This is a genomic window from Candidatus Poriferisodalis sp. (assembly GCF_965214215.1).
Classification (GTDB): Bacteria; Actinomycetota; Acidimicrobiia; order Acidimicrobiales; family Poriferisodalaceae; genus Poriferisodalis.
In genome coordinates this window covers 1551461-1609131 of the sequence record NZ_CBDCBD010000003.1, presented here as the reverse complement: position 1 = coordinate 1609131, position 57671 = coordinate 1551461, and the positions used below count along the sequence as shown (strand labels likewise).

Here is a 57671-nt window from a genome sequence, read left to right as displayed (position 1 = left end):
GACAGCGCCGCCATCTCCACGCTGCACGGATTCGCGCGACGGATCCTGTCCGAGCACCCCATCGAGGCCGGGCTGCCCCCCCGCTTTGAGGCACTCGATCAGATTTCGAGCGACGTCGAGTTCGACGAGCGATGGCATCGCTTCATCGACGCGTTGCTGTCCGACCCCGATATCGCCTGGGCTGTCGAACTCGTCGACGCCGCAGGCGCCGACCTCGGCTCGCTTCGTGATATCGGCACGGCATTCAATGCGAATTGGGACCGGGTCCGGGTGGCCGACGCGGCACCGCAAGCGACGCCCATCGATGCAAGCGGCATCATCGAGCAGGGAATGGCGCTACTGCAATGGCGGCATCCGACGATGGAATTCAGCGAGAAGGCCACATTGCTGCTGAGCAAGCTTGACGACTACCTGGCACGGCTGTGTGCGGGCGCCACCGATGTCGAGCGATTCGCTGTGCTGAACGAGTCCAACCTCGACGGCCGCGGCGTGCCCAAGGGCGGCGGGGTCTTCCGGGGCGACCACTGGGCGCCGATGCGCGAGGAACTCGAAGAGCTGCGTGCGAAGTGCGCCGCGGCCGCTACGGAGGCCACCGACAACGCAATAGCGGCCTTGTGCGACCGGATCGCCCGCTTCACGCTGGAAGCAGCCGACCAGCGACGGGTCGCTGGACGCTTGGAATTCCATGACTTGCTGGTGCGGGCGCGTGATCTGCTGCGCGTCTCGCCCGAGGCGCGCGCATCACTGCACCGCCGGTATCGCCACCTGCTGCTCGACGAATTCCAGGACACCGACCCGATTCAGATCGAGATCGCCGCGCTGATCGCCGCTGACGAACAGCGCTTCTCGACCGACACGGCAAGCGCCACAGATCGCGGCGCGACGTGGGATCAGCTCGACACCGTGCCCGGTCAGCTGTTTTTCGTCGGCGATCCGAAGCAGTCCATCTATCGCTTCAGGCGAGCCGACATCGAGCTGTACCGCGACGCACAACAGCGATTCGGCCGCGAGATCGGCGAGACGGCCAGCCTGCGAGTCAACTTCCGGTCGACAGCGTCGATCATGGCCTGGGTCAACGCAGTATTCGGTTCGCTGATGACCGCCGACCGCAGCGACCCTGCAGGCAACGACGAGTCCGACTTCGACGGGGGTGGTGCGGGCGACGGCGATGAGGGCAGCAGCGCACGGCGCTTGCAGGCCCCCTATGCGGCATTGACAGCTGTTCGTGCCGATGTCAGCACTGGGCCAGCAGTCACCATGCTGGGTCGTGATGCTCACGACAAGAAGGAGTCTGGACTCAACGCCGAGGGCATCCGAACCGTCGAAGCCGCAGACATCGCCGATGTCGTCTGCGAGATCATTCACGACGGCTGGGAAGTGCACGACCGTCACCTCGACGACATCAGGCCGGCGCGTCTGGGCGACATCACGATCCTGGTGCCGACCCGTACATGCCTGCCACAGCTCGAAGCCGGCCTCTCGGCAGCGTCGGTTCCGTACCGCCTCGATGCCTCCGAGTTCGTGTGGCGCAGCCAAACCGTACGAGACCTGATGATGTGTCTCCGGGCCGCAGCCGACCCCGACGACGCTCTCGCAGTGGTCAGCGCTCTGCGCACGCCCATGTACGGCTGCGGCGACGACGACCTCTACGCCTACTACCGGGCCGCCGGGTCGTGGAGCTACTTCGCCGCTGAGGTCGCATCGTCGCTCCATGGCGAGCACCATCGGGTCGCGTCGGCCTTGGCACATCTCCGCACGCTGTACGACGCCCACACCTTGGTCGCGCCCTCAGTGCTGCTCGAGCGCCTAGTCCGCGAGCGTCGTGTCTTCGAGCAGGCTGCCGCCGGGCCGCGCACACGTGATGTCTGGCGGCACGTGCGCTATGTGATCGACCAAGCGCGCGCATGGTCGGAGAGCCAGCACGGAGGTCTCCGCAAGTTCCTGCGCTGGGTCGAGATGCAAAGCGCCGAGCGCGCCAAGGTCACCGAAGCGATGCTGCCCGAGTCCGACGACGACTCGGTCCGGGTGATGACCGTGCATGCGTCGAAAGGATTGCAGTTCCCCATTGTGATCGTCGCCGGCCTGCAAGGCAATGGCGCAAGCCCGACCACCACGCGAGCAGCGTTCGTTGACGAGCGCCCAGGCGATGCCTCGACGAACCGCTACGGCGGCGCGGCGGCTGTGCGCTTGCGGAAGGGCGCGCAGACTTCGACCTATGCGGCCTGGTTCGATGCTGAACGCCTCGCCGAGCACCATGAGCGGATTCGGCTGCTGTATGTGGCGTGCACGCGGGCGCGTGATCACCTGGTCGTCTCGTTGCACCGCGATACGCCTTCGAAGACGGGAAAGCTGGTCAACCAGAGTCACGCGCAGGTCATCGCCGACGCCATGACGCTCGTCGAGAGCGCGGGCGACGACGCTGCTGGGGCCGAACAGTGGGACTGCCGGTCCGGCCGCGACCCCGACGCCGAGCCTTCCGCGCTGAGGACTGACAGCGCTCGGCCCCCCAACGCCGAACGGCCCGACCGAACTGAATGGCTGGATCGGCGCGACAAGGCCGCGGCATCGTCACGATGGCGGCCGACGCTGAGCGCGACCAGCATGGCGCGCGCGGCGGCCAGCGCAGCTACGCCAGACGCGCCGGTCTCAGCGGCTGACATGCCAAAAGGCCGCGACGCGAACGGTCAGCCGGAATCCGCCCCCATCGGGTCGTCCATTGCTGCGGTGCAAGCGTCGAGCAAGGACCTGCCCGACGACAGACTCGGCGGCGGCCGCGCCCCGGTCAGGCGCGGTCGCGGCGCGACAGCGACCGGCAAGGCCGTACACGGCGTGCTGCAGTCCATCGACCTCCGAAGCGGCGACGGGCTCAGACCGCTTGTGGCAGCGCAGGCGGTTGCGGAGGGCATCGCCGGCCGCCAAGACGTCATCGAGGCATTCGTGCGCTCAGCGCTCGCGAGCGACGAGGTCCGAGACGCAGCGCAGACGCGCCACTGGAAGGAGGTGTACGTCGCTGCGCCGCTCGACGATGCCGATGAGACGGGATCGCCACCGACCGTCGTCGAGGGTTTCGTCGATCTGATGTATGAGGACCCTGCCGGGGGCGGGCTCGTCGTGGTCGACTACAAGACCGATGCGCTCGGAGCGATGCCCGATGCAGACAGCGAGCTGGCCCAGCAGTACCGCCGACAGTGCGCCGCGTATGCATGGTGCCTCGCCCGAGCCGCAGGTACGCCCGTCAGCCGGGTGGTGCTGCTGTACCTGCGGGGAGACGGCTCGCCAGCCACGGCGGACGCTCTGGTCGGCGACAACCTGCACGCCGCCATCGATGCGGTGGCCGGTGCCGCCCAGAGTGCGCTCGTTGGCGGGCAGTCGCCGCCAATGAACCCAGCTGATCCCGCTCGTATCGCTGATGCTGCTCAGACAGCAATCGTCGGCGGGCGGTAGCCGCCGGTGAACTCGCCGATGCGACAGCAGCGGGTCAGGCGACAGCGCGCGGCGGGGGCTGGTAGCCGCCGGTGAGCTCGCCGATGCGGCGTGCGAGCGCCATCGTCGTGCGGTCGCTGCCGTAGGGGCCGACCACTTGGAAGCCGACCGGCAAGCCCTGAGGCGTCAGGCCCAGCGGCGGCACCGTGGCGGGCAGGTACGACATGCCAGTCAGGATCGTCCAGCGCGTCATCTCGATGTAGGGCCGCTCGACGCCATTTGCGGGAATGCGACGCTCTGCGAACGTGCCCTCCTGCATGTGGTCGAAGGGCTGGTGGAAGCTCACCGGCATGAGGATCGCGTCGTAGCTGGCGAAGAACTCCGCCCACTTGCGGCGGCATTCCTCGCGCGCCATGTGGCTCTCGAGCCACTCGCGATGGCTTGGCCCCTGGCCCCGGCCCGCCAACGCCATCGCAGCTCGCACCAACCGCATGCCGGTCTCCCATGCCGGAAGCGGATCGATGTCGGGCCTGGCTTCGTGATCGACGTGCACGCCGCTGCCTTCGAGCGCGTCCACAGCCGCACTCATTACACCCAGCACATCGCCATCGACGGGGCAGTACTCGTCGTCGAGCCATGCGGCGACGCGAAGCGACCCCACGTCATCGGGTGCGGGCGGCAGTTGCGGCACCCACGGCGCCTCGCGGCGCAGCAGCACGTCGAACAGCAGCTCCAAGTCGTCGCAGCTTCTCGTGAGCGGACCGAAGACGTTGATGTCCGGCTCGGTGCTGCCGCCGCGCACGTGATCCAGATAGCCCGTGGTCGGGATCAGCCCGAAGCTCGGCTTGTGACCCCAGATGCCGTTGTATGAGGCCGGGAAGCGGATCGATCCCCCAATATCGGTGCCGATCTCGAAGCTGGTGAAACCCATCGCCGCGGCCGCGGCCGCGCCACCCGAGGAGCCGCCGGGCACCTTCGAGAGGTCCCACGGGTTGGCGGTGGTGCCGAACAGGTCATTGAACGATTGGTTGTCTGCAGACCAGCGAGGCAAGTTCGTCTTGCCGATCACGATCGCCCCCGCCGCACGGCAGGCAGCGACCACGGCTGCATCGCTGTCGGGAACGTTGTCGGTCAGCTCGCGCGCCCCGCCGGTGGAACGGATCCCCGCCGTCATGAGGGCGTCCTTGGCGGTGAAGGGCACACCGTGCAAGGGATCGAGCGCGTCGCCGCGGGCTTGCGCGGCATCCGCGGCTGCGGCGCGCCCGAGCGCGCCCTCAAAATCGCGCGTCACCACGGCATTGATGTCGCCGTCGAGCCGCTCAATGCGGTCGATGACGTGGGCAGTCAGCTCGCGGCTCGACAGCTCCCCCGCGGCGATGGCTGCGGCTTGTTGTGTCGCACTCCTCAGTGCGAGGTCATCGTGCGCCATATCTTCCCCCATTTCCCAGCCGCTGCCGCGGCCCGATGCTGCGCCGACGTTAGTTCTGACGCCGCAGGCCGATACTGGTCCGAGCGTCGCGATCGTGTCGCAGAGCGCCGAGGCGTCTACGCGACAATCTGCCGGTAGGCCTCGACGACTGCTGCGAGTTCGGCTGGTGTTGCGCCGTGCATCAAGACCGCATCACAGCCGAGGTCGATCTGGCGCTTGACGGCTGCGGCGCACTCGGCGGGAGTCCCGGTTGCCATGGGGGCCATCCATTCGTCGGGCAGCAGCGTGCCGATGTGCTCGAGCTCTGAGACCGTGGAGGTGCCGTCGATCGGGGCCAGAAACCGCGACACCACCGAGTCGGCACGGAACTGCGACAGCACAGCTGGGTCCCAGCGATTCACCCGCACGAGCACGTCGCCGTAGTACTGCAGGTAGGTGGCCAAGCGGCCGACGGTCTTGCGCAGCCGCAATTCGTACGGCACGTCGTCGCTCACCACGACGAAGCACGACCACACCGTCACCTCGCCCGGATCGCGCCCGGCCCCGACGGCCGCCGCCTTGGCCGCCTCCACCGAGCGCACGACGGTCTCATCGGAATAGAAGGGGTGCAAGATGACGTCGTCGAAGCAGCGACCGCCGAGCGCCAGCGTCTTGGGGCCCATCGCCCCGAGCGCCATCGGCAGATGCTCGTCGAGCGCCTGATCGAGCAGCAGGATCGGCACGCGTCCGGTCGGACCGTCGTAGTCCGAGATGATCTCGCCCCGGAACAGCCGCCGCATCATCAAGGCGAAGTCCTCCAGCTGCGCCGTGGTGACCGGCTTGAGGCCCATGATCTCCTGCGCCACGGCAACGCCACGCCCGAAACCCATCGTGAACCGCCCGCCTGCCAGGCTCTGCACGGTCAGCGCGAGGCCCGCAGTCATCGTCGGGTGGCGCGTATTGATGTTGGTCACTCCCAGCGTGATGCCGATGGAATCGGTCACCGCGGCAGCAGCGCCGCACATGGCGCCCGCCTCCTTGCGAGCGGGGCGCTCTCCGAGGAATGCTCGCCCGAGCCCCATCGCTTCGGCCGCCTGAACCTCGGCCACGGCATCGGACGAGTCCTGGGCATCGCCGGGCAGCATGTAGAAGCCCAGTTCGGGGAATTCTTGCGTCTCGTTCGTACTGTCGGACATCGGGGTCACACTAGAACCGCGAGGCCGAGCCATCAGGACCCGCAGTGCCGACGACAAAACGCGACCTCAACAGATCGCGCCGCCCCAGGATCGCTTTGGGTGCGTCAGCGCGAACACTCTCACGTGCGGGAATGGCCACCGGGCTGACCCACACCCAAAAGAGCAGATTATTCGGTGCGTTCAATCACGAACAGCGTCTGGTTGGGCTTGCCGACGACGACGGCGAGGTGCTCGCCCGCCCGGCCGACCTCGCCGTTCACCTGGTGCAGGTCCTCGTCTGAAACGGGACACACCTCCCATGACTGCTCGCCGTGCCGAAGCATCGCCTTGCCGTCGCTGACGTGCATCGACGTGGCCACATCCATGACGGTGGTCTCATGCAGGGCGACAACAGCAGCGCTGCCGTCGGCTGCGCGGCTCGGAGTCATCACCCGCAGGGGGACCCGATATCTCGGCGGGCTCATGTCTGCCCAAACCAAGCCGGCGCCCGATGCGGCAGCAGCGTGCGCATCGGCGTGAGCCTCCTCCTGCCAGAGGTGTGCGAGCCCGCCCTGCAGCGGTGCGTGCGGCCAGCTGTCGCGCCAGACCTCGTCCAACCGCCCGAGATCGGAGAGCAGGTCGGCGGCCTCGTCGGTCAACGGCTCAGCGTCCGACGCGGCCTCGCACTCGTCATCTAGCCACAGTCGTTCGGCACGCTCCAGTTCGATGCCAGCGTCGGTGACCCGAATCCGAGCTTCGAGCAGCTCCCAACCCACGCTCGAAGGCGTGCCGTCATCGACGCGCACGTAGCTCCATGTCTCGTCGGTGCGCACCGCCACCACCTGAGCCCGCGCGCATTCCAGCGGCCGGACCACGCCGAAGACCGCAAGCCGCCCAGTGTCGGACAGATCGACCGCCACGACTTCCATGTCGTCGGGCAGGCCCAGCGACTGCCAGTCCGCACCGTCGTAGGCGTACCAGTCGTCGGCTGTTCGGGCGAGGGCGTGCGACCCGCTGAACGAGTAACGCATAACCGCCGCGGGGACTGCGACCGGCGGCTTCACCACCGACACCGTCTGCGCGAAGACCACGCCTTGCCGACCGACGCCGGATGCATCGGACCCGCCGGGCAGCTCGGCATCGTCGGACGCGCCGAGAATGTCGGACTCGGCGGGCACTGCAGACTTGTCGGACTCGCCGGACTCGTCGGACATGGCGGAATCGTCGGTCATGGCCGAATCGGACAAGTCATCAACGAACTCGTCTGCAGCCGCCGCGACCGGTTCGTCGAGGAACTCTTCCTCGCTCATCTCGGCGTCAAGACGGGCGTCATTCTCCGCCGTCGCACCGAAATCAACGGGTTCTGGCAGCCCGTTGACCGCATCGCCTGCGGGCGTCGCTGCGTCAGCTTGGGACTCGGTCGCCACCGAATCAGAGAATTCGTCGATGCCCCCGTCTCGAAGGGTCGTGAGGCCCACCGCCGCGACTGCCACCAAAGCCAAAGCACCCGCACCAGCGCGCGCGGCCGTGCGCCGCCGCTGCAGCCGGGCGGCGCGAGCCTGCACGCCGGTGAGCGAGCCGGTGCCAAGCGGCATCGACGCTCCCACGCTGCGGAGGCGATCGCGGAGGCGGTCTTCGGCGGTCACGACGCTTCCTCCCCCGCTGGCGCCGCGTCGAGCACCTCGCGCAGCTGGTCCAGCCCCCGGCTGAGCCTGCTCTTCACCGTGCCCTCGGCGATGCCGAGCGCTTCAGCGGTCTCCGAGACAGACCAATCCAGGTAGAAACGCGCCACGATCACCGCCCGATGCACATCGTTCAGCGTCCCGAGCGCACGCTCGAGATCAAGGTCGCGCGTCCGGTCCTCGGTGGAGAACGGCTGGGCCATCAAGGTCCGCCGTTCCCGCTCACGCCGGACCCGTCGCAGCCATGAGCGAGCCCAGTTCAAGCCGACGCGGAACACCCAGCCCTGCGGATTCGCGTAGGCACTGACCTGTGCCCAGCGCTGGCACGCCCGGGCGAATGCCTCATCGGCCGCTTCGGCGCCCAGCGCTCCGTCTCGCAGCGCCAGCCCCAGCGCCCGCGCCAGCCCGTCGCGATGAGTCGCGTAGAAGTCCTCGAACCGAAGCGCCACTGTGTCGGCGGGCATCGCTCCGGCCGAGGGCGCGCCGTCAGCGGCACTCACCGTGAAGCCTGTCCGTGTCAAGCCTGAACTGATCGCGCCCGAGCCGGCCGTGCCCGAGCTGACTGTGCCCAAGCCGACCGCGCCCAATCCCGTCGAGCCCAAAGCTGTCAGCGAGGCGCCCATCGGCGCCGCATCGAAACGCGGGCCCAAGCTCGTCACTGCTCGGCATGTCGATGCGATGTGTGTGCCAGCCATTCCGAGCCCCCACGAAGACTGCCTGCCCCTTCAGACTCCCGCCGGACTGCTTCGGTTCCATGAAGATCGTCGCACGAACGTCATGGTCGACCGTCACTGCTGCGGGCGTGCACGGACTTCGGCCGCGGACGCATCCTCGATGAGCACGCCTGCATGGCGCAGCGCCTCGATTTCTGCACGCCCGGCCCCCAGCCACTCCCCCAGAACCTCGCCGTTGTGCTCGCCGAGATGAGGTGCCAGCGCTGCGGCCGTGATGCCGGAGGCCGCCGAAGTCTGCGCGGAAGCGCCGGTGAAGCGGTACGGCGTCTGGGTCACCCGTCGGGTGCCGCCGTCGCGGGCATCGATTTCGACTGATGAACCGCGATGGAGCGCCGTCGGCGAGGTGTGCGCCTCCGCAGTCGTGCGAATGTCCCCCCACGCCAGATTGGCCGCGTCGAGGGCCGCCAGCATCTCCGCCCGGGTCTCAAACGAGCTCAGGAACGCATTGATCGCGTCGGTGCGGCACGCCCGCTTCGTCGCGATATCCGCGTCTGGAGGCGACGGGTCCGCGAGCGCATGGGTCTCGCTCAGCTGCCTCCAGATCCAGCGGAAGTCGCCTGCGGTCAACACCGGCCCGTCGACGCCTTCCCACACCAGCCCGCCCTGGGAGGTGTAGTTGCCGCCGTCGAGCCCGCTCTGGCTTCCCTCGTCAGTCGCGAGGAACGCTTCGAGCATCGCTATGTCGATGTGCTGGCCGTGCCCGGTCGTCTCGGCGACACGCAGTGCAGCGAGAACGCCGATGGCCCCGTGCAAAGCCGACGTGGTGTCGGCCACCGCCAGGTACGGCTCTTGGAGCGGTTGCTGATGGATGCGTGCGGTGCGAGCCATCCAGCCCGACTCGCCGTGCAGCACCGCCGCATAGGCGGCCCGCTGCGAGTCGGGGCCGTCTTGGCCGAAACCGCTGATCGACAGCATCACCAGCGCCGGGTTCACCTCGCACAGCTCCGCGAACGACAGACCGTGACGCGCCATGACACCGGGGCGGAAGTTCTCGACAAGCACGTGGGCGTGCGCGACAAGCCGCCTCACCATCTCGGGTCCACCCTCCGCGCGCAGGTCGATGCAGACGTTGCGCTTGCCGACGTTCTGCTGGGTGTAGAAGCCGGCGAGCCCGGCGCGGTTCACGCCCCACAGGCGCGAGATGTCGCCCTCGGGCGGCTCGACCTTCACGACGTCGGCGCCGAGGTCGCTGAGAATGCGCCCGGCGAACGGCCCTGCCAGAACGCGGCTCATGTCGACGACGCGGATGCCTGCCAGCGGTTTCATCGGCGCTCGCTTCCTCTGCTTCCGTCACTGTCGTGTTGCGTCGGGCCGGTGCCCGACTCGGCTGTGGGCGACTCTGCGACTTCCGACTCCGCTGTGGTCCGCTCTGCTGTGTTCAACTTGGCCTGCCTCAACGCGGACGATCGCCCGCGATCGTCACCCGGAGCATGTGGCGCCGCTGGCCGTGGTAGTCGTTCAGCGCATAGTGCTGGACGCTGCGGTTGTCCCACATGGTCAGCGTTCCCGGCGCCCAGCGCACCCGGCAGGTGAACTGCTCGCTCACGGCATGGCGCCACAGCATCTCGAGCATTGCCTTGGACTCATGACGGCGCATGCCCGAGATCGCCTCGGTGAACGCCCGATTCACATACAGCGCCTTCGCGCCAGTCTCGGGATGGGTCCGCACGACCGGGTGAGTCAGGCTTGCGTGAGCATCGTCGGACACGTCGACGCTCATCGAGCTGTACTGGCCGGCGTTCTGGTCCGAGTCGCCTCCGCCGCCGTACTGGCGGGCCGCCGAGTGCACCGCGCTGAGGCTCTCAGCGAAGCGCTTCATCGTGTCGGACAGCCCCAGGAAGGCCGCCTGCTGGTTGGCGAACAGCGTGTCCCCTCCGAAATTCGGCACCTCGACCGCGTACAGCGCCGTGGCCATCGGCGGGCACTCCAGAAATGACATCTCCGAATGCCAGCCGCCGCCGAAGTTCACGGTCTCATGGGGCTCCTTGATGACCGGCACCACCTCCGGCTCGGCCGATGTGCCGCCGAGGTAGGGGTGACGCTCCAGCTCGCCGAAGCGACGGCCGAAGCTGGCCAGGTCGCCGGCTTGCATCTGTTGGTCGCGCAACACGACCACTTGGTAAGCGCACAGTGCGTCGCGTATCGCGGCGACGTGCGCCTCGTCGAGGCCGTTGACATCGAGACGGCCGCCCCCCGCCGCCCGCAGCTCCGCGCCGAGCGCTCCCGCCAGGGGCCGGACATCGAGCAGTCCTGAACTGGGCTGCCGCAGATGGGATTGCGCCGGATCGGGCTGACGCCGGGGTGACACCGTTGTGCTCATCGGACTGTCCTCATCGGATCGGGTGCCCCCGCTGCGGTACGCGGGACGCTCCCGCAGCCGCGGCGGCCAGCGGGTCTGCGTCGCGCAGGCGCCGTGCCACTTCCCCCGCCGCAAGGATCGCCTCGGTGGGGTCAGGGCCGCAAGGGGTCATGTTCACATGTCGGCAGCCCGCTTCCAGGTACGGCATGAAGAACTCCACGATGTCGTCGACGGTGCCGTAGGGCGTGTACTTCTCGAAGGCCTTGAACGGCACGCGGTAGAAGCGTTCCAGCTCGGGGGCGACGCAGTTCGCCGCCTCTTCGGGGTTGTCGCCGATGCCGACCCACAGCTGGATGCCGTGGTCGGGGACATCGGGCGGTGCGCCGGGGACGGCTCGCTCGCTGGCCGCGGTCTGCGAGTACAGACGCAGCGCGGCCCGGTAGTGCTCGACGGTGCACCAGATGCCCAGCCAGCCGTCGGCAAAACGGCCGGCGCGGCGGATTGCGGCATCGGAGCGCCCGCCGACGTAGGTCGGGATGGGCGGGTCGGGCACCGGGATGATGCGCGCCTGTGACATCGAGAAGAACTCGCCGTGGTGATCGACTGTCTCGCCGCCCAGCAGCCGCAGCACAATCTCAAGCGACTCGTCGGTGCGCCGCCCTCGGGTGCGTGGGTCGACGCCACACAGCTCGACCTCGTGGCGGTCGTCTCCGCCGATGCCGACACCGAAGCTGATGCGCCCGGGTGCCATCTCGGCCAGGTTCGCGAGCTGGCGGGCGACGGGAACCGGATGACGAAGCGGCAGCAGGTACACACCGAGGTAGACGCCCAGACTCGGGTGCAGATTCGCAAGCGCCGCTGCGGTGACCATGCCGTCATTGCCGTGCCCGATCCGGAAGCTGACATGGTCGGCGAAGAACATGGTGTCGATGCCGGCATCGGCGACCAGCTCCACCAAGCGGCGGCGCTCGTCCCACGGGCGTGACCAGAGCTTGACGTCGGGGGTGACGCCGACACGGATGGGCGGCACCGCGCCACGACCGGTCGAATCGCCGTCAGTCGAATCACGGTCAGTCACGTCACGGCCGGTCGAGTTCATGTTGACGGGCTCATTCTGCGTTGCCTGAGGGTCCGGCGGGTGAGGCTGCGGGCATGGCCGGGGTGTCCCAGAGCACCGGCAGGTGCTTGAAGCCGTGCTGGAAGTTCGACAGCAAGCGTTCTGGCGGGCGGTCGGGATCGAGCCGCAGGTTCGGCATACGCCACAGCGCCTCGGTGAACATGGCCGACATCTGCCGCCGCGCCAAGTGCGCACCCAGGCAGAAGTGCGGGCCGGCCCCGAAGGTGAGGTGGTCGTTCGGGCTGCGCTCGATATTGAACCGGTCGGGCTCGGCAAACACTGCAGGGTCTCGATTGGCCGCCACATGGAAGACCACGACCTTCTCACCGGCGTTCACCAAGCGGCCGCCGAGCTCGACGTCACGTGTCGCAGTGCGACGAAAATGCACCACCGGCGGTATGTATCGCAGCATCTCCTCGATGGCACCCCGCAGCAGCTCGGGCTCGGCGAGCAGCTTGGCGAGCTGGTCACGGTGGGTCAACAGCGCCCACAAGCCTCCGGGTATCCCGTTGCGCAACGTCTCGTTGCCCGCCACGGCGAAGAGGAAGAACATGGTCTCGAATTCTTCGTTGGTGATGGCGCCCTCGGCGTCGTCGGCCGCCAGCAGGAGCGAGACCACGTCGGCGCCCGGCTCGGCCCGCTTGTAGTTCGCCAGATCGTGTGCGTAGGCGTACATGTCTGCGAGGCCCTCGCGGGAGCGGGGGTCGGGCATACGGCCGTCGGGGTCAGGGCGGATCGCCGCCCGCACCTCTCGTGAGCGTCGCGCCATCTCGGTACCCGTCGCTGGATCGAACGCATCGGAGACCGCGTACTCGGCGTCTTGGTAGCCGATGACGCGGTTGGACCAGTCGAACAGCAGCATCCGGTCCTCGCTCGGCACACCCATGATGTCGGCGAGCGTCAGCAGCGGCAGCTCCGCTGAGACCTCTTTGGCGAAGTCGGCACGGCCCCGGTCCACGACTGCGCTCACCAGGCGCTCGGCACGGGCCGAGATGGTGGCCTCGAGCTGCGCGACGGCACTCGGTGTGAACGAACGCATCAGCAGGCGCCGCAGCCGGGTGTGCTGCGGCGGGTCCTGGTTGAGCATCATCCGCTGGACGAATTCGAGCATTGCAGCGGTCTGGGGGTCGCGGATCTGCGTGGCGCCGAGGTGGGAGGAGAACGTGGCGGGGTCGCGCAGCACTCGGTTCATCAGCTCGTGGGTGAGCACCGCCCAGAAGCCGGGTCCGGCCTCCCAGCCCATCAGCTCCGGTTCGGGCACCCAGTGAACCGGTGCGTGTGCCCGCAGATCGGCGATCAGGCCATGGGGCACGCCATCGAGATAGGTGCGTGGATCGAACAGCGGCGTCGGGTCGAGCGCAGACGTGAGCTCTGATGCGCTTTCGGTCGCAGCAACATCAACCGACATAGGTCTCAGCCTGCCATCACCCGACGCGACAGCAGACCTGCGGTGCCGCTGCGCTGAACCCGACCAGCCGACATGTGTCTCAGCCTGTCATCTCAGGGCGTGATGGCCGCGCAGCGTCAGATGCAGCAGGCAGCGCGGCGCCGACGCCGGGCGGGGCCGAAGCACCTCGCTGGGAGTCATCGTCTCTGTGGGGAGGTGCGGGGGGCTTGGCCAGCACGAAGAAGATCATGCCGAGGGCCGTCATGGCCGACAGCAGGATGAAGGCGGGAACGTAGCTGCCGGTCATGTCGGCGATCCAGCCGCCGACCAACGGCCCGAGAACGGTGCCGGTCATGACGATGGTCGAGCTGATGCCCATGATCGTGGCGAACGACGACGAGCCGAAGTAGTCGGCTCGCAGCGCCTGCATCAGCGGGCCGCGTGCGCCCCACGCCAGTCCGTGCAGCACCACGAACAGCGCCACGACTGTCACGTTGGGCGACCAGGCCAGCAGCAGCAGGCCGCCCGCGTGGCCGCACATGGCCACCGACGCGATGAGCCGCTTGTTGATGCGGTCTCCGAGATAGCCGCCGAGGGCCATGCCCCCGAGCTGGACGAACGGGAGCGACGCCGCCACGAAGCTGGCCTGCTGCAAGGAGTAGCCACGCTCCGCGGTCAAGAAAAGCTGCAGGTGCGCCATCACCACGCCCACTACGAACAGCGCGCTCATGTGCCCGAGCGAGATCATCCAGAACGCCCGCGTGCGCAGGGCCTCGCCTGCGGTGAAGTGGATGTCGCTGACGCCCTCGGCGCGCACCGTCGTGCCGCTCGCCACCACGTGCGCCCCGCCGTCGATTTCCTGGCCGAAGTCCTCAGGACGTCCTTCGAGGTACTTGGCCAGCCACCATGCTGCCGCAGCGCCCGCAACCCCGGCGACCGTTGCTGTGGCCCGCCAGCCGAAGTACGAGAACGACAGCACGATCAGCGGCACGCACATCCCGCCAATGCCCAAGCCCATGCCGCCCACCGAGAGCGCACGTGCTCGCAGCCGCTCGAACCAGCGCACGATCGAGACCGTCACGGTCACGAAGCCGCAGAAGCTCGAACCCACGGCAATGAGCATGAATGCGGCATAGAACTGCCACAGCGAGTGGACCTGTCCGAAGAACACAAAGCCGGCGGCCATGAACACGGCGCCGGTGCGGGCGATGGCGCGAGGGCCGAAGCGGTCGAGCAGCCAGCCTTGCGCCGGCCCCAGCAGCGCCGTCTCGGCACGGTTCATCGCCACCGCGCCCGACAAGGCGGTTTTGCTCCAGCCGAACTCTCGCTGCAACTCCACGAGATAGGAGCCCGAAGCGTGCATGAACAGGGCCGATTGCAGGCCCTGCATCATTCCTCCCGCACCCACCACCTTCCATCCGCGGAAGGCGGTGCTGCGTTTGGACATCGATACATCCTGCCCGAACCGACGACTGTTGCGTCGGGACGCGCACGGAAGCGTCTGAGCACGAGGCGCAGTCGGCTGTCGGCCTATCGTTCGGGTTCGCTCTGCTGACCCGTCAGCGCCACCGACAGGACGCCAGACCATGACGACGCTTATCAAGGGAGGAACGGTTGTCGGCCCGACCGGCGCGGCGCCGGCCGAGGTGCTGATCGACGGCGAGCAGGTCGCGGCGGTGCTGCTGCCCGGCAGCGAGATTGCGGCTGCCGCCGAACGGGGCGCCCAAGTCGTCGATGCAACGGACCGGCTCGTGGTGCCGGGCGGCGTCGACGTGCATACCCATATGTCTCTGCCGATCGGCCCGACGCAATCGTCGGACACGTTCGAGACCGGCACGCGGGCGGCGGCGTGGGGCGGAACCACCACGATCGTGGACTTCGTGACCCAGAGCCAGGGCGAGAACGTCCGGGCCTGCCTCGATGCCCGCATGGCCGAAGCCGAGGGGCGCTGCGCCATCGACTACGGCATGCACATGATCCTCGGCGACGTCACCGCCAGCGCGCTCACCGAGATGGACCTGCTGGTCGACGAGGGCATCACGAGCTTCAAGCTGTTCATGGCGTATCCAGGGCGGCTGCTGTCCGACGACGGCCAGATATTGCGCGTCATGCAGCAAGCGGCCGGCAACGGCGGGCTGATCATGATGCACGCCGAGAACGGCTTGGCCATCGACGTGCTGGCTGCGCAGGCCTTCGAGCGGGGCGAGACCGCTCCGGTCAACCACGGCTATGTGCGTCGCCCCGAGCTCGAATCCGAAGCCACCCATCGGGCCATCCAGCTGGCCAAGGTGGGTGCAGCGCCGCTGTACATCGTGCATCTCTCGGCCGCCGAGGCCCTTGAGCAGGTGGCGCTGGCGCGCGACGCGGGCATGAACGTGTTCGCCGAAACCTGCCCGCAGTACCTGCACTTCAGCTTGGAAGAGCACCTCGACCGGCCCGGTTTCGAGGGCGCTGCCTACGTGTGCTCGACTCCGATCCGCTCTCATGAGCAAGGCCACCAGAACGCCTTGTGGAAGGGGCTGCGCACCAACGACCTGGCCGTCGTGTCCACCGACCACTGCCCGTTCTGCATGAAGGAGCAAAAGGAGCTGGGCGTCGGCGACTTCCGGGCGATCCCCAACGGCATCGGCGGCGTCGAACACCGCATGGACTTGATCTTCCAGGGCGTGGTCACCGGCGAGATCGGCTTGGCCCGCTGGGTGGAGCTGTGCGCCACAACCCCGGCCCGCATGATGGGCCTGTACCCCCGCAAGGGGATCATCGCGGCTGGCTCGGACGCCGACGTCGTGATCTATGACCCCGAGCATCGCTGGAGGATCAGCGTCGACAATCACCACATGAACATCGACCATTCGGCCTACGAGGGTGTCGAGGTGACGGGCCACGTCGACACGGTGTTCTCGCGTGGACGCAAGATTGTCGACGACGGCCAATACCTGGGCCGAGCCGGTGACGGCAGGTACCTGCCCCGGGGTCTCTGCCAATACTTGCAGTGAGTCGCTGAGCCGGCCCGAGCGCCCTGGCTCAGCTCCGGACCTGCGCTCAAGCGCGCGCGAGACGCCGTCGCCTCAGCATGTGTCCATGGCGAGCTCGTCGAGGTCGTTGTCTGCGACGTCCAGGAACGCAGCCGGTATGCACCCCGTGAAGTCGTTGCTCGAGAGGTAGAGCACCGCGAGATCGGGAAGGTCGAGCAATACCGCGGGGATCGGCCCGCTGAGCAGGTTGTTGTCCAGGTGCAGCTGTTCCAGCTTGATCAGATTGCCCAGCGCTCGCGGGATCTGACCGTTGAACTGGTTGTTGTCCAGTCGCAATTGCTCGAGGTTGCTCAGAGCGCCCAGCTCGGTTGGGATGGCACCGCTCAACTGGTTGCGGTTGACGCTCAAGTAGGTCAGCTCTGCCAGGTTGCCCAGCTCGGCGGGGATCGCGCCGGTCAGCGAATTCTGGTCGAGCACCAGGCGTTCGAGGTCGGCGAGACTGCCCAGCTCCTTCGGTATTTCGCCCGTCAGGCGGTTCCTGTCAAGTTGCAGCCGCTCCAGCTCGGCCAGGCCGCCGAGTTCTTCTGGTATCTCCCCGGTCAGCCGATTGCCGTGGAGATACAACCACTTCAGCTTGGACAGATTGCCGAGTTGGGCCGGGATCTCTCCGGTGAGATCGTTGTCGTTCAGGTACAGGTACTCAAGCCGGTCGAAACTGCCGAACCCCGGCGGAATTTCGCCGGCCAGCCGGTTGCCGTCCAACCCCAACACGACCAAGTTGGCCAAGTTGTTCAGCTCCGTCGGGATCTCACCGGTGAACTGGTTCTCCCGCAGCCACAGATACCGCAGGTTGACGAGATTGCCGAGTTCGACGGGAATCTCCCCGGTGAGCTCGTTCTCATCGACGTCGAGCGTCCTGAGGTTGACGAGTTTGGCGAGTTCGACCGGGATCGGGCCGGACAGCTCGTTGCGCCACAGCTCCAAGTTGGTGAGATTGGTCATGGTGCCGAACTCCGCGGGTATGGGACCACTCAGCATGTTGCGGTCCACCGACAGGACGCGCAGTTCAGCGAGATCAGTCAATTCGAGCGGCAGCAGTCCGGTCAGTTCGTTGCCGTCGAGATCCAGAACGCTGAGTTTCGCCATGCCGCCGAGCTCTTTGGGGATCTCGCCGCTGAGATCGTTGTGCACCAATGCCAGGACACGCAGATCGTCCAGCCCGGCCAGCTCCGGCGGAATCTCGCCCGTCAGGTCATTGTTCCCCAGGTGCAGTGAGCGCAGTCTGGACAGCCCGGCCAGCTCCGGCGGAATCTCACCTGACAAGTCATTGTTGTTGAGGTACAGAACGAGCACGCAGCCGTCGCTGTCGGTGGACACACCAAACCACTCGTCGAGAGGGGCGCTCTCGTTCAGCCAGTTGACGCTGATGCGCCAATCGGGGCCGCCGGTGGCATGGTGGAACGCTCCCAGCGTCGCTCGGTCGCTTGCGCACGCAGCCGGACCGCCGGGCAGGCGCACCAGCTCGGACCACAGTGACCACTGGGGCTCGCCGTAGCGCTGATCGCTGGCGCCGACGATGAACCAGTACGAAGAACCGGGCGTCAAGTGTTCCACGGTGTGCTGCGCCTGGCCCGTGTTGGCGACGCTCACCGATGTGAAGGCGGCCATCCAGTCTTCGTCGGCGGCTGTCGCTGCGTCGTAGTCGGCTTTGGAGAGCCAGCCGATGCGGTAGTAGCTCGCATCCGCGACTGGACTCCAACTGACGACGACCTCGCCGGCCTCGGGTCCCACAGTGACCTGCGGACGCTGCTGAGCCGACGGAGCCGGTTGCGCAGACGCGACGGTCGTGCCCGCAACGAGCATCGCTATCACGACCGCTGCCAGTACCGCCAGCGAGGGAGATTTCGAAGCGGATCGCCGCCGCATGGGTGCTGTGATCTGGGCTGGATGTGCCGCCATGATGCGCCTCCTTGGCCGTCGCCAACAATAGGGAGCCGATCCCCGTCGCGCTGTCCCCCGGAGGCGCGTAGCCCCTCGAGCACATAACGCCACTTTGCGTATTCGACAGAATCGTGTGATTCTGCCGAATTCGGGTGGAGGTTCCGACATGCGACGGCTCACTCGTCGTCGTGTCAACCAAGACGGATCAGGCTTCGGCAAGCCCGCTCAGGGCCGAAGACCGGCGCTTGGTCCGTCTGCTGGGACGGATGCCGCTGGCGAGCGCTCACAATCTGGCGCCGATCCTTGGGCGGCATGTGCGCCGGGTGCGAACCCGACTGGGTGTGTTGCAGCGCGCCGGCTGGATCGAATCGATGAACGTCGGGATGACCGAACCGCGGGGGTCTCGACGCCTACGCGAGCGACCACGACGCGCACGAGCGAGCTGCCGACCGTGTCTTCTACGGCGACCCCAACTACGAGGCGACGCCGTCCGCGCAGGTCATCCTGGCTGCAGACTCATGGGCTGCTCACCTGGCACAACGCGAGTTCGCCCGCGATACGCAGCCGCTGATCTGCACCCCTGATGGGCTTTGGGGCGACCCCGTCGAGCTGCGACCCTCCGGCGACTGGGTCGACGATCCGGTCACGCCGATGGAGGTCGGGCTCATCGACCGTTTCGACGGCCGTTGCTATCTCGCCGAGCGGGGCCTGCGGCGGGCGGCCAACGTGAGCCGGCTGCAGGCGTCGGCGCTCATCCGGCGACATGGCGCGTACCTGCGGCCCGCCTTCGTGCACCGCCAGCGTCGCCACGACGGCGGCGTCAACCGATTGGTCCTGCAATTCGCTGCCGAGGGCTCAGCGGCGTTCGTGGGCTGGAGGGGGGAGATCAACGTGCCCGGCGTTACCCAGATCAGGCCCGACCTGGTGGTGCTGGTAGCCGACGGGCCGCTCGGCAGCGGCGCCTACTGCCTCGAGTACGAGCGCAGCGCCACCACTCCCTCCGAGATCTTCGAAAAGATCAGCCCCTACCGAAAGTGGCTCTTCGCGTTTTAGCGTGGGGTGAGGGTGTCGAGCAGGGTCCAGTCGGGTTTTCCTGCGTAGAGCAGGACTCGGGTGCGGTAGTGGTCGAAGTTGGTGATCCCGAACGACACGCGCTTGATCAGCTTGGCCAGGTTGTTGGCTGCTTCGGTGGGACCGTTGGTCACTCGTGAGCGGTGCCAGTTGGTGATCGGGGTGCGCCAGGTGCGTAGCGTGCGGCCGAGCTTGTTCAGCTCCGGCGAGTACGCCTCGTCGCGCAGGTCGCGGGACAGCTCGTCGAGCGCTTCGAGAGCGGTCTTGTGGTCGCCGATGCGGTAGGTCATGCGAAGGGTTTCCTTGGCGTGCCAGGCGTCGCGGACCTCGCCGCGGGGGTCGCCGGCTGCGAGCAGGCCGCGCAGCTTCGCCTCGCCGCGTTGGGTGACGCGTTCGTGGGCTTTGAGCAGAAGCCGCCGTATCCGATACAAGGGATCGTCTTTGGTGCCGCGTCCGCCGGTTGTCTCGTTCTGGACGCGTCTGCGCACCTCGTCGACGGCCGAGTTGGCGAGCTTGACGACATGGAACGGATCGGCGACCTGGATCGCTTTGGGCAACGCGTCGGTGAACGCCTTGCGGTACGGGCCCGACAGGTCCATGACTGCCCAGCGCACCCGGGCTCGCCATCTCGACGTGCGTCCCTGGATCCATCTGGTAGCGCCCTTAGCGCTCTTACCAGCGACTATGTCCAGCAGCTTGCCTTTTCCGGCGTCCACGATGGTGGTGCCCCAGTGCTGTTCGCGGTACCGGCCGCGTCGGAACATCAAGATCTCATCGAGACCCAAAGCGGTCACCCCGTCAATGCGCGAGGCGTCGGCTTCGAGCAGCGCTTGGCCCCAACGCTGCACCGCAGCCATCGCGGTGTGCCAGTTGCAGCCCAGCTCGGCCGCGATCTCTTTGATCGCGCGTCCCGCACCGGCGCGGCGGGTCGCCCAACGCGCAGCCCGGCTGGTCATGCGCCCCCTGGGCGGCGCGATGGCGGGCTGCTGATCGGTGAACGTGCGCACCGCACAGCCCTGATGGGGGCACAGCCAGCGGCGCTTGCGCCACACCAGCTTCACCGCCCGCCCGAACGCCGGCAGATCAGCGAGGCGCACCCCATTCGCCCCGTGAGCCCACACCCGCCCGCCGCAGCCCCCACAGCACGGCCGATCCGTCAGCGCTATCACGACCTCGAGCGGGCCGCCGCGGCCGCCCCCAACATCGCGCACCGCGACACCCGGACCCAAACCGACGATCAGCAACAACGCACGCGTACAGTCAACAGCCACAGGGATCCTCCAGATCTCGGGGTCTCAACACCTCCGATTCTGGGGGATCCCTCCCTATCGAGCCGGGACCCTCAAACGCTCACCCCACGCGCAAACGCGAAGCGCCCCGAAAGTGCGCCGCCATCGGACGTCACGTCCCCCTGCTGATGGTGTGCGAGACCGAGCGGGCCGCCGAGCGATTCGCCGAGTACGACGCCCTGGTGCCCCTGTTGGTGACCCACACCGCGGTGGTCGAAACGGGCCGACTTACCGGCGACGTCACCGTCTGGCGGCGGCGCAACTCCGAAGCGGTGTCGCTGCACTGCCGCCGCTAGACAGCCGCGCTCAGGCCGTGCGCTTGGCTCAATACTCGGCGGGTGGACCTGCTGTTGAGCATCGCCGACCCGCGGTTCTCGACGATGGTCGCCCACTTTCATGGCCAGACTTGGAACAGCACCACGGTCGCCTGCCCCGTCGACGTCTCGGCGAGCGCCTTGCGCCGGGTCGATCGCTGAGCTGTAGCAGTTTGCTACAGTCGCCTCGGAGGTTGTGGCATGGCTACGAGTTCACCGGTGCGAGTCGATGAGGAGATCCACGCGTGCGCTGCCGCTGTGGCGCCTGCGATGAGCCGCAGCACGGCACAGCAGATCAGCCACTGGGCTCGCATCGGCAAGGAGTTCGAACTGGCACCCGACGTGTCACTTCGGGACATCGAGCAGGTTCTCGCCTGCGATTCCTCCTACGACGATCTCACCAGCCGCGAGCAGGCGATCGTTCGGGCCGAGTGGGCCGAACGAACCGAGCAGCGCCGACGCACCCTCGATCTCGTCGCTGAGTTCGAAGCAGCGGGGATGTCCTATGTCGAGCAGGACGACGAGGGCACGATTATCCGGCGCCAGCCCTGAAGATCGCTGTTCTGCTGACACGGGCGCCTTCCGATGCCCACACCGGTCCTGCACGTCATCGCCGGCCCGAACGGCGCCGGCAAGAGCACCTTCCAACGCAGCGTGCTCGCTCCGTCCACGCTCGAGTTCGTCAACGCCGACCACATTGCCGCGCAGCGTTGGCCCGACGCTGAGGCGGCACATGCGTATGACGCGGCGAGCCTTGCCGAGCAGCGGCGAGCGGAACTGCTTGACGAGCACACGTCGTTCGTGGCCGAGACGGTGTTCTCCCACGAGTCGAAGGTCGAATTGCTCCGCCGTGCGTCCGAGGCGGGCTACATCGTGGTGCTCCACGTGATCCTCGTCTCCGAGGCGCTCGCGGTAGCACGCGTCGAGCACCTCGTGGCGAACGGAGGGCACTTCGTCCCCGAAGACAAGATCCGATCTCGCCACCGACGGCTCTGGAGCCACGTCGCGCGAGCAGCCGGCATCGCCGACGAGACCATCGTCTACGACAACTCGTCGGCGACGAACCCGTACAAAGTCGTTGCCGCCTACCGATCAGGCTCGCCAGTACGGCAACCGACGTGGCCCCCATGGGCACCAACGGAACTCGTGAACCTCTGATTTACGCCGCCGCTCCCGACTACAAACAAGCGGCTTGCCGGAGTATTCACGGGCGCGACAAAGTCGATGCCAGCAACGGCAATGAAGGACCGATCAATTGACCGACGAGACCGCGCGAAAAGCCTCGAAACCGCGTCTCCCGGAGCCGCTTCAATGAAGGGCCGACCAGTTGATCCGCCATACGCTCTACCCGGATAGCCGCAGGCACCCTCGACGCCACCGCTTCAATGAAGGGCCCTCCAATTGATCGGCCATACAAGGCGGGCGTCATCCCGGACGTGTCCGGCATCGCCACGCTTCAATGAAGGGCCGACCAATTGATCCGCCATACGAGTGGCATGCCGTCGCCTCGATGGCGGCCACGCGAGCGCTTCAATGAAGGGCCGACCAGTTGATCGGCCATACGCGCAAGGCACCGGCGGCAACAACACGCTGATCTGGGTGCTTCAATGAAGGGCCGACCAGTTGATCGGCCATACCAGGCAACACCGCCTTCGACATGCAGCAGGTCGATCTAGCTTCAATGAAGGGCCGACCAGTTGATCGGCCATACCAAGGCCCCCCCCGGCACCGCGGGGTCACTGGCACTGGCGCTTCAATGAAGGGCCGACCAGTTGATCGGCCATACCACCGGCAGTGACGTGACACGATGCGGCTGTCGGAGCTTCAATGAAGGGCCGACCAGTTGATCGGCCATACGAGCGATCTCGGCGGGGTCCAAGTTGAGCTGATCGCGGCTTCAATGAAGGGCCGACCAGTTGATCGGCCATACACCGGCCCGTCGTGACGGTCACCTGCACGCGTGACCTGCTTCAATGAAGGGCCGACCAGTTGATCGGCCATACGTACTGGTTGTGTGTCTTGCGGTCGTTGACGCTGCGCTTCAATGAAGGGCCGACCAGTTGATCGGCCATACGAGGGCCGGGCGTCGGCCCGATGTCCGGGGGCACGCCGCTTCAATGAAGGGCCGACCAGTTGATCGGCCATACTTCGTTGACCTGCTCGATCCAATAGAGCGCCGCCCAGCTTCAATGAAGGGCCGACCAGTTGATCGGCCATACCAGTGATGTTGCAGAGTCATTCGGGAAAGCTGCACCAGCTTCAATGAAGGGCCGACCAGTTGATCGGCCATACGAGCGCGCCGCCGCTTCGTCGGGAGGGAATCATCGATGCTTCAATGAAGGGCCGACCAGTTGATCGGCCATACCCCCGTCGCCGGCACCGACGTCACCCCCCAGACCCTGGCTCCAATGAAGGGCCGACCAGTTGATCGGCCATACCACCGGACCGGTCGCGGCGGGCACCGGAGCGAACGGGCTTCAATGAAGGGCCGACCAGTTGATCGGCCATACGACGCAGAGATCATGTCGCTGACCGGCGACTGAATGTGCTTCAATGAAGGGCCGACCAGTTGATCGGCCATACAACGATGTCGGTAGCTGAACTGCTGGCTGACCCGCAGCTTCAATGAAGGGCCGACCAGTTGATCGGCCATACCTCAGCCGGCGGCGCGGCAGGCGATCCACGCCAGGGCTTCAATGAAGGGCCGACCAGTTGATCGGCCATACCAGGACGGCTTCGACGCGGCCGACTGCGTGCGACGCGCTTCAATGAAGGGCCGACCAGTTGATCGGCCATACGCAATGCGCGCGGTAGGCGTGTCCGTTGTGGCGTTGCTTCAATGAAGGGCCGACCAGTTGATCGGCCATACTCATACCTCGCAGGCTAACGAACGACGGTGAACTCGCTTCAATGAAGGGCCGACCAGTTGATCGGCCATACCCATGGCACCGCGGCCCAGCGCCACGGTTGGCCAGGCGCTTCAATGAAGGGCCGACCAGTTGATCGGCCATACGTCGAAGCAGCCCACGAAGGCATCGGCAACGTGCTCCAGCTTCAATGAAGGGCCGACCAGTTGATCGGCCATACGGCCCGCTACGGGGCCGCTAGGCGCAAGCGTGCGGCCCGGCTTCAATGAAGGGCCGACCAGTTGATCGGCCATACCAATTATGACCACAATGGCACGCGAACTACCTCCGTGCTTCAATGAAGGGCCGACCAGTTGATCGGCCATACGACGGACAACACGACGGAGGGGCCGTTCACGTTGCCGCTTCAATGAAGGGCCGACCAGTTGATCGGCCATACCTGAGCGATGCTGTCGGCACGGCTGCGTCAGTTCGGCTTCAATGAAGGGCCGACCAGTTGATCGGCCATACTCCGACCCTGCCAGAGCGCAGTGCATGAGCACACCTGCTTCAATGAAGGGCCGACCAGTTGATCGGCCATACTCGGTGACAAGCTGCCCGATCCAGTAGCCCGCAGCCCAGCTTCAATGAAGGGCCGACCAGTTGATCGGCCATACCACTTCATCGACATGTCGAGCTACTCCTTCGCCGAGCTTCAATGAAGGGCCGACCAGTTGATCGGCCATACAGCCCGCAGCCGGGGCCGAATCGCTGCTGGCTCTGGGCTTCAATGAAGGGCCGACCAGTTGATCGGCCATACTCTTGATGAGGGTCTGTCCCTTGGTGCCGCCGTCGGGCTTCAATGAAGGGCCGACCAGTTGATCGGCCATACCGCTCTCGAATTATACTGGTGCTGACCAGCAGATTCGGGAGCGGTTGCGAGCGCTCCTCGCGCGGGAGCGCTCAGGAAGCTTTTCATTCGGTTGTCAAGGTGCAATTCAGGCCCATACCTCGGGGCTGCGAGCGCTCCCCGGAGATTGGGGCCTGACTGGACCGCTCGCATCAGACAATGACCGGTCCCGAGCTGGGTAATGGCGGTGCGTTGCCGAGAAAATCGAAGCAATCTCTGCCTCGTTCAGTAGGCATCCCGAGGTCGATGAAGGCAATCGTGTCCTCGTTGTGGTGGATAACATCGCCGAGTTCAGTCTTGAGACCAATGAGTTCGATGTTATCGAGATCACTTATGAACACACTGTAGTGCATTGGCCAACCGTACGCCTTCATAGCTTTGTGGACCTTCCGCAAGCGCTTCGGGTCGCTGATGTCGTAGGAAACGAGATAACGACGACGGCCGCTCACAAACTTACCTCGTGGTGAACGGTACGTAGTTCGGAATCTCGCCGAGCATGGCGGCTGCGAGCATGCGGGCCTGAACTTCGAGTACACGCCGGTAGGTGATCTTGTAGCCATAGGTGGGGTGCGTGATCTCGTGGTCGAGACGCCGTTCGTAGGACGCGATCACAGCTCGACGCGCTGCTTGCTCGAGTGCCACTCCCCCGGCCCGAACAATGAAGCCGTTCTCGGCCACCTCGCCGTTGTTCACTGCATTGATCACCACCGACTCGGCGATGATGGGCCGGAACTCCTCCGCCAGATCAAGGGCCAAGGCGGGCCGTCCGAACCTGGGTCGGTGATAGACGCCTAAGTACGGATCGAAGCCGATGGAGTACACGACGGCCGTGAGGTCCTTGACAAGCAAGGCATATAGGAATGACAGCAAGCAGTTCAGCGGGTCGCGTGGAGGCCGGCGGTTGCGGCCTGCGAAGTCGAACGTGCCCAGGCGGTCGTCCCTCAACATCGACGCGAAGCTGCCGAAGTAGGAGCGAGCCGCCGCCCCCTCGGTGCCCAGCAGCGACTCGATCGAATCGACGTCCGCCGCCTTCACGGCGAGATCCTTCAGCTGTCCGACGGCCGCTTCCACCGGTTTCCGAGAGTTACGCATCAGCAGCGTGCGGGAGTTGCGGATCTTGCCGACGACCATCTGGCGAGCCAGCGGCAAGCCCGCTTGAGCGGCCACCGCGACCTGGCGCCGACGCAACTCCACATGCTTGGAAGGCAAGCCGTGAGCGATCCCCTGGAACCAGCCTCCGTAGCTGAACCAGCACACCGGGATGTCCTCCCGGAACGCTGCGTGCAGCAACTGGGTCGACACCTGAACATTGCCGCTGAGGTTGATCTGCGAGATGTCGATCAGGCGGACGCTGCGGACCACCTCGCGATTGACTTTGACCTCTACCCGGCGCTGGCTGATGCCGAGGCGGGCACCTTGCTCGGTCACGTACAGCGGTCGTGCCTCCGAATCGCGAGGGGTCAGACGCCTCGGCGTCTTCTCTACATGACCGGAATGGAAATTGGTCTCATCAGGCAGGCAGATGCCCACCAGCGAGCAGCGCGGACACTTGGGGCTGTCCACCAGCGGCACCGGCGCATCGTCGGCGGCTGCGACACGGCGCAGCCGCTCGACGGTGTCGAGCGTCTTGTCCAAGAGCCGGTCGTCGAAGTCCACGGTCGTGCGTTCGCGCGACGCTGCGAAATAGAACTGGCCCTCATCACACGCGTAGCCGCTGTCGCGCAGAATCAGCCCGATCGCAGCTAACTGCTGCAGCTCCGGCTCCCACGCGGGGCCATGCTGGGGCGGGCGGCCGCGCTTGACCTCGACTGGCACGACCTTGCCGTCGAAGCCCTCGACGATGTCGGTCTTGGCGATCAGCCCCAGCCGCTCCGAACTGACGAGCACTGAGCGCGCGTTGCTCACGGGCTCGTCCTCCGATGAATCGCCCATGCGCCCTCCTCCTTCGTCCACGCGACGATGCACGTAACGACCATGCACCGTGTCTGCGTTGTCCTCGAAACGGCTCTGGACCCACTCCAGGTAGAACAGCCGCGGGCAATACACGAACTCGTTGACCATGCGGGCCGGAACGAGATCGGGTACCTCAGTCACTCGTCGCGCCGCCAGATCACTCTCGGCGGGCCGAATGTGCCGTAGCCGCCCTGATCGCTCCGGCGGATCTGCGACTGGATCACCCGGACGACGCCCCAGCCCGAATACTGGCGGCACCGCTCCAAGAACTGGTTCTCCATCCAAGGTTCAGTAGGCGCTGGATTCGAGGCGTGAGCAAGCAGCGATGCAACCGCCGCTGATCGCGCTGGTCGATTCCACAGGGGCCATGTGAAGTGTCCGCGTTTCCAGCCGCCCGAGCATCCCTGAGTCGCAGTCCCATTCGTCGACCGAAAGCAGGGGAAGCGGCTCAATCCAAGAATGGCCAGCGCCTCCGCTCCGGGATTGGTGCTCTTCTTGACCGAAGACGGATTTGTAGAACTCAGTGCGTACAAGCGATCATCCACGACATCCCACATCAGCGAGGGACCCTCGCTGCGGTACTTCCAAGGCTCCGACAGATCTGCCACGAGTTCTTCGAGGGTGACCGCTCCGAGAATCTCGCGCGCCATCACAACGAACTTCATCTGCCCCGCCGTGAAGTAGAAGTCGGTGGGCTTGGCTCTACCGCCATTGTCAAGGCTGTTCTCCGCAACGAGACACATCGCGATCCTCCCAGCATCTCCGGCGCTGCGGGATCGGGACAGATAGTGAGTTATCTCGTCCGGGTCCAACTTGAGCTTCGGCTCGACACCTGAACCGAATGCAGGACCGACAAGCCACTCCTGGATGAGCTTCAGCGCCGAGTGTGCTACTTCGTCAACGCTGTCCACCGAGTCGAGAACTGGGTAAGAAACGACTCCTTCAGTCCACCGCAGCGTGCCAGCCGGACTGTCGCGCTCGACTGCCAGATGCGAGCCGAGTGCCGCCATGAATCCGAGCGGGTTGGTGCCGGACAAGCCTCGCAACTCGATCTCTGCCATCAGCTCGCTGCTCCGTGGGAGGCGGCGTGGGCTCCGGCTTCCTCTGCACTGCAACGGTGGTCGGCCAGCCGAAGGATTGCCTCGAGCCACGCGAGGCCGTGGTGCCCGTACTTCGCGCTCAGTCGCCAGAACCGGTCCGCCATTTCCAGCGCAAGGTTCGTCTCGCTGAATTCGGAATGTGCGGTCAGCAACATGTCGCCGAGCTCGTAGGACAGTTCCCTGGGGCAAGGATCGGCAATGATCATCGGAAGCGGACGGCCCCTTCCGTGATGAGTTGCCACGAGATGAAGTACGAGATCGGGGTCGTGGGCCCGTCTCATGAGATCGTCGTTGGATTGCGCGAGCGCCACGCTGGCCACTTCGTGGCGCACCGGCGGACCTCCTCCCAGCGAGCGGCGAATACCCGGGCACGACTTCGCCAGCGGCTCGTCCAGCATCGCCAAGCGAACCGGGTCGTTGCCGACGAGCTGCGACTGAAACCGCTGATCCACCTTGCCGAGATCATGTAACTCACCCGCAAGGCACAGATCGGCACACAACTCGGGCCCCAACCAGAGACGCTGCGCGAATTCCTTGGCTCGCTGTCCGACACCCGACAGATGGTCGCTCAACAGAACACCGCTCCCCGTCAGCGAGGCATCGTCGCCGCCGACAAACGTCAGCACATCGACGCTGAGCTGAACCAGCATGTAGTAGTCGCTCATCCAAGGCAAGTCGAGATCCGTGGCAATGTCGTCGCGCTCCGCAGTGATGAGTTCGATCTCGCTGTCACGAGGATTGACGAAGTGCCGTAGGGCACCGCGCTCATCGTCACTGGGCGAGGTTGGATCGCCGACCAGCCATCGCAGGTGCTGCGGGGCCGTGGCTGCATCGTGGCCAAGAAGTCCTTCGACCCATGCCCGGATTCGCTCGCGCGGCGTCTGTTCTTCTCCGGCCGAGACGTCGTTTCCGGAGCCCTCACGGATGGGTCGAGGCATCGCCGGGGCGCCGTTGCCGAGCCATGATCGAAGCCATTCATCGAGCTGATCGTCCAAGCGGATGGTGCATCGCCTGCCGTACGCCCACTGGGCCTCATCGCCAAGGTCCGCGATGGTTTGGGAACTCTGTGGCGACTCAGTAGACACGCTCGCATCGGGGCTTGACACAGGTTGCCCCGGATCCCATGTGCCTCCGGCGAGCCCGCCGACGCTGGTGTCAACCAGCAGGATGTCCCCTGGCCTGATTCCATCAACGGTCGCGGGTTCCACAACGGCATCCCCGGCGACGTAGCGCAGCACTGAGGTGGCCAAGGGCTCGTCTCGTCTCGGGCGCGCAGCCTGTGCTTCCGCCCGGACTGCAACATCGGCGACAGGTGTCTCGTCGCTGCCTCGCAGCCACGCTCGCGCTGCCGAGATCGGCACCGCTAGGTGCTCGGCGGGTCGGGGCGGGACGAGGCGAAGCGCCTCACTGCTGCGGTCTCGCCGCCAAACAATCGCGACATCGGGCTCCGGCGGGTTGTCGTCAAAGCCGTGCAGAAAGTCGCCTATGTCGGGTTGCACCAGTGGTTGAGGGCTGGTCTGCGCCCACGCCTCCATGTGCGTCGGTAGCAGCAACGGCGCCGGCTGCCAGGGGGCAGCCGTATCTTCGCGCAGCATGTCATCGAGCTGAGAGCTGGCGAGTCCGACATCGATGGTGTCGTCTTGCGCCCGCGCACATAACTCGCGCCATGTCGCCTGTACTGCATTGCCATAGATCGGGTCGGGTTTCTTGCTTTCGACGTCAGCCTTCAACCCAAGGATCCAACACCTGGCAGGTTGGCCAATCTCGTGTGCGAGCGTTCCGCGCCTGTCGAGACGTCCCAGTCGCTGGCGGAGACTGTCGAGCGGACAAGCCTCGGTGATAAGCACATCGAAGCTGAAGTCGGCACCGACCTCGATCGATTGCGTCGCCACGACCATCGCTCGCTCTCGTTTGGGGTCGCGCCGGTCCGGATCCACCAGTGCAGCGATCTCGCGCAGTCGTCGTTCCCGATCCAGCGGGCGCATACGTCCCGTGATGAGATGCGTCACGTATCCCGCCTCGGCCAATGCCCGGTGCACCTCGCGTGCAGTGCGAACCCGGTTGACCACAATGCCGACACTGCGCTCGTGATCGAGCAACTCGCCCTTGATGATGCGCGAAACTTCCTTCGGCAGTGAGACGTGTGGCACCCGGCCAGAAAGCCCGACCATTCGTGCCTGCTTCGCAGCCCGGACAATCTTTCGAAGCCGCTGTTGGGCTTCGCCGGTGCCTTCGAGGTCCGCTGTCGGGTCAAGGGCAAAACGACGCCGAGTGTCGTCATCCGGTGTCGCCGACATCTCGACGACAAAACGCCGCCGTGGCAGCACGTCGGCTCTGAACGAGTTGATTGATGCTTGGTCATCGAGATCCCGAAGGGTGGCGACGAACGCTCTGCTCAGATGCACCTCATCGAGAACAACGAGGCAGTCGTTTCCCGCGAGTCCCGCATGGATCGGCCGCATGCCAGCGCTTGCCCCGTAGCCGCGAAACAACAGCTTCGAGCCGAATTGGTCAATAGTGGACACCATCACCCAAGGTTGGTCAGGACGTGTGGCCCAGTCCCGGTCATGCGGAATGCCGCCGCGCAGAGCGGAAACGCCGATTGGATCGTCCGCGTCGGCGGCAACACGGGAGAGTGCACCGCCGATCTTGGCAAGGAGCCCATGGCCATCAGAATTCGTCGCCTCTCGAATGGCGTTGCTGATTCGTCGTGCCCGTTCGAAGACTTGGTCGACCACGATGCGGCGATCGACGACGAACACGACACGTCGCGGAAAGACGGTCGGGCGGGCCGCTAGCGCGAACACCGCTGCGTCCAGCACTGCGGTCTTGCCAGTACCCGTCGGCAAATCGATGACTTCGGGCCACTTTCCCTCGCTGAGCACCTGCTCGGTCAAGCGCACCTGCCACGGGTAGGGCTCGTGGCCATGCACAACATGGAAAAACTCCGCGAACTCAGCGGCGGACAGCGTGTCAACGCTCATCTTCGACCCCGGATTCCGATTCAGATACATCTGCTGCGCGGCGAGGGAGTGGTCGCATCAGACCCAGTCCCATGAATCGACCCGAACCCAACACGACGGGGCCGGTGACGCTCTCTTCAAATCTCACCGCAGCATGCACAAGGCGCCGACGCACACCAGAGGCCCGGCGGGTTCCCTGCACGAACGCGGGAAAGCGAGCCGCTGGATGCGCTCCAGTGGTCAGAGGATCCAATGACACTGCGACGGCTGCCGGTTGAGGAAGACCGACATGCAAGCACGATTGACGAACCTGTTCTTCGGCGGCAGCCCAAGCCCTTGAACGCGAGGCCGGTGACCCGCTCGCCAGACGGCCAGGATTCTTCGGAAGTGCAATGGGCGTCACGCTGACCCATTCAGACGACGGCCGCTCCCAGGTATGCGATCGGAGGGTGCGGAGTTCGAATGGCGGCTGCTTGCGCAGGAGCTCGATCGTGATGCCACCGGTCAATGTGAGCCGACAGCGTCGACGGGATCCGGCTTGTTCCCACTTGCCGATGGCGCGAAAAGCTGCGCGAGCAGCTTCGTCCCCCAAGGCCTCTGGCAGCATCACCGCGAGTCCCATAATGCGGCCGTCTGCGTGTGCGTGGCCCACGTTCGGCAGCGCAAGGAATGCAGCGTGCGGGTCAAGGCTCGGCTGGCCGTCGGGCAAATGCCCACTCAATCCCTCCGGCAACGGATCATCGGCATGACGAAAGATCGCGCCTCGCAGTGCTTCGGTCAGTTCGATCGTGCGCGTCGTCGGGAACCGCCGCTTGTCGTCTGGCAACTCGAAGACGAGGAAGTCACCGGCGGTGTCTGCCCGCAGTGCCGTCGACGAACCGTTGTCTGCGGCCACCGTGGAATACCGGACCCCGACGAAAGGCAGGGACCGAGGTCGTATGCCCTCGTGGCGTCGATGTTCCTGTTCGAGGGCCATTAGCTGACCGCGCTGCGGGCAACGGAGCACGATCGACCCGCTGCCGGGTTGCATCGTCGGCACCGCGGTCGTCTCAACCAGACGACACGACACGAGCGAGGACGAGTGCCCGAGCCGAGTCACTCTCGACAGCAACCCATCAAGAGCGCTCGCTAGATCGGGTACCGGCGTCTCAGCCCAGCTGAAGCAGACTTGAGGGCACGCAGGGGTCACCGACGGAAACTGGCGCTCTTGCTTGCCGCGACCATCCGGAAGGAGGGCGTCCGCGTCCTTCGGGTTCGTCCTTCCTGCTGACTCGACGAGCGATGTCACATCTCGTTCCTTGTCGATCCGGTCACGCACTCGCTCGACCTTGCGCGTCAACTCTCCGTGTGAAGCTTCGAGTTCGGTGTCGTGCTCGTCGAGCAGGCCCTCCAGCCGATCAGCTCGTCGCCGATACTGCGCACCCGCAATGACCGAAGCATCGTTGACGGGCACGAAGTGACTCACGGGGCGTCGAATTGCGACGTCGTCGGGGAGCGAGGCCGCAATTGCAGGGGCCTTGCAGGATTCAAGCCACTCCAGCGCGTCGCGCTCAGCCGGGTCCGGGACATCGGCATCGGCCCAAGTTGCGACGAGCGCCGAGAACAATCGGGCTGGGTGCGGGGGCCATTCGTGCTCGCCCCGGTCGTGATGGGCAGTGGCGACATATCGACCGGTCAGCAGCGTCACCTCGATGGAGATCACGAATCCTCCGCTACTCCCTCGCGTGCGGACAACTCCCGGCTGCGGCGAAGCAACTCAACCAGCTTGGGCGCTGGCACCAGCCTGATCTCGTCAGTCACCCAACCGATCCCTGCCGTTTCTGCCGCATCGACTGCTTCTCTCAGGAGGGCAGCGCTGGACTCACGCTCGATGCTTATGGCCTCGGGATCGGATCCGTCACGATGGACAAGCTCGAGCGACGGCGCATGCTCGGGCACGAGCAAGCAACGCGAACGCAAGTCGAAATCCAACTCATAGGCGTAGGCGATCGCAGCGACGCCCAGCGCGGCGACAGCAGTCCGCGCCGCGACCGAGGCTTCCCTCGACGCATTGGCAAACTTGAGCCGTCGCAGAGCGGCCAACGAGATCAGCGTTGTCTGGCGGGCTGATGAGATCGTTACCCCCCCGGCGAGCGCGTCAATCGACGGGGCGATGTTGCCGTGGTTGATCTCAGCCGGTCGGCCGTCGGAACCCACCGTCTTCGGCTTGCCCTTCTCAACGGCCGCATCGTCCTTGTGCAGCGTCCAACGCTGCTCAGGGTCCGCGTGCTCGTACACAACGGCTGCGCCGCGTTCGATCTGCAGGGGGTCGATGCGGCTACCGACCTTCGATCCGACCCGCGCGTCCAGTCCCACCACCTCAGAAACGAAGGCCCTCTGGAACTTCGCACCAAGACCGCCCTTCGGCCCTGTCGAATCCCATTGCCCGAACAGCAAAGCCGTCGGGGCGTACTTGAACATCGCTGTCGCATTGCGCGGTTGCGCATCGGTAATCTCACGGCCGATGTCAGACAAGCGAAACAGCGTGCCGCCGAGCAAGCTGTCCCGAAAGATCGCATCGGCAAGTCGGTGAGGCGCCTCCAGCACCGTCAAACGCCCGATGTCGCTCACATCGGTCTCGACAGTGAAATCCACGAACGGCACCGGAAAGCGCAGTTCGTCGGCTTCCCAGCCCTCCAGAAGTGCCAGTTCCGCCCGGTTCGCTTGTGATGCCACTGAATCGAGCAGCACCGTTGTGGCAACCCGGTCCCCGACTTGGCGTTCTTCGATGGCGTACTTGTTCTCGGCGTTGCTCGCCACGGCATACGTCGGTGGAAAGACCTTGCCCCCCGGGCCGTCGGCCGGCTGCAGGCTCATGACCGAGCGCAGCGCGACCGCTCCTCCCGCCACTGCATCTCGCAGCATCTCGTAGGTCAACTCAGACATCTGCCTGTCCTTTCTGGCGGCATCCGGCCGCCCATCAGTCGTTGCTGATCTTGCAGAGGGGGTGTGACATCACGAAGTGCGTGGCTCAACTTCGCGAAGCGCTCGCGGCGCGCGAGGTCTCTCGCTGGGGTATCGCCGGCCGACTTTGCTCGATGCTTGACCAAGGCCCAAGAAGAACTGCAACCCACGTCTCCCACCAGCCAATTGGTGAGATCGGTGGTGCTTGGCAGCAGCGGCACTGGGACCAGAAAAAGAGAAACACGCCATTCCTGGTCAAGCCGAGGCGTCCAGGAAGGCGGGCAAGATTGGGGCGAGCATACAGCAGGCGGCTGACGTCAGCGCTCAATGTCACGCCCGGCGCTGTGGTGGGCATCATCACCCGCAGCTCTTGCGTCCGTAGTCCGTCGGCTCCGCGCCCGGCATCACCGTCCCACCTCTCCGCATCGGCGCACGGGCGAGTGCAAATGAATTCAGCAACGGGTCGAACGCAGTCGGCGAACTGACCGATGCCGCGGAAATTCGTTCGGGTCGCCTCGTCGCTCAGCCCTACGTTCGCCACCGCGTCGCACCGCGCTGCCGCCTTTAGCGGCCGTCGGAGGCGACCCCCGGGACGTACCTACACTGAGGAGCAGTACACCATGGCAATCGACGAGATCGAACGGACCGAAATGGTGCAGAAACTCATCGACACACTCGGCGAAGCGCCGGCCGCCACCCTCATGAAGTGTGTCTATCCCGACGGCACAGACTTCCTGGCCACCAAGGACGACATCGCTGCCTCGGACGCGCGAATGCGCAGCTACGTCGACTCGGCACTAGCTCGTCAGACACGGATGCTCATGGTCACCATGGCCGGATTCATGCTGACCATCTGGGTACCGCTCACCATCACTGCGCTCACCTGAACATTTGCACCCCGCCAAGTTCTGCCTGAACGACGGGCTGAACTGACCACGCCCGCAGATCGCTTCAGACATGGATGGAAGCGCCCGTCCGGGGAACGTTTCGTGTCACAGGGGGTTCGTAGCGTGGAACCCATGTTCACATCGCCCCCATCGAGCGAGCCTGCTGCGGCTGAGCGCCGCGGAAGCGCAGGCCGGGCCGCGCCGAACCGCACCGGCACGGGTATCGATGCCGGGACGGTTGTCGGCCAGGTCTCCGCTTTGCGAGACAAGCTCTCCCGGCTCGGGGATCAGCAGGTGCTCGAGGCTTTGGGTGCCGTGCAGCAAGCGCTGAATGCGCTGGAAGGAGCTCGGGCGGCGCTCGTCCACGAGGTGACTTGCCGCGAGCTGCACATCGGTCGCGGCGAGACTTCGGCGGCGGAAACGCTGACGTCGCTGGCTGCGCTGCGGCGTTCGGCCGCCCGGCAGGTGGAACGAGAGTCTGCGGTCATCGCCGAGAAGGCCGAAGTGGCCGAAGCGCACTGCGACGGTTCGATCACCACCGATCAAGCGTCTGCGCTCGCATCGGCCGAGGTACCCGAGACGGTCCGCGACGAGTTGCTCATCGACGCGATGCGCCAGAACGCCGACCAGACGCGCCGCAAGGTGTGGCAGGCCGAGGCCGCTCATCGCGCCGAAAGCGACGCACAGCAGCGCAATCGCCAACAGGCCGCGCGGCGGGCGTCGATGTGGATCGACGACGACGGCATGTGGAACCTGCTGGCAAAGCTCGATCCCGAGACCGGCGATCAGGTCAAGCGACTGCTGGAGCGGGCCGTCCAGCGGGAGTGGCGATCCGAGGAAGTTCTGCCGGCCACACAGCAGCGCACGGTGCCCCAGCGCGCTGCCGATGCCCTCGTGGCTCTGCTGCGGGGGCCGCGTGGCGCATCAAGCGGTCCCGCTTCGGGCAACCCCGAATCGGTGCACTCACAGCAGGCGCGTTCGAGCCAGGACGAAGTCGGTCTCGGGCCGCTCGCGTTCAATGACCCGAACGCTCAGATGATCGTGACGGTCGAACTGGCGTCTCTGCGCAGCGCCATCGCCGCCGTTGGAGGCTGCGCGTGCGCCGACAAGGTGCACGGACTCGACCGAAGCGAGCGACATGACGCCGGCGGTCCGATCAGCTCTTGCACCTGCACCTGCACCAGCGGCCCGACCGGCCGTTGCACCTGCACCAGCGGACCGACCGGTCGATGCACCTGCGCTAGCGGCCCGACCGGCTGTTGCAGCTGGGTCAGCGGCCCGACTGGTCTCGACACATGCACCAGCGGCGGCAAGATGTGCGGCCTCACCGGCACAGGCACCGAACTCAGCCCCTCGGACGTGCGCCGTATCGCCTGCGACGCCACCATCGTCCCCGCGGTGATGGGCACCCGAAGCGAAGTGCTCGACGTAGGACGGACATCGCGGACCATTCCGCCAGCGATCCGGCGAGCTCTGATTGCACGAGACGGAGGATGCGTGTGGCCCGGCTGCGGTGTCGCGCCGATCGGCTGCGTGGGCCATCACCTGGTGCACTGGGCCGATCTGGGCCCGACCAGCCTGGCCAATCTGGCGTTGCTGTGCCGCACGCACCACAAGTTCCTGCACCAGCACGACCTTGGGCTGCTGCCACCCGGCGCTCCCAACCAACGAACCGGTGCCATCGGTTTGCTCGACGACGCGTCACCGCCCTTGACCGCTCGGGAAGAACGCGCCGGGCGTTGGACCGTTACTGGTCTCTCGACGAATCTCGCCGCAGACCCAGAAATCCTGCTACCGCTGCGGTGCTGAGAAGCGAGCTGCGACATGGGCGGCCGGCTTGCATCGCTCGGATCTGCCCGACTTGTGTGCCGGACGAAGGCTCCCGCAGACGATCCGTACTGCGACACATCACTTGGCCTGCCCTGCCTGCCGCAATGGGCGGTTCGGGTCGGGTGACGGCCATGAGATGCCGCGACAATTCGCTTGGGCTGTCCGGCCTGCCGGTCATACGTATGCCACCGCGACGCACCGCGCTGCCGCCTCTGGCGGCCGTCGGAAGCGGCCCATTGACCACATCTACACTGCGGAGGAACACCCCATGGCAATCGACGAGATTGAACGGACCGAGATGGTGCAGAAGCTCATCGACACGCTCGGCGAGACACCGGCCGTCACCCTCATGAAGTGCGTCTATCCCAACGGCGCCGACTTCCTGGCGACCAAGGACGACCTCCGTGCCCTCGAGGAGCGAATGCGCAGCTACGTCGACAGCACGGTCAGCACCGCGGTCAGTGCGGCGCTGGCGCGCCAGACTCGAATGCTCATGGTCAGCATGGCCGGCTTCATGCTGACCATCTGGGTACCGCTCACCATCACTGCGCTCACCTGAACTGTCGGGCACAGCACGGATCGGCGGCATCGCCGGTCGGTTCCGGTGCATCATTCCGCTGCCGCGTGACCGGGACCGTCCACCGGTGACCTCCACGAAGATGCGCCGCTCGTATCCGCTAGGAGCGTGATCGGAAAGTCGTATTTTCGACATCTTTCCGTTGCACAACCGCAGGTCAGCGGCGTGTTGGCTCAGCCGAAACCCCTTTTCCGACCAGACTCCTAGCGCGTGACCGGGACCGTCCTAGCCGGCTGGCCAAGGATTCACGATGTCGACGCCCGTGTCCACGAAGTCGGCTGTGTTCCGCGTGACCACAGCCATGGCGTTGACTGCGGCGATCGCAGCGATCTGGGCGTCTGCTTGGGCCACCGGACGACCAGCGGCCCGACGTCTCGCAGCAAGCGTGGCGTAGGCGACTGCAGCGTCGCTGTCGAAGGGAAGAATCCGACCGGCGAAATCCTCCCGCACCAGCGCGTCTATCGCCGCGCTCACTGCTTCGCGGCGCGCACCCACCTTCATGATGGCGACTCCGAAACGAATCTCCGCCTCGTTCACGGCGGTCAGGAACAGCGACGACGACGCGTGGCCCGCCACCCAGGCTGTCACCGACGGTTCTGGCGTGGGGCGAATCAGCTCTGAGACGACGTTGGTGTCCAGGACGAACATGCCGTCTAGCCGAACCGGGGAGGTTCGCGGACCGGCTCACGTGATGGCAACGTCAGCTCCACGCCACCGAACGGCTCGACACGTGCCCGAATCGACGCGACGAGATCCGCCGGCCCAGTGTCGTCCTCCACCGCGACACGGAGGATCCGCCGGACCTCCTCCTCCATCGAACAGCCGTGCACCGCCGCTCGCACGCGCAGTCCGGTCTTGACTCGCTCGTCGAGGTTACGAATCGTGATGCTCGACAATGCTCCAACCCCAGGTTCTTGTGAAGCTCTCGCGGATGATTGCATTGCAATCGTACTGAGTTCAGCAGCAGAGCGAGATAGAGACGCCCCCACGAGCACGCCGCGCCATTCCTGGTCGAGCCGAGGCGACCAGGATGGCGGGGAAGATTGGCGAGGGATCTGGCGGCGCCAGACCGCACTCATCGCAGCGTCCGACGCACCCCGCTGGAGTAGGTGGAGCATGTGCTCGGCATGTGTGGTCAGCAACGTACGACGACACGTCAACGGCTCACGATGCGGCAATTCGCTTGGGCGCTCCCATCGCCGATTTCTTCGTGCGCCAACGTGCCGCACAGCGCCGCCGCGTGCGCAGCTAGTGCGGTGTCCGCAAACGTTCGCACGGTCGCCGACGTCGAATTCTCTCGCAGATCAGGCCTTTTGCGAGATTCCAACCATGCGTAGGTTCGCGGACACCCCACTAGCGTCCGCGCGATGAATTCCGACACGGGAACGGCTGGGGTTGCCGGGGGCACCAGTGGGTCCGAGCCGGTGGTGCTGTACGACGAGGTCGACACGGTGGCGTTCATCACGCTCAACCGACCCGAGCGTATGAACACGCTGACCGAGAGCGTCATCGCCGGCGTGGCAGACGGCATCGATCGGGCGACGGCATCGAGGGAGGTTCGCTCGATCGTGCTCCGCGGCAACGGTCCCACGCTCACCGCGGGGTACGACCTCAACCCCGGCGGGGGCACCGGCTACAGCGCCGAGGAGCTGTACGACTCGTGGGGCAGTCCCTACAGCGCCCCCGGCCCCAAGCCCCGTGAAGGCGCATGGGACCCGGTGCGCGACTGGCAGTTCATGGGCCACAACGTGAAGCGGTTCATGAAGATCTGGGAGTGCCCCAAGCCCGTGCTCGGGCAGATTCACGGCTGGGCGATCGGCGGGGCAACCGACATGGTCCTGTGCTGCGACCTGCTGTTCATGGCCTCCGACGCGCACATCGGCTACGCCCCCTCACGCATCTACGGAACGCCCACCACGATGATGTGGGTGTACCGGCTGGGCCTCGAACACGCCAAGCAGTTCCTGCTGTCGGGCGACGCCATCGATGCCGAGACCGCCCATCGCATCGGGCTGGTCGCCTACGTGCACCCGCCTGACGAGCTCAGCGACCAGGTCGCAGCGTTCGCTCGCCGGCTCGCACATATCCCAGCGAACCAGCTGGCGCTCAACAAGCTGCTCGTCAACCAGGCCTTCGAGAACATGGGTCTGCGCACGAGCCAGCTGCTCGGCACGTTCTTTGACGGCGTGACCCGGCACACCGAGGAGGCCTACCGCTGGGTGGAGGACTTCGAGACGAAGGGCTTCCGCCAGGTCATCGCCGAGCGCGACGCACCCCACAGCGACTACGGCGAGCGTCCGAGATGAGCGAGCGGCCTTCGGACACCATGCGACAGGTTCGTCCCCGGAACCACATCAGCAGGCGCAGCCGTGGCTGAGCAGCCGACGCTGGTGCTGCTGCACGGCCTCGGCGCCAACCGTCACGTGTGGGACGGCGTAGCCGAACTGTGGAGCGGCGGAGTCTTCGCACCCGATCTGCGCGGCCACGGCGCGGCACCCTGGTTCGACCGCTATTCGTTCGGGGCGATGGCCGCCGACGTGGCGGAGATGCTCGCCGACGCACATGGCGACGGCCCCTATGTCGTCGTCGGGCATTCGATGGGAGGCATCGTCGGCCTGGCGCTCGCAAGCGGATGGTTCGGGCCGACGCCGAATACGGCGGCCACCATCGGGGTGAAACTGCGATGGACCGACGCCGAAGTCGCACGCATTCCGGAGCTTGCCGAACGGCCGCCGCGGCAATTCAGCGACCGGGACAGTGCCGTCGAGTGGTTCTTGAAGCTCTCAGGTCTGTTCGGCGTCGTTGCTGCAGACGACGAGCGAATCTCCAACGCCATCGACGCCGGCACCATGCGCACCGACGCCGAGGTTCGCTACACCACCGACGGCGAGCCAGTGCGCCTCGACCCGCCCGGCCCTGCACCCGGCTGGTGCGTTGCCCAAGACCCCGCAACCGTCGAGGTGGGCCCGCCGGACATGGCAAGCCTGCTGTCTGCAGCGAAGTGCCCGGTGGCCATGGCGGTGGGCGAGCACGATCCGCTGGTAGCGCCAGGCCACCACGCCGACTTGGCGTCAGTCGCAGCGGCCAACCCTCACACGGCCGGTGTCACCACGCCGCACGTCCTCGACGGGCTCGGCCACAATGCCATGGTCGAAGATCCCCAAGCAGTCGCCGACTGGTTGACCGCGCTTGCAAGATCAGCCGAGACCATCTGAAGCTCAACCAGGGGCAAGCCGCGCGCCACATTCGAGGACGGTGCAGCCGCGACGGCCCACAGGCCCGGGCACACCGACTAGCCCTCTTCGAGCGGCAGCTCTCCGGCGATCTTGACGCACTCGCCGCCGTCGATGTCCATGACGTGGCCGGTCAGCCAGGTCGCTGCCGCTGACAGGAACAGTGCCGCTTCGCCGATGTCGGACGGCTCGCCGAGACGCTTCATCGGCAGCTGGTCGGCGATCATCTTGCCACGCGGCCCATCCCAGAGCACCCGCGCAAAGTCGGTGCGGATCAGGCCGGGAGCGATGCAGTTGACGCGAACTTTCGGCCCCAGCTCGGCAGCGAGCTGGCGGGTCATGTGCATGAGCGCGTCCTTGAACATGCAGTAGACGCCCAGCGCCTCCGAAGTGTGGTGACCGCCCACCGAAGCAATGTTGATGACCGAGCCGCCATGCTCAGCCATCCACATCTGCCACGCCGTTTGGGTCCACTGCAGCGGCGCTCGCAGATTCACCTCGTAGGTCTTGTCGAGCCGCGGCACGTCGCAGTCGATCATGGGGCCAGCCCACGGGTTGGTCGCCGCGTTGTTCACCAAGATGTCCAGCGAGCCATAGCGCTCGATGGTGGCACCGAGCACCCGCTCGGCCTGGTCGAGATGGCCAATGTGCGCAGCGATGAAGTCGCACTCGCCGCCGATGTCGGCAACCGCGGCCTCGCATTTGTCGGCCTTGCGGCTCGTGATCATCACGTTGGCGCCCGCATCGGCGAATGCCTTAGCGATGCCCTTGCCAATGCCGGCCGATCCGCCGGTCACCAGTGCTGTCTTTCCGTCCAGTCGCAGTTCCATGCTCGGTTGCCTCCTGTCATGGGTGAGCGCGTGTGCGCCTCAGTCGTGCAGGTCAAGTTCTGACCCGTTTAGTTCTTGCCGATCTCGTTCCACGGACCGCCGTCGGCGCGTGGCTCGCGCGGCAGCCCGAGCACCCGGTCGCCGACAATGTTGCGCTGCACCTCCGAGGTGCCCGCATAGATCGTCCCGGGTCGGGCGCCCATAAACGTCTGCACCCACGCCAGCGAGGAGAAGTCCGCGCCCACCGCGTCGGTGTTGATGCCGTTCACGGCGGGATGGCCGCTAGGCGCGGTCGCCTCCATGCCCAGCAAGTCCAGCGAGAGTTCGGTGACCCAGTGGTGATACTCGCTCCACAGCAGCTTGTGCAGCGACGACTCCGGACCGGGGGGTTCGCCGGCCAGCACGTTCGTCACGTTGCGCTGGCCCATCCACTTCATGATCTCGACCTTGGCGTGCGCCCGGGCGAGGTCCTGGCGCACGAGCGGATCGGCGGTGGCGCCTCGCTCGACAGCGACCGCAGTGATTCGGTCAAGTTCGTTTCGGAAACGGAGCGCATCGGTGGTGGCGCCGTGGCCTCGCTCGAAGCCGAGCAGCACGTTTGCCACCCGCCAGCCGTCGTTCACATCGCCGACCACGTTCTCCTTCGCCGTCTTGGCGTCGGTGAAGAACACCTCGTTGAAGTCGTGGCGGTTGTTGATGTTGATGATCGGCCGCATCTCGACGCCGGGCTGTTCCACGGGGACCAGCAGGAACGAGATGCCGCGATGCTTGGCCTCGGTGGGGTTGGTGCGGCACAGCACGAAGATCCAGTTGGCGGTGTGGCCGCTGGAGGTCCAGATCTTCTGGCCGTTGATCACCCATTCGTCGCCGTCGAGGACGGCACGCGTGCCCAGGTTGGCGAGGTCTGAGCCGCTGTCGGGCTCGCTGTAGCCCTGGCACCAGCGGTGCTCGCCCGAGATGATCTTGGGCAGGAAGTGGCGCTTTTGCTCCTCGGTGCCGCATTCGATGATGGCGTTGCCGACCATCGTGATGCTGAAGCCGTCGTTGTCGCCGCCGACGGGAACGCCGGCCTTCGCGAACTCCTCGGCCAGCACCACCCGTTCGACTTCGCTGAGCCCGGCGCCGCCGTACTCAACCGGCCACGACACGGCCAGCAGCTGATTCTCCGACAGCAGGGCCCGCCATTCCTCCACGAACTGCTCGCGGGCGTCTTCGTCCAGCGAGCCCATGCCGCTCCAGTTGGCCGGCAGGTGCTCGGCCAAGAAGGCCTGGATCTTCTCGCGGTAGTCCTCGGCCTCTTCGGTGTAGGTGGGATCCATCGTCGCGCTCCCCTGCTCGAGATACAGCTCAGCTCGCCGCTGAGTCTGCCACGCGACAGGTGGGAAGGCTCAGGGCCAGCAGCCGCAGCGTCCAACGGTTCGGCTACGGCCGGTAGCCGCCGTGCCCAATGGTTCGGCTATGGCCGGCAGCCGCCGTGCCCAATGGTTCGGCTATGGCCGGCAGCCGCCGTGCCCAATGGTTCGGCTACGGCCGGTAGCCGAACGTACTCGGCCCTGGCTTCAGCGAGCGGCGGGCGAGGTCGACCCATTCGCACAGCACCGGACGGGTGTCGCGGGGGTCGATGATTTCCTCGATCTCGAAGAACTCCGCCGAGCGGTGCGGCGAGCGGACACTGTTGAGCCGATCCCGGATCTCAGACAGCAACTCGTCAGGCGTATCGCTGTCGGCGAGATCCTGCTTGTAGGCCACCTCGAGGCCGCCCTCAATGGGCAGCGAGCCCCAGTCGCCCGACGGCCAGGCAACCCGGTAGCTACGGGCGCCCGGCTTGTTGTTGGCGGCACCCGCGACCCCGAAGGCCTTGCGTATGACGACGCAGGCGAACGGCGCTGTGAGCTGCCCCAGCGCGGCGAGAGCAGCGGATCCGAACCGAATCGTCCCGCTTTCCTCTGACTCCTTGCCGATCAAGAAGCCCGGGCAGTCGGCGAGGTGCACCACAGGCAAGTGGAACGTGGAAGCCGTGTCGAGCAGGCGGATCAGCTTGCGGCAGCTATCCGCAGTCCAGCCGCCTCCGTACACGTAGGGATCCTCGCCGAAGATCGCCACCGGCCACCCGTCGAGACGTGCCAGGCCAGTGATGAGCGAGCGCCCCCAGCGGCGCCCGATCTCGAAGAAGCTGCCCTGGTCGCAGACCGACTCGATGATCGAGCGCATCTTGTAGACCCGGCGCGGCTCACGGGGCACGATCGAGATCAGCTCGTCGTCGCGACGTTGCGGGCTGTCGCCGCTCAACACCCGCTCGGGCAGCTCGTCGATGTTCGAAGGCAGGTACGACAGGAACTGCCGTGCGCATTCGAAAGCCTCGGCTTCGCTGTCGACCACGTCGTCGATGGCGCCGTTGGCCGTGTGAATGTCGGCGTGGCCCAGTTCTTCCTTGCCGTGATCGCCCAGCGATGCCTGCTCGACGAGCGCGGGGCCAGCGATCATCATCTGCGCGGTGTCACGCACGATCACCGAGTAGTGCGCCGTGGCCACCCGAGCGGCGCCGATGCCAGCCACCGAGCCCAGCGCCAGCGACACCGACGGCGCCACCGAGAGGTGGTTCACAATGACGTCCCAGCCGCGCAGCTCGGGGATGTAGGTGCGGCCGGCCATCTCGATCGACTTGACCGAGCCGCCGCCGCCCATGCCGTCCACCAGCCGGATGTGCGGCAGGCGCATCTCGTAGGCCATCGACTCTGCAGCGTTGCGCTTCTCGGGAATCGTGGCGTCCGACGAGCCGCCACGCACGGTGAAGTCGTCACCCGACAGGATCACCGGACGGTCGTCGATGCGCGCAAGGCCGAAGATGAAATTCGACGGCGTCAGATTGACGAGGTTGCCGTGGTCGTCGTACTCGGCGACGCCGGCAGTCTTGCCGATCTCGTGGAACGAACCCTTGTCGGCCACCGCGTCGACGCGCTCGCGCACGGTCATCTTGCCGAAGAAGTGCTGCCGCTCGACCTTGTCGGGCCCACCCAGCGCCTCGGCGAACGCCTCGCGACGCCTCAGCTCGGCAATCTCCGGCTCCCAGCTCATCTCAACCCCCGCCGCCACCCGATTCGGCCCGGTGGCGGTCGTTCGCCTTCATAACGCCGACCGCCGAAGAGCGTACGTGCCCAGTTCCAACACTGCCGCAGGGCGCCGGGCAGCACGCCTGGGAGTGCTGCGCATGGCTGTGCGCGACCCGCCGCGCCCCTCGTTCAGCCGGCGGTGGGATCCACCAGAAGCTTGATGGACGTATTGCGCCGAGCGGCGAGATCGTCGATCGCCTGAGGCAGTTCGTCGAGGGTGAGCGTGCCGTTCACGAGCGGCGTCACACTGATCCGGCCGTCAGCGATGAAGCCGGCCGCGGCACGCATCTCGTCGATGGTGAAGGCCAGCGAGGTGTCCACCGAGACCTCCTTGAACAGCCAGCGGTTCGGCCGGATCGTGGCATCGCTGCCCGTGACGCCGACGATGCAGACCGAGCCGCCGTAGCGCACCATGTCCACCGATTGCTGGATGGTCTGCGGGATGCCGGCACAGTCGAAGGCGATATCGGCACGCAAGCCGGCCGTGGTCTCGTTCACTGCCTCTCGCATCGGCGCACCGGGCTCGACTGCGATATCGGCACCGAGGCTGAGCGCGAGGTCACGCCGCTGGGCGTCTGGCTCGATCGCGATCACCGTCCCTGCGCCTGCGAGGCGAGCACACTGCGCTACCAGCAGTCCGATCGGACCGCAGCCCACCACGCACGCCACGTCGCCGGCCCGCAAGCGGCTGCGACGCACCGCGTGCAGCGCTACCGAGGCAGGCTCGATCACCGCAGCATCGTCATCGGTGAGCTCGTCGGGCACACGTACCAGCCGATCTGCGCTTGCTGCCATGAACGGTGCGAAGCCGCCCGAAACCGGCGCTTTCTCGCCGATGTAGTACGAGCGCGCCGTCGCGCAGTAGGCAGGGTGATCAGCCCGACACTCGGGGCACCGACCGCAGCCCGGCGCCAGCCCGCCCGTGACGCGGTCGCCGACGTCCACTACCCGAACGTCGGCATCGGTGGCGACGATGTTGCCGACCCATTCGTGCCCGCAGATGCCAGGCGCGTAGGGCCAACCCTCCGCATAGGCGTGCACGTCGCTGCCGCAGATCCCGCAGAGCGAGATCTCCACGAGCGCCTCGCCCGGCCCTGGCGTCGGCTCGTCAACCTCCCGCAGCTCGAATTGTTCCCTGCCCGTCACCAATCCCGTACGCATCCGCACATCGTCGCGCAACCCCCGCAATCTGCGCCGGGCCAGCGCCCAGATTCAGCGCACGACACCGTCGTGGCCTGTGCACCAGCCGGATCTTCCGGCTAGCGATCGAGCCGACTGGCCACGGCACGTTTTCGCTCATCGACACGGGCTGGCACATGACATCGGCGCGAGGCAGCACCGGGCGCGGCTCAACAGGGCACGATCGAGATCAGCTCTTCGTCGCGGCACTACGGGCTGTCGCCGCTCAGTACGCATTCGGGAAGCTCGTCGGGCGTGAATGCGTCTAGGAGACTGCTGATTTATTCGGTTTCGGCACCGACGGCAAGTCTCTGACCTGCGGTTTTGCTCGACCCGAAAGGGTGATTCGGGAATTGCTCAACAGCCTCCTAGTGCTGTCGACATTTACATATTTTTTATTCCTTTTTAGTATTTGTTGATATATTTGTGTTTCGTGATTCCGCCGGGCACTCTCGCACTCCTTCCCGAGGGCATCTGGCTCACGCGCTACGAGGCGAAGTGGGTGCTCGAGGCGTTGGACATTGCTGCTGACGCAGTTCAGAGCGAGAGTGAGCAGGTTCTCGTCGACCGGGCGATCACGGTGGTCACACGTAAGCTCTGGGAGGAACTCGCGGACATTTTGGAGATGAACGGGGACCAGGATGGCTAGGCCGCCCACCATGCGTCATCTGACAAGCGACGATCGCCCGATCCGTGCTCGGCAAGCTGCGGATCGACTCGGGGTCGAATTGTTCGACATCTACTGCATGATCGAGTGGGGCGAGATCGTGGGTGGTCCCGATCCTGACGGGCGAGTCGCCGTTCCCGCTGCTGAGATCGACCGGGTGCTCGCGGCCGGGGGCGCTCCGAACTACGCCGAGGTCTACAGCACGTACGACAAGAACCGGGACATTCCCGAACACGAGTGGCAGCGGCTGGCTGCGCTGCACAAGTCTTTGGCGACCTGTGCGCCGGCCGCCGACGCGTCCAATTCTCCCGGCTGAGCCCCTCCCCACAGACCAAGCGGCGTCCTCAGCGGATTCGGGGAAACCCCCTACGGTCTCCGCCGAGGCTGAACTCTCGACTTCGAGGCGAAGGGCCGGAAAGCTGTTGCTGTGCTTGAGCGTGCTGGCATCGGCCTTGCTGGGCTCGGCGCCCCGTCCTTGGTGTGGCCCGCTCCGGCGCGCTGCGGCTACGCCGCGCGGGTCAGCCTCATAGGGTGCGGCCATGGAGTTGAGACTCGATGGCCGCACAGCACTCATCACGGGCGGTAGCCGAGGTCTGGGCCGCGCCATGGCCGAGACCTTTGCCGCTGCAGGTGGCTGCGTGGCAGTGGTTGCCCGCGACCGATCAGCGCTAGACGAGACCCTGTCCGCCCTGCAGGCGGCAAACCCCGACGGCGCCCACGCAGCCATCTCTGCCGACGTGAGAGACGCCGACGAGCTTGCTCGCGCTCACTCCGAGGCGGTCGCCGCGTGCGGGCCGATCGACATCCTCGTCAACAACTCCGGAACCTCCAACGCCCGGCCGTTCCTCGAGATCAGCGACGACGACTGGCAGGACGATCTCGATCTGAAGCTCTTCTCCGCGATCCGTCTGTGTCGGCTGTGCCTGCCGCATATGCGCGACCAGCGCTGGGGCCGCATCATCAACTCGCTGAACGTCGGGGCGAAGGCCGCCGCAGCGCAGACATGCCCCACTTCGGCGAGTCGCGCCGCAGGCATGGCGATGACCAAGGCCCTCGCGTCAGAGTTCGCGGCCGACGGAGTCCTGGTAAACGCGCTCATCACCGGGCTGCTGGTCACTCATCAGTGGCGCACGCGCTGGGAGCGGGAGGGGGCCGGCACCACATTCGACGAATTCACCGCATCGATCGGCAATCGCATTCCCGCCGGTCGCATGGGCGATGCCCAAGAATTCGCCAACCTGGCCCTGTTCCTCGCCAGCGACGCCGCCAGCTACGTCACCGGCACCGCGATCAACATCGACGGCGGTCTGTCACCGGTGGTCTGAAACCTGGGGATTCGAACCCCTCGACACGGATGCCATAGCTGCGGAGGCGGCAGGAAACTCTGCGACGTTGCGACCTGCTGGATCGCGGGAGCAGAGGGACCTGCCGCCTCCGCAGCGGGCGCACAAAACTGCGCGCCTCGTCAGCCGGGGGTCAGCGCGCCGAGCTTGTCCATCAGATCGGGCGGCGGGCGGCGGGGCTTGCCGTCGTTGTCGCAGATCGCCGCCTTCAGGAAACCCTCCACGAGCACCGCATCGTCAGACTCGCGGATGATCCGCTGCTGCCATCGCGTGCTGGCACGACGGCGCTCCGCAAGTTCGGTCTCGACCCGCAGAGTGTCCCTCGCCGTGGCGGGTTCCCGGAACCGCACCTCCAAGTTGGTTACCACGATCTGCACGTTCTGGTCCGAGAGGTCCGGCAGCGCCAGGTCGGCCGATTCCAGCGCCAAGCAGCGGGCTGCTTCGAAATAGGCGACATAGACCGCGTGGTTGACGTGGTTGTACGGGTCCAGCTCGCCGAATCGCGGCACAATCTGGGTCGCATGGGTCGCCATCGGGGCAACGCTAGAGCGCGACAAACGCCGCCGTCGTCCATCAGCACCAGGCGATCAGATGACGGCGATTATTCCGGCCTGCGCCGGGTCGACGAGACGCGACTGCCGCCGCGGACGGCTCACCACAGCTCGACAGGTCGCGACCGGCTTCAGCGACACATCGCCCTCCCCCAAGGAGCGTGGTCCGAAAGTCGCATTTCCGGCATTTCCCACTTGCAAATCCGCAGGTCAGCGGCTTGCTGCTTTAGCCGGAGCCCTTTTCCTACCAGCGCCCTAGCGTTACGGCACGTGAGCATCATCGCGGCGATCGACGTCGGGACGAACTCGTTCCACCTCGTCGTCGCATCGGTCGACGCTGACGGCCACTTCGAGGTGGTGACCCGCGAGCGCGAGCCAGTGCGGCTCGGCTCCGGACCCGAGGACATGAAGCGTCTCGAACCTGAGGCAGTCGACCGGGGCGTAGCCACCCTCGGTCGGATGCGCCGCATCGCGGACCACGCCGGCGCGGACTCCGTCACTGCGGTGGCCACCAGCGCGGTGCGCGAGGCCGACAACCGCGATGCATTCACCCAAAGGGCGCGTTCGGAGGCCGGCGTGGACATCGAGGTCGTCTCGGGCTTCGAGGAAGCCAGGCTGATCCATCTCGGCGTCTTGGGGGCCGTTCCGCTGCTCGACAAGCGACACCTGATCATCGACATCGGCGGCGGATCCACCGAGTTCATCATCGGCGACGGCACCGAACCGTTGCTGCTGCGCAGCCTCAAGCTGGGCGCGATCCGGCTGACCGACCGGTTCTTCCCCGAGGGCCGCACGCGCAAGCGCTCGGTACGGGAGTGCCGCAGCTACATCGAGTCATTCCTCGGTCACCTTCCCGCGGAGATCAGCAGGCTCGGGTTCGAGACCGCGGTCGGCTCGTCGGGGACCATCACTGCCTTGGCGCGCATGTGCGCGATCCGGCGCGGCGACCGAGACAGTCGCACCGGACGCTTGTCGTTCACGGCCAAGGAGCTGCGATCGGTGACCGCGGAACTGGTCGCTGCGACAACGCCCGTTCGCCGGCTCGCCATCGAAGGGCTTGAGGAACGCCGGGCCGACATCATCGTGGGCGGCGCCCTGCTGCTGTCAGAGATTTTCGAACAGCTGGGCATCGAGCGCATGGAAGTGTCCGACTTCGCATTGCGCGAGGGCATCTTGTTCGAACAGATCCGGCGCGCCACGGCTCCGGAACTCGACCCGTTTCACCGGCTTAAGGATCTGCGGCGCTCGGGCGTGATGTACGTGGCGAACAGCTACCACGAGGACCTGCGCCACGCCGAGCACATCACCGACCTGGCGCTCGAGTTGTTCGACGGGCTGGGCCCGCTGCATGGGCTCGGCCCCGAGGACCGGGAGCTCTTCGAAGCGGCCTCGCTGCTGCACAACGTGGGCATCTTCATCTCGCACAGCGCCCACCACCGCCACAGCTACTACATCATCCGCAACAGCGAGCATCTCACCGGATTCACCGAACGCGAGATCGAGATCATCGCCCAGGTCGCTCGCTACCACCGCAAGAGCGCACCCAAGTCCAAGCACACCGACTTCGCCTCGCTCAGCTCCGCTGACAAGAACAAGGTGCGATGGATGGCAGCAATGCTGCGCGTCGCCATCGGCCTGGACCGCTCCAACCGCCAAGTTGTCACACGGGTACGCGTCGCAGACAAGCCCGGTCCGTCCGGTGGGCAGCTCAATGGCGAACTGCGGTTGATTGCGCGCGTGGCGCCCGACGTCGACACCTCGGTCGAACTCTTCACCGCCGGCGCCCGCAGCGAGTTGCTCGAAGCGGTCGCGGGACGCTCGGTGGTGATCGACGTCGAAGTGGCCGAGTCTGGCAGGGCCACTCACCCGACGAATGGTGTGACCGGAGCCGCAGACACGATGACGGGCGTGCCTCGCGCAAATGCTGCCGTCGAGGGTGCACCGGCCTAAGTCAGACGCTCGCTGCCGAGCTCAGCAGCCGCAGCTGTAGTTGAATCCCACCAGCGGATGGCGGAGCCGCAGCGACCATCCGATATGGATGAGGTCGGGATCTGTGAGCGCCCGCCCGAACGGCTGGGGCCTGTCTCGATTCGCCTCGAAGATCACCGGCCAATCTTCCGGACCGCCCAAGAACTGCCAAGCGATCTGACGCAACGTGTCGCCCGGCCGGACCTCGTAGGAGTAGTACACGTCCCACTCAGGTGCCTCGCGGACGCGGACGCCACCATCAGCGGGGTACTGCTCGGCGCTGATCACCCCATCGAGGTCTTCGGCGATGTACTCGGCGAGGGCCTGCTGGTAGGTGATGCCCAGCCGAGTGAAGCCGATGTCGCCGAGCGGGTAGCAGTCTCCGCCGTTGGCCAAGAAATCAACCGTTGCGATCGTGACTGGGTCGCCGTCCACCACGCTCCCGTATCGCACGATCTCGGTGCCGTCGTCCAACTTGACCGACCACACACGACCACCAGTGGGCTCGGTGAGCTCACAGTCGCCGTCGCGGTCGATGCCCTGAGCGGCACCGTCGGCGTCATAGGCAACGCTCATGCCGGAGACGTGCGGGAATTGACCTGACGCACCTGGCAGCGCGCTCAACGCCCGCTCGAGCAGCTCGACCAGCGTGGCCCGATCCACGGTTCCCACGACGACAACGTTGTTGAACGGCGCGATGTCCCACGTGGTGCCGACGGTGACCTGTCCGGCCCCGATCACCGAGTCATTGCGGAGCCCGCCACCGTTGGTGACGGCCACGAGGGGAGCTTCCACGCCGAAACCCGCGGCAAGGTGCGCACCCCGAACCCTCAAGGCGTCGGCCATGAGGCTCCCGATGTTGGTCGACTGGGTGCGCACAACCGGCTTGCGGCCCTCGAGGTCGACTTCGCTCGTGCCGATCTGGGTGCTGTCGACCAGTGCAACTTGCGATGTCAGCGGTTCGACGACATCGGCTTGAACTGTGGGATCGGGTTCGCGGTCGAGCGCTACGCCGATGGACGAGCCCGTCGCCACGGTGACGTTCCCGTCTGCGTCGAACGTCACCTCCAGCTTGCCGATGCAGCGGTAGCCGCCCGGAGCGGTGACCACCGGCACCGGGGTGCTCGATGCATCGTCGACCCACATCGGGTACGGCCAGACCGGTTCTTCGTCGGGCTGGCACGTGTCGCCGCGATTGGCCAGCAGGTCATCGCCGCCGCCGGCAATCACCACATCCACGCCGGTGAGCTCGCCAACCAGTGCCACCTCTTCGCTCACGTCCTGCAGGTGGCTGACCAGGATGAGCTTGTTGACCCCGTCTGCCACCAACCGGTCGGCTTCGGACTGCACAGCGGGCAGCACAGCGCTCACGACGACGTTGCGCGGGCTCGAGATGTTTCCCAGCCGCGGTGTTACCGCACCGATAACGCCGATGCGCTCACCGTCAGCTTCGATCACGGTCGACGGTGCGACCAGCCCGCGCTCTGCCAGCGCTGCGAGGGCCGGTTCGGCCGAGACATCGATGTTGGCGCTCAGGAACGGGATCGGCGGGTCGAAGCTTTCGATGAAACGGGCCGTGACGTCAGGCCCGAAATCGAAGTCGTGGTTGCCGAGCGCCATGGCGTCGTACACACCGCTGAGCGCAACCGAGTCGAACATCGGCCCCTCGCGGTCGAGCGACACGCCCAGCTCCAGCGATGCCAGGAAGTTGTCTCCCGACGTCAGCGTCACCACGGGCCCGGCCTCGGCGGCGGCAGCCTGCAGTTCGCGCATCGCGGCGACGAACCTCGCGACACCCGGGAAGCCAGATTCGGCGTCACCCAGCAGCTTCGACTCGCCGTCATTGTTGTGCAAGACCGTGAGCGTCACGCTCGCGCCCGCTTCGGAGGAGATCAGCGTCGGCTCAGCAACCGGATCCTCCACCTCGCCGGCTTGCGCCGAGACGGGCGTCGCAACCAGCGGTGCCGCCAGCAGCACGGCCGCCACCGCGCCGAAGCGACGCGACCGGCGCAACCGCGGACGCCGACGATCATGATCGAATCTCATCGATGGCACGGCCACCTGCGGCCCCCTTGCGTTGTGTTGCGCCCAGTCTCGCGTCCACCTGATGGCGAGGTCGCATGGCGTGAGGTAGTGATCGAGCCCGAGAATGCCGAGACGGGCAGGCACACTCACCCCACGAACGGGTCGCACTGCGTACTGAGGGCACGCGCGGGCCGGTAGCTTGCTCGGCTGACCCCTCCGAGCGCTGGGTCTGGACTCTGGGCCGGCAGCGCCGGTCGGAATCCGCGCAGGCCGATCGCCGCTGCGACCTTCGAGCCGTTTGGTGCTGCAGCAGTGCCACACAGCATGTGTCGCGCTCCCTCAAAACCTCAAGGACACGTTCATGTACCAGTCGCTCGGGAAATGGTGCTTCGGCCATCCATGGCGGGTTCTGTCGGCGTGGCTGGTGACCGCCGTCGTCCTCGGCGTCATCGCGGGCGGGCTGGGCCCTTCATTCGGTGCGCAGATCTCCAGCCCCGACTCCGAGAGCGGCAGGGCCGGCGACATCCTTGGAGAACACTTCGGCAGCGTCGGTTCGCGCGTCAGCGGGACGATTGTCCTCGAGGCCGCAGGAACCGGTGACGGAGTCGAGGACCCCCAGGTTCGGGCCGCCATGACGCAGCTGCTCGCTGAGGTGGACGCCATTGCCGATGTCTCGGTCGGATCCCCCTACGACGCCGAGGGCGCTCACCGCATCGCCACCACCGGGGCGGCGGCCGGGCGCATCGCCTACGCCGACATCGAGACCGCTCCCGACTTCAACGTCGACGAGTCCGTGGCGCTGAGCGCCGACATCGACCATCTCATCGATGCCAGCGGGCTGCGGGAGCTCCCCGGCGTGCAGGTGCACATCGGAGGCGCGTGGCTGTCCGAGCAGGAGCCTCCCGAGACCGAGGCCATCGGTCTCGCCTTCGCGATCTTCGTGCTCATCGCAGCAGTCGGTTCGGTGGTGGCGATGGGGGCGACCGTCGGCACTGCGCTGCTGGGCGTGGGCATCGGCGCCATGGGCATCGTGATCATCAGCAACATCACGACAGTTCCCGACTTCGCGTCGACCATCGGCGTCATGATCGGCATCGGCGTCGGCATCGACTACGCGCTGTTCATCATCAACCGGTTCCGCGAATGGACTCGTCAGGGTCTCAATCTGCAAGACGCGGTGGGAGCGGCGCTCGACTCGGCCGGGCGCTCGGTGGTGTTCGCAGGCGCCACCGTGGTGCTGTCGCTGCTGGGCCTGCTGCTGGTGGGGCTGCCGTTCATCTCAGGCTTGGGCATCTCCGCAGCGGTGACCGTCGCCATCGTCATGGCGGGATCGATCACGCTGCTGCCCGCAGTACTGGGACTCGTCGGCGCGCGCTTGGGCACCATCAGAGTGCGGGGCATTGCCGCGTCGGCGCTGGTCGCGCTGGCGCTGCTGGGGTTCGGTCTGGGCATCATGCCGCTGCTGGCGGGCATTCCTGCTGCAGTCGCGGTGCTTATCGCCAGCTCGTTCGCCAAGGACCGCAATCGTCTGCGCAGCGTCATACAGCAACGACCCCCCAAGGCCTTGCGCGAGACCGCGTGGTATCGGCTGAGCCGCGTGGTGCAGGCGCGGCCATGGTTGGGTGCGCTCGGCGGCTGTGCTCTGCTGTTGCTGCTGGCGGCACCGGTGCTGAGCCTGCGGCTGGGATTCTCCGACGAGGGCAATTTCCCTGCCGACAGCGGCACCCGTCAGGCCTATGACCTCCTTGCTGAGGGCTTCGGCCCCGGCGCCAACGGACCGCTGCTCATCGTCGCCGAGACCCCGCAGCCGGACGACCTCTCGACGCTGGCGGGTGTCGCCGACGCTGTGCGCATCACCGACGGTGTGGCGATGGCGTCGCCGCCGATGCCGAGCCCCGACGGCGGTGCCGCATTGATCCGTGTGCAGCCGACCACCGGCCCGCAGGACGCTGCCACCGAAGACCTGGTCGAGCACCTGCGAGGCGAGGTGATTCCCGCCGCACTCGCTGGGACGGCGGTCTCGGCGAACCTCGGCGGCAACGTCGCGTTCGGGATCGACTTCAGCGACTACCTCGCGCAGCGGATGCTGATCTTCTTCGCCGCAGTGCTCGGCGCCTCGTTCCTGCTGCTGATGGCGGTGTTCCGGTCGCTGGTGGTGCCGCTCAAGGCGGTGGTGATGAACATGCTGTCGATTGGTGCTGCCTACGGCGTCGTGGTCGCGATCTTCCAGTGGGGATGGCTGGGCAGCCTGTTCGGCATCGAGGGGGCGCCTATCGAGCCGTTCATCCCGATGATGCTGTTCGCGATCCTGTTCGGCCTGTCGATGGACTACGAGGTCTTCCTGCTGTCGCGCATGAAAGAGGAATACGAGCGCACCGGCGATCCGGTCAATTCGGTCGCCGACGGTCTCGCTGCAACGGCGCGGGTCATCACTGCCGCAGCGGCGATCATGGTGGTGGTGTTCGGCAGCTTCGTATTGGAGGACAACCGGGTCATCAAGCTGTTCGGATTCGGGCTGGCGGCCGCCATCGCGTTCGACGCAACCGTGGTGCGCATGCTGATCGTGCCGTCCACGATGGAATTGCTCGGCGCCCGCAACTGGTGGCTGCCCGCCTGGCTCGACCGCATCATCCCCAACCTGCGAGTCGAGGGGGAACTGCCCGAACGGGCACCCGACTCGGCGACCACCGGCGCCTCAGACTCGGCCATCCCATCGGGTGGCGGCAGGGTCTGATCCGCCTCGCAGGCCGATTACAGGGACGAGCTCCAACTATTGGAGTGCCCGGCTCAATCGGCGGCGAAGTCGCCGACCTCGGCGCCGCTGGCTTGCACCAGCTGCTCCGGGGTGAGCTCGAACACCGTGTCAGGGGTGCCCGCGGCTGCCCAGACGGCGGCGTAGCCCAGCAACGCCCGGTCCACCACTGCCCGCAGCTGACGGGCATGGCCGAAGGGCGGCGTGCCGCCGATGGCGTAGCCGGTTGCCTCTCGCACCGCGTCGGCGTCGGCCCGGCTAATGGCACCGACCAGCAGGGCACCGAGCCGGTCGGTATCAACCCGGTTCGCGCCCGAGGTCAGAGCCAGCACCGGCTCGCCGTCGCACAAGAAGACGAGCGACTTCACGATCTGGCCCAGCTCGCAGCCGACCGCCGCAGCTGCCTGCTCGGCGGTACGGGTGCCTTCGGGAAAGCGGAGAATCTCCGGTGCCATCCCCGCTGCTTCGGCCCCGGCCAGGAATCGTTCCCGTGCGCTCAGGCGCGCCGAATTGGGCTTACCGCTGCCGGTCGCCACTGACGAGGTACTCCGTTTGGCGTGACTGGCCGTCTGTCGTTTCGCCGTGGAGCTACTCGGCCCAGGCCTTGACCTGGGAGATGACCTCGAGGGGGTTCTCGGTCTCGGGCGGAACGGTGATGTCGAGGTAGTTGACACCGACCGAGCGATACACCTCGATCCGCTCCTGCACCCGCTCGGGATCGCCGGTCAGGCTGGCACGGTCGACGTAATCGTCGGGCACCGCAGCGAATGCCTCATCGCGCTTGCCGGTCAGGAAGAGGTCCTGGATCTTCTCGGCCTCGTCCACGTAGCCGTACCGCTTGAACAGGTCGTTGTAGAAGTTCTTGTCGCGGGCGCCCATGCCGCCGACGTAGAAGCCCACGTTGTCGCGCACGCCCTTGCGGACCGCATCGACCATCGGACCTGAGCCCAGCGCAACGGTGCCGCCGGCCACGATCTGCAGATCGCCCAAGTCGTCGGCACGGCGGGCGCCGCCCGCTGCCAGCGAATCGCCCCACACGTCGTTGAACTTCTCGGGCAGAAAGTGGATCGGCTGCCACACGTTGGCCAGCTCTGCGGTCAGCTCGACGTTGCGAGGTCCGATCGAGGCCACCGCAATCGGGATGTCGGTGCGGAACGGCTTGCCCATCCGCTTGAGCGGCTTGCCCAAGCCCGTGCCCCCGTCGTAGGGAAGGCTGATGGCCTTGCCGTCGTGAACCACCCGGTCGCCGGACCACACCTTGCGGCAGATCTCGATGACGTCACGGGTGCGGCCGAGCGGCTTGGAGAACGGCACGCCGTGCCAGCCCTCGATCACCTGGGGACCCGATGTGCCCAGGCCCAGGATGAATCGTCCTTCCGACAGCGTGTCGATTGTCATGCCGGTCTGGGCCAAGATCGTTGGGCTGCGGGAGTAGACCGGCAAGATGCCCGACATGATCTCCATGCGCTCGGTCTTGCCGGCCACGAATGCCAGGGTCGACACGAGGTCGAAGCCATACACCTCGCCGCCCCACACCATGTCGACGCCGGCCGCTTCGAGGTCGGCAACATGCTGACTGAGTCGCTTGGGGTCCAAGCTCGCGCCTGCGCCGATTGCCATGGATATCTTCATCTTCTAACTCCGTCTGCCTCGAGGTCGGTTGCATGGTAATAGCAAGGCCACAACATCGTCAGGGTCACCGATGAGCGACGCTCTGCCCGCAGATGCGGACGCCATGTCCGACAGCGGATCCGCCGGCGAGGACTACGAGATTGCCGACGAGATGATCGACACGCTGCGCCGCTGGGTGGACGAGGTGGTCGTGCCTGGATCCTCAGCGCTGGAGCTGGCCGACGAATACCCGACCGAGATGGCCGAACAGATGGAGGAGTTCGGCCTATTCGGTGCGACGATCCCCGAATCGTACGGCGGGCTCGATCTCAACCATGTGACTTACGCCCGGGTGATCGAGGAGCTCTCGCGGGGGTGGATGTCGCTGGCGGGCATCGTCAACAGCCACCTCATCTGCGCCAAGCTCATCTCCCGTTTCGGCACCGACGCCCAACAAGACCGATCCCTCCCCCAGATGGCGACCGGCAAGCTGCGCGGCTGCTTCTCGCTGTCTGAGCCCGACAGCGGCTCCGACGCCGGTGCTCTGCGCTGCCGTGCGGTACGAGACGGCGACGAATTCGTCATCAACGGCACGAAGATGTGGGTGACCAACGGCGAGCGTGCGGGCATCGTGGCGCTGCTGGCGCGGGTGCCCGAGGGAGATCCGTCGGGAAGCTCGGGCATCACCTGCTTCCTGGTGGACAAGACGCCGGGCAAGCACTCGGGCGGCATCACCGTCAGCCGCAAGATCGACAAGATCGGCTACCGCGGTCTGGAGACCGTCGAGATGTCATATGTGGATCACCGGGTTCCGGCAGACCGGGTGCTCGGCGGCGACGGTCTCGACGGAGCCGGGCTCGATGGCACTGGCGGCATCGGCAACGGCCTGCGCTGGGCACTGACAGCGTTGGAACTCGGCCGCATCAATGTGGCCGCCCGGGGCGTCGGCGTTGCCCAAGCCGCCTACGACGCCGCAGTGGCCTACGCGAAGCAGCGAGAGGCATTCGGCAAGCCCATCGCCAAGCACCAAGCAATCGCCTTCAAGATCGCCGAGATGGCCACCAAGCTGCACGCTGCGCGCTTGATGACCTACGACGCCGCCCGCAAAGCCGATGCCGGCGAGCGGGTCGACCTGGCCGCGGGCATGGCCAAGCTGTTCGCGTCGGAGACCGCGGCCGAGCTGTCGCTGGATGCCATGCGCATCCACGGCGGCAACGGGTTCTCCACCGAGTACCCGGTGGAGCGCTACTACCGCGACGCCCCGCTCATGATCATCGGCGAGGGCACGAGCGAGATTCAGAAACTGGTCATCAGCAGGGCGCTGCTCGCAGACGATTGACAGGTTGGCGCCGCGGCAGGCGCCAGCGTCCGTACGCAGCCGGACTGCTGCGGTTAGCTGCGCCCGCGGGCAACCCGGCCTCTAGGTTGGCGGTCCCGCACGTGGAGGCATGAGCAATGGCAGACCGCAAGTCGTTCTGGGCGTGGTGCTTGGAATCGGAGGAACCGACCGACGCCGAAAGGGCCGATCTGGCAAAGAAGCTCTCGGCCCAGTACGGCACCGAGATCGTGGCCAAGCCG

At 66.2% G+C, this 57671-nt stretch carries 45 protein-coding genes, 1 pseudogene and 1 CRISPR repeat array (2 of these 47 running past the window's edge); of the genes and pseudogenes, 19 read left to right on the top strand and 27 right to left on the bottom strand.

The window, feature by feature from the left end:
• A protein-coding gene (locus tag ACOOF5_RS09660; RefSeq protein WP_420438567.1) for a UvrD-helicase domain-containing protein crosses the window boundary here: on the top strand, positions 1–3444 show its 3' portion. The gene continues 318 nt to the left of window position 1, outside the view; 3444 of the gene's 3762 nt are visible here — the last part of the coding sequence; the start codon falls outside the window, past its left edge; it ends in the stop codon at positions 3442–3444.
• 34 nt (positions 3445–3478) lie between these two features.
• Here ACOOF5_RS09660 and ACOOF5_RS09655 read toward each other — a convergent pair whose 3' ends face one another.
• The 9 genes from ACOOF5_RS09655 to ACOOF5_RS09615 all read right to left on the bottom strand — a co-directional run bounded on the left by ACOOF5_RS09655 (position 3479) and on the right by ACOOF5_RS09615 (position 14672).
• Positions 3479–4852: an amidase family protein gene (locus ACOOF5_RS09655; protein ID WP_420438565.1), complete on the bottom strand. Its 1374-nt coding sequence runs from the start codon at positions 4850–4852 to the stop codon at positions 3479–3481.
• Between the two features lie 116 nt (positions 4853–4968).
• On the bottom strand, positions 4969–6027 hold the full coding sequence (locus ACOOF5_RS09650; RefSeq protein WP_420438563.1) for a TIGR03857 family LLM class F420-dependent oxidoreductase: 1059 nt from the start codon (positions 6025–6027) through the stop codon (positions 4969–4971).
• Positions 6028–6194: 167 nt separating this feature from the next.
• A complete protein-coding gene (locus ACOOF5_RS09645; protein WP_420438561.1) occupies positions 6195–7652 on the bottom strand; it encodes a hypothetical protein in 1458 nt (485 codons plus the stop codon).
• A complete protein-coding gene (locus tag ACOOF5_RS09640) occupies positions 7649–8347 on the bottom strand; it encodes an RNA polymerase sigma factor (protein WP_420438559.1) in 699 nt (232 codons plus the stop codon). The genes ACOOF5_RS09645 and ACOOF5_RS09640 overlap by 4 nt, the downstream gene beginning before the upstream one ends.
• A gap of 129 nt (positions 8348–8476) precedes the next feature.
• A complete protein-coding gene (locus ACOOF5_RS09635; protein ID WP_420438557.1) occupies positions 8477–9688 on the bottom strand; it encodes a CaiB/BaiF CoA transferase family protein in 1212 nt (403 codons plus the stop codon).
• Positions 9689–9815: 127 nt separating this feature from the next.
• Positions 9816–10742, bottom strand: a complete 927-nt coding sequence (locus tag ACOOF5_RS09630; protein WP_420438555.1) for a TauD/TfdA dioxygenase family protein — start codon at positions 10740–10742, stop codon at positions 9816–9818.
• 10 nt (positions 10743–10752) lie between these two features.
• Complete coding sequence (locus ACOOF5_RS09625) at positions 10753–11820, bottom strand: LLM class flavin-dependent oxidoreductase (RefSeq protein ID WP_420438553.1); 1068 nt, start codon at positions 11818–11820, stop codon at positions 10753–10755.
• A gap of 10 nt (positions 11821–11830) precedes the next feature.
• The gene (locus ACOOF5_RS09620) at positions 11831–13246 is read right to left on the bottom strand and encodes a cytochrome P450 (RefSeq protein WP_420438551.1); all 1416 of its coding nucleotides are present in this window, start codon (positions 13244–13246) and stop codon (positions 11831–11833) included.
• A 79-nt stretch (positions 13247–13325) separates the two neighbouring features.
• Positions 13326–14672 carry an MFS transporter gene (locus ACOOF5_RS09615; RefSeq protein ID WP_420438549.1) on the bottom strand — a complete coding sequence of 449 codons (1347 nt, stop codon included), beginning with the start codon at positions 14670–14672 and terminating at the stop codon, positions 13326–13328.
• 139 nt (positions 14673–14811) lie between these two features.
• Here ACOOF5_RS09615 and hydA point away from each other — a divergent pair, with 139 nt between their 5' ends.
• Positions 14812–16221 carry a dihydropyrimidinase gene (hydA, locus tag ACOOF5_RS09610; RefSeq protein WP_420438547.1) on the top strand — a complete coding sequence of 470 codons (1410 nt, stop codon included), beginning with the start codon at positions 14812–14814 and terminating at the stop codon, positions 16219–16221.
• Positions 16222–16293: 72 nt separating this feature from the next.
• Here the strand turns inward: hydA and ACOOF5_RS09605 are convergent, their stop codons facing one another.
• A complete protein-coding gene (locus ACOOF5_RS09605; RefSeq protein WP_420438545.1) occupies positions 16294–18159 on the bottom strand; it encodes a leucine-rich repeat domain-containing protein in 1866 nt (621 codons plus the stop codon).
• 633 nt (positions 18160–18792) lie between these two features.
• On the opposite strand from ACOOF5_RS09605, the gene ACOOF5_RS09600 reads away from it, so the two are divergent.
• Positions 18793–19194, top strand: a complete 402-nt coding sequence (locus tag ACOOF5_RS09600) for a hypothetical protein (protein WP_420438543.1) — start codon at positions 18793–18795, stop codon at positions 19192–19194.
• Here ACOOF5_RS09600 and ACOOF5_RS09595 read toward each other — a convergent pair.
• Positions 19191–20483, bottom strand: coding sequence for an ISL3 family transposase (locus tag ACOOF5_RS09595; protein ID WP_420437296.1), 1293 nt, complete (start codon positions 20481–20483; stop codon positions 19191–19193). The genes ACOOF5_RS09600 and ACOOF5_RS09595 overlap by 4 nt on opposite strands.
• Positions 20484–20632: 149 nt before the next feature.
• On the opposite strand from ACOOF5_RS09595, the gene ACOOF5_RS09590 reads away from it, so the two are divergent.
• The 4 genes from ACOOF5_RS09590 to ACOOF5_RS09575 are packed head-to-tail and all read left to right on the top strand — an operon-like array spanning position 20633 to position 21973.
• The gene (locus ACOOF5_RS09590; protein WP_420438541.1) at positions 20633–20797 is read left to right on the top strand and encodes a hypothetical protein; all 165 of its coding nucleotides are present in this window, start codon (positions 20633–20635) and stop codon (positions 20795–20797) included.
• Between the two features lie 42 nt (positions 20798–20839).
• A complete protein-coding gene (locus ACOOF5_RS09585) occupies positions 20840–20977 on the top strand; it encodes a hypothetical protein (protein WP_420438539.1) in 138 nt (45 codons plus the stop codon).
• Between the two features lie 39 nt (positions 20978–21016).
• Positions 21017–21367: a TA system antitoxin ParD family protein gene (locus ACOOF5_RS09580; RefSeq protein ID WP_420438537.1), complete on the top strand. Its 351-nt coding sequence runs from the start codon at positions 21017–21019 to the stop codon at positions 21365–21367.
• A gap of 33 nt (positions 21368–21400) precedes the next feature.
• Entirely contained in the window at positions 21401–21973 is a 573-nt protein-coding gene (locus tag ACOOF5_RS09575) for a zeta toxin family protein (protein WP_420438535.1), read from the top strand.
• Positions 21974–22120: 147 nt separating this feature from the next.
• A CRISPR array of direct repeats spans positions 22121–24553; the repeat unit is 36 nt; unit sequence GCTTCAATGAAGGGCCGACCAGTTGATCGGCCATAC.
• Between the two features lie 170 nt (positions 24554–24723).
• Here the strand turns inward: ACOOF5_RS09575 and cas2 are convergent.
• The 6 genes from cas2 to cas7g are packed head-to-tail and all read right to left on the bottom strand — an operon-like array spanning position 24724 to position 33512.
• Complete coding sequence (cas2, locus tag ACOOF5_RS09570; RefSeq protein ID WP_420438533.1) at positions 24724–25020, bottom strand: CRISPR-associated endonuclease Cas2; 297 nt, start codon at positions 25018–25020, stop codon at positions 24724–24726.
• Positions 25021–25024: 4 nt separating this feature from the next.
• Positions 25025–26665 carry a CRISPR-associated endonuclease Cas4g/Cas1g gene (gene cas4g/cas1g, locus ACOOF5_RS09565; RefSeq protein WP_420438531.1) on the bottom strand — a complete coding sequence of 547 codons (1641 nt, stop codon included), beginning with the start codon at positions 26663–26665 and terminating at the stop codon, positions 25025–25027.
• Complete coding sequence (locus ACOOF5_RS09560) at positions 26662–27585, bottom strand: type I-G CRISPR-associated protein, Cas3-extension family (RefSeq protein WP_420438529.1); 924 nt, start codon at positions 27583–27585, stop codon at positions 26662–26664. The genes cas4g/cas1g and ACOOF5_RS09560 overlap by 4 nt, the downstream gene beginning before the upstream one ends.
• Complete coding sequence (gene cas3g / locus ACOOF5_RS09555) at positions 27585–30608, bottom strand: type I-G CRISPR-associated helicase/endonuclease Cas3g (RefSeq protein ID WP_420438527.1); 3024 nt, start codon at positions 30606–30608, stop codon at positions 27585–27587. The genes ACOOF5_RS09560 and cas3g overlap by 1 nt, the downstream gene beginning before the upstream one ends.
• Positions 30598–32289, bottom strand: coding sequence for a type I-G CRISPR-associated protein Csb2 (csb2, locus tag ACOOF5_RS09550; protein ID WP_420438525.1), 1692 nt, complete (start codon positions 32287–32289; stop codon positions 30598–30600). The genes cas3g and csb2 overlap by 11 nt, the downstream gene beginning before the upstream one ends.
• Positions 32286–33512, bottom strand: a complete 1227-nt coding sequence (cas7g, locus tag ACOOF5_RS09545; protein WP_420438523.1) for a type I-G CRISPR-associated RAMP protein Csb1/Cas7g — start codon at positions 33510–33512, stop codon at positions 32286–32288. Before cas7g ends, csb2 begins: the two co-directional genes overlap by 4 nt.
• Positions 33513–34150: 638 nt before the next feature.
• On the opposite strand from cas7g, the gene ACOOF5_RS09540 reads away from it, so the two are divergent.
• The 3 genes from ACOOF5_RS09540 (at position 34151) to ACOOF5_RS09530 (ending at position 36806) form a co-directional block, all read left to right on the top strand.
• Positions 34151–34417, top strand: a complete 267-nt coding sequence (locus ACOOF5_RS09540; protein WP_420438521.1) for a hypothetical protein — start codon at positions 34151–34153, stop codon at positions 34415–34417.
• Positions 34418–34549: 132 nt separating this feature from the next.
• A complete protein-coding gene (locus ACOOF5_RS09535) occupies positions 34550–36226 on the top strand; it encodes a DUF222 domain-containing protein (RefSeq protein WP_420438519.1) in 1677 nt (558 codons plus the stop codon).
• A 289-nt stretch (positions 36227–36515) separates the two neighbouring features.
• Positions 36516–36806, top strand: coding sequence for a hypothetical protein (locus ACOOF5_RS09530; RefSeq protein ID WP_420438517.1), 291 nt, complete (start codon positions 36516–36518; stop codon positions 36804–36806).
• Positions 36807–37049: 243 nt separating this feature from the next.
• On the opposite strand, the gene ACOOF5_RS09525 is transcribed toward ACOOF5_RS09530, so the two are convergent.
• Positions 37050–37472: a PIN domain-containing protein gene (locus tag ACOOF5_RS09525; RefSeq protein WP_420438515.1), complete on the bottom strand. Its 423-nt coding sequence runs from the start codon at positions 37470–37472 to the stop codon at positions 37050–37052.
• Positions 37473–37477: 5 nt separating this feature from the next.
• Complete coding sequence (locus ACOOF5_RS09520) at positions 37478–37720, bottom strand: FitA-like ribbon-helix-helix domain-containing protein (protein ID WP_420438513.1); 243 nt, start codon at positions 37718–37720, stop codon at positions 37478–37480.
• 471 nt (positions 37721–38191) lie between these two features.
• Here ACOOF5_RS09520 and ACOOF5_RS09515 point away from each other — a divergent pair, with 471 nt between their 5' ends.
• The gene (locus ACOOF5_RS09515) at positions 38192–39130 is read left to right on the top strand and encodes a crotonase/enoyl-CoA hydratase family protein (RefSeq protein WP_420438511.1); all 939 of its coding nucleotides are present in this window, start codon (positions 38192–38194) and stop codon (positions 39128–39130) included.
• A 63-nt stretch (positions 39131–39193) separates the two neighbouring features.
• Positions 39194–40039 carry an alpha/beta fold hydrolase gene (locus tag ACOOF5_RS09510; RefSeq protein ID WP_420438509.1) on the top strand — a complete coding sequence of 282 codons (846 nt, stop codon included), beginning with the start codon at positions 39194–39196 and terminating at the stop codon, positions 40037–40039.
• A gap of 77 nt (positions 40040–40116) precedes the next feature.
• Here the strand turns inward: ACOOF5_RS09510 and ACOOF5_RS09505 are convergent, their stop codons facing one another.
• The 4 genes from ACOOF5_RS09505 to ACOOF5_RS09490 all read right to left on the bottom strand — a co-directional run bounded on the left by ACOOF5_RS09505 (position 40117) and on the right by ACOOF5_RS09490 (position 45158).
• Positions 40117–40887, bottom strand: coding sequence for an SDR family oxidoreductase (locus tag ACOOF5_RS09505; RefSeq protein WP_420438507.1), 771 nt, complete (start codon positions 40885–40887; stop codon positions 40117–40119).
• Positions 40888–40955: 68 nt separating this feature from the next.
• Positions 40956–42206: an acyl-CoA dehydrogenase family protein gene (locus ACOOF5_RS09500; RefSeq protein WP_420438505.1), complete on the bottom strand. Its 1251-nt coding sequence runs from the start codon at positions 42204–42206 to the stop codon at positions 40956–40958.
• 205 nt (positions 42207–42411) lie between these two features.
• Entirely contained in the window at positions 42412–43962 is a 1551-nt protein-coding gene (locus ACOOF5_RS09495; protein WP_420438503.1) for an acyl-CoA carboxylase subunit beta, read from the bottom strand.
• 164 nt (positions 43963–44126) lie between these two features.
• Positions 44127–45158: a zinc-dependent alcohol dehydrogenase gene (locus ACOOF5_RS09490; RefSeq protein ID WP_420438501.1), complete on the bottom strand. Its 1032-nt coding sequence runs from the start codon at positions 45156–45158 to the stop codon at positions 44127–44129.
• A 451-nt stretch (positions 45159–45609) separates the two neighbouring features.
• On the opposite strand from ACOOF5_RS09490, the gene ACOOF5_RS09485 reads away from it, so the two are divergent.
• From ACOOF5_RS09485 to ACOOF5_RS09475, 3 genes are all read left to right on the top strand, one after another.
• The gene (locus ACOOF5_RS09485) at positions 45610–45825 is read left to right on the top strand and encodes a hypothetical protein (RefSeq protein WP_420438499.1); all 216 of its coding nucleotides are present in this window, start codon (positions 45610–45612) and stop codon (positions 45823–45825) included.
• A gap of 10 nt (positions 45826–45835) precedes the next feature.
• A complete protein-coding gene (locus ACOOF5_RS09480) occupies positions 45836–46159 on the top strand; it encodes a hypothetical protein (RefSeq protein WP_420438497.1) in 324 nt (107 codons plus the stop codon).
• 223 nt (positions 46160–46382) lie between these two features.
• Complete coding sequence (locus ACOOF5_RS09475) at positions 46383–47168, top strand: SDR family NAD(P)-dependent oxidoreductase (protein WP_420438495.1); 786 nt, start codon at positions 46383–46385, stop codon at positions 47166–47168.
• A gap of 140 nt (positions 47169–47308) precedes the next feature.
• Here the strand turns inward: ACOOF5_RS09475 and ACOOF5_RS09470 are convergent, their stop codons facing one another.
• Complete coding sequence (locus ACOOF5_RS09470; RefSeq protein ID WP_420438493.1) at positions 47309–47719, bottom strand: acyl-CoA thioesterase; 411 nt, start codon at positions 47717–47719, stop codon at positions 47309–47311.
• Between the two features lie 288 nt (positions 47720–48007).
• Here ACOOF5_RS09470 and ACOOF5_RS09465 point away from each other — a divergent pair.
• Positions 48008–49348: pseudogene (locus ACOOF5_RS09465) on the top strand (Ppx/GppA phosphatase family protein); the annotation flags it as partial.
• Between the two features lie 360 nt (positions 49349–49708).
• Here ACOOF5_RS09465 and ACOOF5_RS09460 read toward each other — a convergent pair.
• Complete coding sequence (locus ACOOF5_RS09460; protein ID WP_420438491.1) at positions 49709–51691, bottom strand: 5'-nucleotidase C-terminal domain-containing protein; 1983 nt, start codon at positions 51689–51691, stop codon at positions 49709–49711.
• Between the two features lie 400 nt (positions 51692–52091).
• Here ACOOF5_RS09460 and ACOOF5_RS09455 point away from each other — a divergent pair, with 400 nt between their 5' ends.
• A complete protein-coding gene (locus ACOOF5_RS09455) occupies positions 52092–54464 on the top strand; it encodes an MMPL family transporter (protein ID WP_420438489.1) in 2373 nt (790 codons plus the stop codon).
• A 53-nt stretch (positions 54465–54517) separates the two neighbouring features.
• Here ACOOF5_RS09455 and ACOOF5_RS09450 read toward each other — a convergent pair whose 3' ends face one another.
• Positions 54518–54937, bottom strand: coding sequence for a YbaK/EbsC family protein (locus ACOOF5_RS09450; protein ID WP_420438487.1), 420 nt, complete (start codon positions 54935–54937; stop codon positions 54518–54520).
• Between the two features lie 133 nt (positions 54938–55070).
• A complete protein-coding gene (locus ACOOF5_RS09445) occupies positions 55071–56114 on the bottom strand; it encodes an LLM class F420-dependent oxidoreductase (protein WP_420438485.1) in 1044 nt (347 codons plus the stop codon).
• A 70-nt stretch (positions 56115–56184) separates the two neighbouring features.
• On the opposite strand from ACOOF5_RS09445, the gene ACOOF5_RS09440 reads away from it, so the two are divergent.
• The gene (locus ACOOF5_RS09440) at positions 56185–57432 is read left to right on the top strand and encodes an acyl-CoA dehydrogenase family protein (protein WP_420438483.1); all 1248 of its coding nucleotides are present in this window, start codon (positions 56185–56187) and stop codon (positions 57430–57432) included.
• A 116-nt stretch (positions 57433–57548) separates the two neighbouring features.
• A protein-coding gene (locus ACOOF5_RS09435; RefSeq protein WP_420438481.1) for an FAD-binding oxidoreductase crosses the window boundary here: on the top strand, positions 57549–57671 show its 5' end (the start). The gene runs 1479 nt beyond the window's last position; 123 of the gene's 1602 nt are visible here — the first part of the coding sequence; its start codon is at positions 57549–57551; the stop codon falls past the right edge of the window.

What these genes read in the sequence shown, in the direction of transcription:
- ACOOF5_RS09655 (WP_420438565.1), bottom strand. Translation starts at nt 4,852, where the DNA reads ATGGCGCACGATGACCTCGCACTGAGGAGTGCGACACAACAAGCCGCA.
- ACOOF5_RS09650 (WP_420438563.1), bottom strand. Translation starts at nt 6,027, where the DNA reads ATGTCCGACAGTACGAACGAGACGCAAGAATTCCCCGAACTGGGCTTC.
- ACOOF5_RS09635 (WP_420438557.1), bottom strand. Translation starts at nt 9,688, where the DNA reads ATGAAACCGCTGGCAGGCATCCGCGTCGTCGACATGAGCCGCGTTCTG.
- ACOOF5_RS09630 (WP_420438555.1), bottom strand. Translation starts at nt 10,742, where the DNA reads ATGAGCACAACGGTGTCACCCCGGCGTCAGCCCGATCCGGCGCAATCC.
- ACOOF5_RS09625 (WP_420438553.1), bottom strand. Translation starts at nt 11,820, where the DNA reads ATGAACTCGACCGGCCGTGACGTGACTGACCGTGATTCGACTGACGGC.
- ACOOF5_RS09620 (WP_420438551.1), bottom strand. Translation starts at nt 13,246, where the DNA reads ATGTCGGTTGATGTTGCTGCGACCGAAAGCGCATCAGAGCTCACGTCT.
- ACOOF5_RS09615 (WP_420438549.1), bottom strand. Translation starts at nt 14,672, where the DNA reads ATGTCCAAACGCAGCACCGCCTTCCGCGGATGGAAGGTGGTGGGTGCG.
- hydA (WP_420438547.1), top strand. Translation starts at nt 14,812, where the DNA reads ATGACGACGCTTATCAAGGGAGGAACGGTTGTCGGCCCGACCGGCGCG.
- ACOOF5_RS09605 (WP_420438545.1), bottom strand. Translation starts at nt 18,159, where the DNA reads ATGGCGGCACATCCAGCCCAGATCACAGCACCCATGCGGCGGCGATCC.
- ACOOF5_RS09600 (WP_420438543.1), top strand. Translation starts at nt 18,793, where the DNA reads ATGGAGGTCGGGCTCATCGACCGTTTCGACGGCCGTTGCTATCTCGCC.
- ACOOF5_RS09580 (WP_420438537.1), top strand. Translation starts at nt 21,017, where the DNA reads ATGGCTACGAGTTCACCGGTGCGAGTCGATGAGGAGATCCACGCGTGC.
- ACOOF5_RS09575 (WP_420438535.1), top strand. Translation starts at nt 21,401, where the DNA reads ATGCCCACACCGGTCCTGCACGTCATCGCCGGCCCGAACGGCGCCGGC.
- ACOOF5_RS09560 (WP_420438529.1), bottom strand. Translation starts at nt 27,585, where the DNA reads ATGGCAGAGATCGAGTTGCGAGGCTTGTCCGGCACCAACCCGCTCGGA.
- cas3g (WP_420438527.1), bottom strand. Translation starts at nt 30,608, where the DNA reads ATGAGCGTTGACACGCTGTCCGCCGCTGAGTTCGCGGAGTTTTTCCAT.
- cas7g (WP_420438523.1), bottom strand. Translation starts at nt 33,512, where the DNA reads ATGTCTGAGTTGACCTACGAGATGCTGCGAGATGCAGTGGCGGGAGGA.
- ACOOF5_RS09540 (WP_420438521.1), top strand. Translation starts at nt 34,151, where the DNA reads ATGGCAATCGACGAGATCGAACGGACCGAAATGGTGCAGAAACTCATC.
- ACOOF5_RS09535 (WP_420438519.1), top strand. Translation starts at nt 34,550, where the DNA reads ATGTTCACATCGCCCCCATCGAGCGAGCCTGCTGCGGCTGAGCGCCGC.
- ACOOF5_RS09530 (WP_420438517.1), top strand. Translation starts at nt 36,516, where the DNA reads ATGGCAATCGACGAGATTGAACGGACCGAGATGGTGCAGAAGCTCATC.
- ACOOF5_RS09525 (WP_420438515.1), bottom strand. Translation starts at nt 37,472, where the DNA reads ATGTTCGTCCTGGACACCAACGTCGTCTCAGAGCTGATTCGCCCCACG.
- ACOOF5_RS09515 (WP_420438511.1), top strand. Translation starts at nt 38,192, where the DNA reads ATGAATTCCGACACGGGAACGGCTGGGGTTGCCGGGGGCACCAGTGGG.
- ACOOF5_RS09505 (WP_420438507.1), bottom strand. Translation starts at nt 40,887, where the DNA reads ATGGAACTGCGACTGGACGGAAAGACAGCACTGGTGACCGGCGGATCG.
- ACOOF5_RS09500 (WP_420438505.1), bottom strand. Translation starts at nt 42,206, where the DNA reads ATGGATCCCACCTACACCGAAGAGGCCGAGGACTACCGCGAGAAGATC.
- ACOOF5_RS09495 (WP_420438503.1), bottom strand. Translation starts at nt 43,962, where the DNA reads ATGAGCTGGGAGCCGGAGATTGCCGAGCTGAGGCGTCGCGAGGCGTTC.
- ACOOF5_RS09490 (WP_420438501.1), bottom strand. Translation starts at nt 45,158, where the DNA reads ATGCGTACGGGATTGGTGACGGGCAGGGAACAATTCGAGCTGCGGGAG.
- ACOOF5_RS09480 (WP_420438497.1), top strand. Translation starts at nt 45,836, where the DNA reads ATGCGTCATCTGACAAGCGACGATCGCCCGATCCGTGCTCGGCAAGCT.
- ACOOF5_RS09475 (WP_420438495.1), top strand. Translation starts at nt 46,383, where the DNA reads ATGGAGTTGAGACTCGATGGCCGCACAGCACTCATCACGGGCGGTAGC.
- ACOOF5_RS09470 (WP_420438493.1), bottom strand. Translation starts at nt 47,719, where the DNA reads ATGGCGACCCATGCGACCCAGATTGTGCCGCGATTCGGCGAGCTGGAC.
- ACOOF5_RS09455 (WP_420438489.1), top strand. Translation starts at nt 52,092, where the DNA reads ATGTACCAGTCGCTCGGGAAATGGTGCTTCGGCCATCCATGGCGGGTT.
- ACOOF5_RS09450 (WP_420438487.1), bottom strand. Translation starts at nt 54,937, where the DNA reads ATGGCACCGGAGATTCTCCGCTTTCCCGAAGGCACCCGTACCGCCGAG.
- ACOOF5_RS09445 (WP_420438485.1), bottom strand. Translation starts at nt 56,114, where the DNA reads ATGAAGATATCCATGGCAATCGGCGCAGGCGCGAGCTTGGACCCCAAG.
- ACOOF5_RS09440 (WP_420438483.1), top strand. Translation starts at nt 56,185, where the DNA reads ATGAGCGACGCTCTGCCCGCAGATGCGGACGCCATGTCCGACAGCGGA.